Source organism: Fulvivirga sp. M361, from assembly GCF_007097395.1.
Lineage (GTDB): Bacteria > Bacteroidota > Bacteroidia > Cytophagales > Cyclobacteriaceae > Fulvivirga.
Genome location: NZ_VKDC01000003.1, coordinates 57672 through 115342 on the forward strand (window position 1 = coordinate 57672; position 57671 = coordinate 115342).

41 protein-coding genes (1 of these 41 only partly in view) are annotated in these 57671 nt (G+C 40.5%); 36 read left to right on the plus strand and 5 right to left on the minus strand.

Features of this window, described 5'->3' with window-relative positions:
- Positions 1-32: 32 nt before the first annotated feature.
- The 3 genes from FNH22_RS02770 (at position 33) to FNH22_RS02780 (ending at position 6242) form a co-directional block, all read left to right on the plus strand.
- Positions 33-1079: a FecR family protein gene (locus tag FNH22_RS02770; RefSeq protein WP_143396795.1), complete on the plus strand. Its 1047-nt coding sequence runs from the start codon at positions 33-35 to the stop codon at positions 1077-1079.
- 272 nt (positions 1080-1351) lie between these two features.
- The gene (locus tag FNH22_RS02775) at positions 1352-4732 is read left to right on the plus strand and encodes a TonB-dependent receptor (RefSeq protein ID WP_185154054.1); all 3381 of its coding nucleotides are present in this window, start codon (positions 1352-1354) and stop codon (positions 4730-4732) included.
- 13 nt (positions 4733-4745) lie between these two features.
- Positions 4746-6242: a RagB/SusD family nutrient uptake outer membrane protein gene (locus FNH22_RS02780; RefSeq protein WP_143396797.1), complete on the plus strand. Its 1497-nt coding sequence runs from the start codon at positions 4746-4748 to the stop codon at positions 6240-6242.
- A gap of 108 nt (positions 6243-6350) precedes the next feature.
- On the opposite strand, the gene FNH22_RS02785 is transcribed toward FNH22_RS02780, so the two are convergent.
- Complete coding sequence (locus FNH22_RS02785) at positions 6351-7280, minus strand: chromosome segregation protein SMC (RefSeq protein WP_143396798.1); 930 nt, start codon at positions 7278-7280, stop codon at positions 6351-6353.
- A 100-nt stretch (positions 7281-7380) separates the two neighbouring features.
- Here FNH22_RS02785 and FNH22_RS02790 point away from each other — a divergent pair, with 100 nt between their 5' ends.
- From FNH22_RS02790 to FNH22_RS02900, 23 genes are all read left to right on the plus strand, one after another.
- A complete protein-coding gene (locus FNH22_RS02790) occupies positions 7381-7962 on the plus strand; it encodes a methyltransferase domain-containing protein (protein WP_143396799.1) in 582 nt (193 codons plus the stop codon).
- A 53-nt stretch (positions 7963-8015) separates the two neighbouring features.
- Positions 8016-9956, plus strand: a complete 1941-nt coding sequence (locus FNH22_RS02795; RefSeq protein ID WP_143396800.1) for a hypothetical protein — start codon at positions 8016-8018, stop codon at positions 9954-9956.
- Positions 9957-10092: 136 nt separating this feature from the next.
- A complete protein-coding gene (locus FNH22_RS02800; protein WP_185154055.1) occupies positions 10093-11088 on the plus strand; it encodes a PD40 domain-containing protein in 996 nt (331 codons plus the stop codon).
- Positions 10983-12239, plus strand: a complete 1257-nt coding sequence (locus FNH22_RS02805) for an OmpA family protein (RefSeq protein WP_143396802.1) — start codon at positions 10983-10985, stop codon at positions 12237-12239. Before FNH22_RS02800 ends, FNH22_RS02805 begins: the two co-directional genes overlap by 106 nt.
- 247 nt (positions 12240-12486) lie before the next feature.
- Positions 12487-13728, plus strand: coding sequence for a cytochrome c3 family protein (locus FNH22_RS02810; protein WP_143396803.1), 1242 nt, complete (start codon positions 12487-12489; stop codon positions 13726-13728).
- Positions 13729-13761: 33 nt separating this feature from the next.
- Positions 13762-16890 carry a TAT-variant-translocated molybdopterin oxidoreductase gene (locus FNH22_RS02815; protein ID WP_143396804.1) on the plus strand — a complete coding sequence of 1043 codons (3129 nt, stop codon included), beginning with the start codon at positions 13762-13764 and terminating at the stop codon, positions 16888-16890.
- Between the two features lie 21 nt (positions 16891-16911).
- Positions 16912-18330 (plus strand): NrfD/PsrC family molybdoenzyme membrane anchor subunit, encoded by a 1419-nt coding sequence (gene nrfD / locus FNH22_RS02820; RefSeq protein WP_143396805.1) that lies wholly within the window; start codon positions 16912-16914, stop codon positions 18328-18330.
- 1 nt (position 18331) lies between these two features.
- Complete coding sequence (locus FNH22_RS02825) at positions 18332-18862, plus strand: DUF3341 domain-containing protein (protein ID WP_143396806.1); 531 nt, start codon at positions 18332-18334, stop codon at positions 18860-18862.
- A 17-nt stretch (positions 18863-18879) separates the two neighbouring features.
- Entirely contained in the window at positions 18880-19512 is a 633-nt protein-coding gene (locus FNH22_RS02830) for a cytochrome c (RefSeq protein WP_143396807.1), read from the plus strand.
- Positions 19513-19531: 19 nt separating this feature from the next.
- Complete coding sequence (locus FNH22_RS02835; protein WP_143396808.1) at positions 19532-20899, plus strand: quinol:cytochrome C oxidoreductase; 1368 nt, start codon at positions 19532-19534, stop codon at positions 20897-20899.
- 29 nt (positions 20900-20928) lie between these two features.
- Positions 20929-21996, plus strand: coding sequence for a cytochrome c oxidase subunit II (locus tag FNH22_RS02840; RefSeq protein ID WP_143396809.1), 1068 nt, complete (start codon positions 20929-20931; stop codon positions 21994-21996).
- A 12-nt stretch (positions 21997-22008) separates the two neighbouring features.
- Positions 22009-23886 (plus strand): cbb3-type cytochrome c oxidase subunit I, encoded by a 1878-nt coding sequence (locus tag FNH22_RS02845; RefSeq protein ID WP_143396810.1) that lies wholly within the window; start codon positions 22009-22011, stop codon positions 23884-23886.
- Positions 23876-24928: a heme A synthase gene (locus FNH22_RS02850; protein ID WP_143396811.1), complete on the plus strand. Its 1053-nt coding sequence runs from the start codon at positions 23876-23878 to the stop codon at positions 24926-24928. The genes FNH22_RS02845 and FNH22_RS02850 overlap by 11 nt, the downstream gene beginning before the upstream one ends.
- A complete protein-coding gene (cyoE, locus tag FNH22_RS02855) occupies positions 24928-25821 on the plus strand; it encodes a heme o synthase (protein WP_143396812.1) in 894 nt (297 codons plus the stop codon). The genes FNH22_RS02850 and cyoE overlap by 1 nt, the downstream gene beginning before the upstream one ends.
- A gap of 45 nt (positions 25822-25866) precedes the next feature.
- A complete protein-coding gene (locus FNH22_RS02860; protein WP_143396813.1) occupies positions 25867-26448 on the plus strand; it encodes a cytochrome c oxidase subunit 3 in 582 nt (193 codons plus the stop codon).
- 21 nt (positions 26449-26469) lie between these two features.
- Positions 26470-27189: a cytochrome c oxidase subunit 3 gene (locus FNH22_RS02865; protein ID WP_143396814.1), complete on the plus strand. Its 720-nt coding sequence runs from the start codon at positions 26470-26472 to the stop codon at positions 27187-27189.
- A 19-nt stretch (positions 27190-27208) separates the two neighbouring features.
- The gene (locus tag FNH22_RS02870; protein WP_143396815.1) at positions 27209-27541 is read left to right on the plus strand and encodes a cytochrome C oxidase subunit IV family protein; all 333 of its coding nucleotides are present in this window, start codon (positions 27209-27211) and stop codon (positions 27539-27541) included.
- Positions 27542-27600: 59 nt separating this feature from the next.
- On the plus strand, positions 27601-28122 hold the full coding sequence (locus FNH22_RS02875; RefSeq protein WP_143396816.1) for a hypothetical protein: 522 nt from the start codon (positions 27601-27603) through the stop codon (positions 28120-28122).
- Complete coding sequence (locus FNH22_RS02880) at positions 28115-28645, plus strand: DUF420 domain-containing protein (RefSeq protein WP_143396817.1); 531 nt, start codon at positions 28115-28117, stop codon at positions 28643-28645. The genes FNH22_RS02875 and FNH22_RS02880 overlap by 8 nt, the downstream gene beginning before the upstream one ends.
- A gap of 132 nt (positions 28646-28777) precedes the next feature.
- On the plus strand, positions 28778-29038 hold the full coding sequence (locus FNH22_RS02885; RefSeq protein ID WP_143396818.1) for a hypothetical protein: 261 nt from the start codon (positions 28778-28780) through the stop codon (positions 29036-29038).
- 52 nt (positions 29039-29090) lie between these two features.
- Complete coding sequence (locus FNH22_RS02890) at positions 29091-29378, plus strand: DUF983 domain-containing protein (RefSeq protein WP_255517967.1); 288 nt, start codon at positions 29091-29093, stop codon at positions 29376-29378.
- 71 nt (positions 29379-29449) lie between these two features.
- Positions 29450-33109 (plus strand): ATP-binding protein, encoded by a 3660-nt coding sequence (locus tag FNH22_RS02895; protein WP_185154056.1) that lies wholly within the window; start codon positions 29450-29452, stop codon positions 33107-33109.
- The gene (locus FNH22_RS02900; protein WP_143396821.1) at positions 33109-36543 is read left to right on the plus strand and encodes a hypothetical protein; all 3435 of its coding nucleotides are present in this window, start codon (positions 33109-33111) and stop codon (positions 36541-36543) included. Before FNH22_RS02895 ends, FNH22_RS02900 begins: the two co-directional genes overlap by 1 nt.
- Positions 36544-36764: 221 nt before the next feature.
- Here FNH22_RS02900 and FNH22_RS02905 read toward each other — a convergent pair whose 3' ends face one another.
- Positions 36765-37514 carry an ABC transporter ATP-binding protein gene (locus tag FNH22_RS02905; RefSeq protein ID WP_143396822.1) on the minus strand — a complete coding sequence of 250 codons (750 nt, stop codon included), beginning with the start codon at positions 37512-37514 and terminating at the stop codon, positions 36765-36767.
- Positions 37511-38242 (minus strand): ABC transporter permease, encoded by a 732-nt coding sequence (locus FNH22_RS02910; RefSeq protein ID WP_143396823.1) that lies wholly within the window; start codon positions 38240-38242, stop codon positions 37511-37513. The genes FNH22_RS02905 and FNH22_RS02910 overlap by 4 nt, the downstream gene beginning before the upstream one ends.
- A gap of 140 nt (positions 38243-38382) precedes the next feature.
- Here FNH22_RS02910 and FNH22_RS02915 point away from each other — a divergent pair, with 140 nt between their 5' ends.
- The 4 genes from FNH22_RS02915 (at position 38383) to FNH22_RS02930 (ending at position 44832) form a co-directional block, all read left to right on the plus strand.
- Positions 38383-39087, plus strand: a complete 705-nt coding sequence (locus FNH22_RS02915) for an SDR family oxidoreductase (protein WP_143396824.1) — start codon at positions 38383-38385, stop codon at positions 39085-39087.
- Positions 39088-39286: 199 nt separating this feature from the next.
- Complete coding sequence (locus tag FNH22_RS02920; RefSeq protein WP_143396825.1) at positions 39287-41479, plus strand: T9SS type A sorting domain-containing protein; 2193 nt, start codon at positions 39287-39289, stop codon at positions 41477-41479.
- A 348-nt stretch (positions 41480-41827) separates the two neighbouring features.
- Positions 41828-43234, plus strand: a complete 1407-nt coding sequence (locus FNH22_RS02925; protein ID WP_143396826.1) for a M48 family metallopeptidase — start codon at positions 41828-41830, stop codon at positions 43232-43234.
- Between the two features lie 62 nt (positions 43235-43296).
- The gene (locus FNH22_RS02930) at positions 43297-44832 is read left to right on the plus strand and encodes a DUF6770 family protein (RefSeq protein ID WP_143396827.1); all 1536 of its coding nucleotides are present in this window, start codon (positions 43297-43299) and stop codon (positions 44830-44832) included.
- A 251-nt stretch (positions 44833-45083) separates the two neighbouring features.
- On the opposite strand, the gene FNH22_RS02935 is transcribed toward FNH22_RS02930, so the two are convergent.
- A complete protein-coding gene (locus FNH22_RS02935; RefSeq protein WP_143396828.1) occupies positions 45084-47510 on the minus strand; it encodes a BamA/TamA family outer membrane protein in 2427 nt (808 codons plus the stop codon).
- Here FNH22_RS02935 and FNH22_RS02940 point away from each other — a divergent pair.
- A complete protein-coding gene (locus FNH22_RS02940) occupies positions 47489-48262 on the plus strand; it encodes a TrmH family RNA methyltransferase (protein WP_370513162.1) in 774 nt (257 codons plus the stop codon). The two genes, FNH22_RS02935 and FNH22_RS02940, sit on opposite strands and share 22 nt — an antisense overlap.
- Here the strand turns inward: FNH22_RS02940 and smc are convergent.
- Entirely contained in the window at positions 48259-51801 is a 3543-nt protein-coding gene (gene smc / locus FNH22_RS02945; RefSeq protein WP_143396829.1) for a chromosome segregation protein SMC, read from the minus strand. The two genes, FNH22_RS02940 and smc, sit on opposite strands and share 4 nt — an antisense overlap.
- A 69-nt stretch (positions 51802-51870) precedes the next feature.
- Between smc and FNH22_RS02950 the strand changes: the two genes are divergently transcribed.
- The 5 genes from FNH22_RS02950 to FNH22_RS02970 form a co-directional block, all read left to right on the plus strand.
- The gene (locus FNH22_RS02950) at positions 51871-52362 is read left to right on the plus strand and encodes a hypothetical protein (protein ID WP_143396830.1); all 492 of its coding nucleotides are present in this window, start codon (positions 51871-51873) and stop codon (positions 52360-52362) included.
- A 598-nt stretch (positions 52363-52960) separates the two neighbouring features.
- Positions 52961-53860: a hypothetical protein gene (locus FNH22_RS02955; RefSeq protein WP_143396831.1), complete on the plus strand. Its 900-nt coding sequence runs from the start codon at positions 52961-52963 to the stop codon at positions 53858-53860.
- Positions 53861-54214: 354 nt separating this feature from the next.
- Entirely contained in the window at positions 54215-55912 is a 1698-nt protein-coding gene (locus FNH22_RS02960) for an amidohydrolase family protein (RefSeq protein WP_143396832.1), read from the plus strand.
- Positions 55913-55917: 5 nt separating this feature from the next.
- Entirely contained in the window at positions 55918-57276 is a 1359-nt protein-coding gene (locus FNH22_RS02965) for an amidohydrolase (RefSeq protein WP_143396833.1), read from the plus strand.
- A gap of 11 nt (positions 57277-57287) precedes the next feature.
- Positions 57288-57671: the 5' end (the start) of an amidohydrolase family protein gene (locus FNH22_RS02970; protein WP_143396834.1), read on the plus strand. It continues 924 nt past the right edge of the window; only the first 384 of its 1308 coding nucleotides appear in the window; it begins with the start codon at positions 57288-57290; its stop codon lies beyond the right edge, outside the window.

The window sequence follows — 57671 nt, forward strand, 5'->3', positions numbered from 1 at the left end:
TATTGCTCATTATTCTGAGCAATGTTGAATTTATGAACTACACAGATTACGAGGTCCAAGATTTTCTCAAGGATGAGTCATTCGTTGCATGGGTAAAAAGAAACGATCCTGATCTCAACGATTTCTGGGAGAAATGGCTGGCTAATAACCCGGAGAAGGCAGCCATTTTAGAAGAAGCGGCACAGATCATAAGGTCCACCCATTACGATAGCGTGCATCAACTGACTTCGCAAGAATACATCATGTTATATGAAAATGTACTACGTAAATCAGATCTGAATTATAATAAAGAAGAGCGTCGTAAGACAGTACCAATTGGTTTGATCGCAGCTGCTTCGATAATCTTATCGGTGTTAGTACTTGTCGGTATTTGGAGATCACCCGGATTAAATGAAAGAAAGAGTGTAGTAGTTTATGAATCAGTAATAAAAGAGAAAAAGACATCCAATGGTCAGAAGCTAAGTTTCAAGTTGCCGGATGGTACCAAAGTTATTTTGAACGCGGCCAGCACCATCTCATATTCTGTCCCTTTTATGAGAGAAAATCGTGAAGTGAAACTGGAGGGCGAAGCTTTTTTTGATGTCGTGGAAGATAGAAAAAAACCTTTTACAGTGATTACCAGTAACTTTTCAGCTACTGTTTTAGGAACTTCTTTTAACGTATTTGCCTACCAGAATGAAACCGAACATACCTTATCACTATTGACCGGTAAGGTCAAGGTAGAGAGCCCCTATGCATCCAATGATGGACCTCAAATACTTGAGCCGGGACATCAGATCAAGTTTGATATTGAATCCAATAATTTCAGCCGGCAAACCTTCAACCCACAACTAATAACAGGTTGGAAAGACGGAATAATCACCTTTAAAGATGCTGACTTTGCCAAGGTAATCAGTACACTGGAGCGTTGGTACGGTGTTGAGATTGCTATTATAAATGAGAATAAAATGAAAGAGCGGCAGTTTTCAGGCACGTTTGAAAAAAAGAGCCTCGAACATGTGCTTCAGGTACTGAGTTTTTCCGGTGGGTTTTCTTTTAGCATAAAAGATAAAGCGGTCATTATAGAGTTTTCAGATTAACCATAAAATAGTATTAACCAAAACAAAACAAGCTATGCATCAAATAAATACCAGTTAGTTGTAAAAACCCGGACTTAGAGCCCGGGTCTTTTCCTAAATCTTAACCGCATTGTTATCGCCAAATAACCTTCAGTGCGGCAAGAGATTTCATGATCAAATTTTTCATAAAACCACACAAAGATATGAAACATAGATTTTTACGAGTAATCCTAGAGTCTTTGAAGTTCACATGTTATATTCTAATTATACAAGCTCTCTTTATTACATCTTTAATGGCATCTAATGCCAATGCTCAAATGAAGAGTGTAAAAGAGGTTTACATTCAGTTGGATCTTAAAAATGCCAGTGTCACGGATATTTTTGAAGATATCGAAACAGAAACCAGTTTTAAGTTCCATTTTTTCAAAAGAGACATAAAGAATAACATAAGACTGGATTTTGCAGATGCTAATTTGAGTGTTGCAGAAGTACTCTATAAAGTAGCCGAGGCGGCTAATCTAAAATTCCGTCAGGTGAATGAAAATATAGCAGTATCAAGGGATGATAAAACTTCAGAGGTCGTATCAGTCATTGAAGTCCTTCCTATAACAGGTACTGTTACGGACGACAAAGGGGAACCTCTGGCAGGTGTAAATGTGGTGGTGAAGGGCACCACTATAGGTACTATAACGGATATAAACGGCAATTATTCACTTGAAATCCCGGAGAAAGCTACACTGGTGTTTTCATTTGTAGGTTTATTGACGGAAGAGGTGGTAGTAGGCACAAATTCGGTAGTTGATGTACGAATGCAGCCCGATGCTAAAACCCTTACGGAAGTTATTGTGGTAGCTTATGGGACTTCTAAGAAAGGGTCTTTCACAGGTTCAGCTACACAAATCAATTCGGAAGCCCTGGAAGGCAGAGCGCTGACAAACATTACCTCTGCGATCGAAGGTGTTGCCGGTGTCCAATTTTCGCCTGGTAGTGGCCAGCCGGGATCCACTTCACCCCTGAGAATAAGAGGGTTTGGCTCGGTAAATGCTTCCAGTAGACCACTTTATGTAGTAGACGGGATAATATTTTCAGGTAGCCTTTCAAGTATAAACCCCAATGATATAGAAAGTATTACCATATTAAAAGATGCTTCTTCCACAGCGTTGTATGGCTCTAAAGCCGCCAATGGTGTAGTGTTGCTAACTACCAAGACGGGAAAGTCAGGAAAGCCAAAGTTTTCAGTCAACGTGAGTCAGGGAGTTACTTCCAGGTTTATTCCGGAATATGAGCGGGTTAGTGCAGAACAGTACTATCCGTTAATGTGGGAGGCGTTACGAAACAGTTTGTCCATTTCCGGAAATACACCCCAGGCAGATGCCAATCAACGAGCTTCTGACGGGATTTTCGATGAATTGGAAACGAATCCCTTTAATGTTCCTAATGATGAGATCGTATTGACCGATGGAACACTTAACCCAAATGCACAGCTTTTATACCCGGATGACCTGGACTGGCAAGACCAGTTAACAAGAGGAGGAGCACGTACCAACGTGGACATGTCTTACCAGGGAGGGTCAGGTAAGAGTAATTATTTTGTATCTATGGGATACCTGAATGATAAAGGTTGGATACTCAATGCTGATTTCGAGAGAATATCAGGTAGGATTAATGTTACTACGCAACCAAAGGAGTGGATTAAAACAGGTTTTAACCTTTCCGGTGCTACTTCCAATTCAAATCAGGCTGCTGATGCCGGAAGTACTTCTTTTGTCAATCCATTTTTTTCTACCAGAAACATAGCCCCTATATATCCTGTTTTTGAGCATGATCCTGTTACGGGGGAATTTATACTGGATGAAAGAGGCAACCCTATTTATGACCTTGGAGATAATCGGGTAGGAAATACAAATGGGAGACATGCCATCCAGGAAACTATTCTCAATGTGGATCGTGATAGAATATTTTCCGTATCGGCCCGTTCGTTTGTTGATCTTTATTTTCTGAAAGACTTCAAATTCACCTTTAATGCCAGTCTTGATAAACGGTTTTTTAATAATGAAGAATTTGACAACCCAATCGTAGGTGATGGACAACCGGCGGGTAGAGCAGGGCGTGACGCCAGTACACGCACATCTGTGAGTTTCAATCAACTATTGAATTATACTAAAGACTTCAATAATCACAGTATTTCGATTTTGGCTGGTCATGAAAGTTTTGAATATGAATTCAACCTAATGGAAGGGAACAGACTTCAACTGGTGGCAGAGGGTAACACTGAACTAATCAATTTTACCACTACCTCTAACCTAAATTCGAGGACAGACCTGTATACTACAGAGGGGTATCTTGGACGTATAGAGTATGACTACGATGATCGTTACTTTTTCTCCAGTTCTTTTCGCAGAGATGGGTCTTCTCGCTTTGACAGGTCCGTTCGCTGGGGTAATTTCTGGTCGGTTGGCGGTGCATGGAGAATTGACCAGGAGGCTTTTGCAAGTAACTTTTCAATGGTGGATCTGCTAAAGTTAAGAGCTTCTTACGGGCAGGTAGGAAACGACTCAAATTTATCTGACGATCCAGATAATAATGGAATAAGTTTTTATGCCAGTCAGGCGCTTTTTGCATTGAATAATAACAATGCGAGTGAACCGGGAATTCTGTTTGATGCTTTGGATGCTCCGGCTTTGGGCTGGGAGGCTAACTCTCAATTTGATGTAGCGCTCGAGTTCGGATTGTTAAACGATAGAATTTCAGGAAGCTTTGAATATTATGATCGTATTACAGACAATTTGCTCTTTGAGGTTCCACTTCCATTGTCATACGGAATAGACGATGTGAATAGAAATATCGGTTCAATGTTCAACAGAGGTTTTGAGGTGAATTTATCAGCAGATGTTATCAGAGGTCGAGGCTTTTCATGGCGACTGAGTGTTAACGCTTCTACCTTGAAAAATGAGTTTACCAAGTTACCCCAGGATGAAATTATTAATGGCACCAAGAAGCTGGTAGTCGGAGGTTCCATCTATGACTATTGGTTGAGGGATTGGTATGGAGTAGATCCTGAAGATGGGGCAGCGCTTTACGTGCTTGACCCGGACGTAGATGAGACTGACGCAGCTGTGAGAACGGTCGACGGCGTATTGGTAACTACAGATCAAAATGACGCCAAATTTGACTTTGTAGGTACGGCAGTCCCTGATGTATTTGGAAGTTTCACCAATACCCTTTCTTACAAAGGGGTACGATTAGGCTTCTTATTTACTTACCAGGTTGGTGGGGAGACATATGATACCAACTTTGCATCACTTATGTCATCTGGTGATTACGGTGATGCCTTGAGTACTGAAATTTTGGGACGTTGGCAGAAGCCGGGTGACAGAACGGATGTGCCAAGGTTAGATGCTTCTAAAATAGTTCCTTTTGGAGCGGCGTCAGACCGGTGGCTGGTCAGTTCGAGCTACATCTCGCTACGCCAGATCAATTTATCGTATGACCTGCCTGACAAATACACGGAACTCGTAGGAATGAGTAGTGCGCGTATATATGTTAATGCAGAGAACCTATTCCTACGTACCAAAAGAAAAGGGATGGATGTGAATCAGAATTTCAATGGTACCACACAAAACAGGTTTACACCTTCAAGAGTGGTTACTGTGGGCCTCAATGTTGCATTTTAAAACGAGTGGAAAAATGAAAAAGAACCTATTAATATATCTTTTAACTATCGCAATGACTGCCACCACTGTTTCTTGCGATGATGAGTTTTTGGACCAAACTCCCACGGATGCTGTGGCAGCTGAAAGCGCTACCGCCACTACGGGTAGTCTTTTCCTCATTGTAAATGGTATACATAGATTGATGTATACGCGACAAAACTCTAATGGAAGAGGAGGATACTCTGCCATGATGATCCATAATGATGCACTGGGTGAAGACCTCGTGATGAATGCCCGTGCAAATAGTTGGTGGATCAATATGGCCAGTTGGAATGATCATACAAATGAAGCGGACAATGATACAAGGCATCCCTGGCGTGTATTATATAAAGTGATCAATAACGCGAATATAATTATTGAAGGTGCTGAGGGTGCTGTTGGGCCGGAGGAAGAAAGGAATGCTGCCTTAGGGCAGGCCCTGGCCTATCGGGCTTTTGCACATTTTAGAATGGTGCAGTTGTACGGTGAGCGATATGATCCGTCAGGGGCTAATGAGCAGTTAGGTATTCCTCTGGTGATCACCAAATCGACTAATGCCTCGGAAGGACAGCCACGTGCCACTGTCGCAGCGGTTTATACGCAAATCAACGAAGATCTGGATGAGGCTATTACACTTCTGGAAGGGTATGATCGTCCCAATACTTCACATATAGATCAGAGTGTGGCTCAAGGTATGAAAGCAAGGATAGCTTTGGTACAGGGAAATTATGAAGTGGCTTGGGAAATGGCTATAGCGGCGAGAGACGGCTATGAACTTATGGATAGTACTACTTACACCTCGGGCTTCAATGATTATACGAATGATGAATGGATGTGGGGTGGATTTTATAACGAAGAACAGGGTTCTGCATTTACTAACTTCATGGCATGGATGTCACGTAACTTCAGTTCATCGAATATCAGGGGCAACCCTAAGTCTATCAACAGCACGCTGTATGACATGATCCCAAAAACAGACGTCCGTTCAGCGGTTTTTGACCCTACCGGTGAGCACCCGAATTTACCGGCAGGAATTGAGATCAGTTCAAGACATAAGCGTTTTCCATATACTAATCAAAAGTTTCTTGCTTATGGGACAGGAGATAGCCGGGGGGATGTGCCCTATATGAGAGCGGCGGAGATGTACCTGATAGAGGCTGAGGCAAAAGCAAGGCTGGATGAAACCGGTGCGGCCGAGGCTTTGTTTGAATTAGCGGTTAACCGCGACCCGGCCTACACACTATCTTCGAACACCGGTCAGAGTCTTATTGATGAAATACTGATCCAAAGGCGCTGGGAGTTATGGGGTGAAGGTTTTCGGTTTAATGATTTAAAGCGCCTGAATGCGCCATTGGACAGGACAGGAGCCAATCACAATGCTTCTTTAATTAATAATCTATTGGAGATTCCGGCAGGTGACCCGCGTTGGCAGTGGAAAATTCCGCTGGATGAATTGAATGCTAATCCGGCCATTCAATCCCAAAACCCGTAGATGCTCACTACACTATAATTGCTCCCTGGAAAACAGGCTGCTTCGTAAATTCGAAGTAGCCTGTTTCTTTTAAGCTAAGTGTTTTTTGTAGTATGCTAAGATCAGATTTTACTTCACCTCAAACGAAGTACTCCCCATCTTGTAATCTTCTGTATATACTTCCAGCTGGTAAACCCCGGGCTCATATTCACTTCCCTTCTCATATTCAAATGTGAGTTGCTGTCGGCTATTGTCAAACAGTATTTCCTGGTTAGCAGTATAAAATGCCTCTTTATTATTGTACATGAATGTTCCTGATCCCTTAGCGACATCGAATATTACTTGTTCATTAGCATCCAATATGCGCACCAGAATATTTTTACCCTCGATAGGGGCAACCTCATTTTCAGCTATATTGAATACCACCTTTATTTTCTCTGCCTGACGTGCTTTAAAAGGGGATTCACGCTCTTTACCACGACTATTGATAGCGAAAATCTGAATATTTTCAGCCTTCAACTGAGAAGCCTGGGCTACTTTGGATGCCAGCTCTTCCTTAGATTCATTTAGTTGCGTTAATGAATCATTCAGAACATTTTTTTCTGTTTTTAGCGAGGTGTTTTCCGTAAGCAGTTCATCGTTGATCTCCTTCAGCTTTTCAATCTCTACATCCTTGGCTTTTAGCAATAACTCATATCCGTCGGCTTTATCTTTAAGATCCTGTATAGTCCTCCTGCTGGTCCTTCTGCTTTTGGATAATTCCGCTTCTATTTCTGCTTTAGCCTGCTCCAACTCCTCTACGTTACCACCCAACTGCTCTATTTCAGCTATCTTAAGGGCCAGTTCCTCATTGATATTGGTTAACCTTTGCATGGTAATGGCCAGTTCTTCTTCCGTATTGGCCAGCTGGTCTTCCTTTGCGATGCTTTCCTGGTGGTCCAGGTATATTTTTATCCCTTGAACGACAACTACGGCTACCAACACAATAATAATGACGATGGCTTTATTATTTTTCTTAGGTCGGACAGCCGATTCTTGTATCGGTTTATTTTCTTCCATGGTTGGTTTTTGATGCGAATGAGCGTAAAATTATCGTTTATTTAAGATTATTCAATAATTCACAGGCTTTTCTGACCCCTACTGGTCAGTTTCTCAGCGTATGACACATGATGAAACTTACTGGACGCAACGCTATCATAATAACCAGACACAGTGGGATACGGGTGCGGTTACCACTCCCTTAAAGGAATATTTTGATCAGTTAACGGATCAGACGCAAAGAATACTTATCCCAGGTTGTGGTAATGCCTATGAAGCAGCCTATTTATATCAGAGTGGTTTTAAGAATGTGGTGATAATAGATATAGCCCAACAACCGCTGGAATTATTTGGTGCAAATCACCCTGAATTCCCTAAAAACAGGTTAATTTGCCGTGATTTTTTTGAGCTCGAAGATAGTTTTGACCTTGTCATAGAACAAACTTTTTTTTGTGCCTTGCACCCATCACAAAGGCAGGCCTATGCTGTTAAAATGCATGAGCTCTTAAAACCTAATGGTAGGTTAGTTGGTCTCTTATTTGAAGATGAGCTTTATACAGATCACCCTCCTTATGGAGGAAGTGCTGATGAGTATCAGGCATATTTTTTGGACCATTTTGAATTCCATGTTTTTGAAAGGTGTTATAATTCTATAAAACCCCGGCAAGGGAGAGAATTGTTTATAAACCTTTTGAAAAAATAATCATCTAAATAGAGGTAATTTAGATGTTGCATTAAAAATAACAGGGGTCTGCGTTGAAGCAACTATTCATCATATTATTATGTCTGTCCTGTATTAGCGTCTCGTTTGGTCAGCGGAAAAAGGCCGGAGATGATGGTATGGACAGTGTTTTTGTGAAAGGCAGAAGTTTTTTGATCCTGGCAGATTCATCCCTCTATGTAGAAAATGACACTTTAATCATCCTTCCGGATTCGATTGCAGTAAAACTTAAGAAAGACGAAAGCCGGAGAAGTGAAGAGTTTTACGGGAAGATCAAAGAGCAGCTTTATAAAACAAAGTTTACTAAAAGACTTTATAAGATCATTTTTAAAGACCCCGGAAAACCTAAAGGTAGAAAGACACCTGTCGCTTCCAGAGGTCATAATTATGATCTTTTCAAAGGGAAGACAATAGATAAAGTATCCATTAAGAAGCTCGATATATTTGGTACCAGTATTAATGATACTACCAGGAGTTCAGATAACTGGTGGCTGAAAAGTGCCAATAAGCTTCACACCTATACCAGGGGGAAAGTAATACGAAATAACATTTTTTTTAAGAGCGGGGATAAGGTAGACCCGGATCTTATCATAGACAGTGAGCGGATCCTGAGGTCTTTACCTTTTGTCAGAGACTCACGTATTTACCTCGTACCGGGAGAATCAAAAGATAAAGTAGATGCCATTGTAATAGTGAAAGATGTTTGGTCTCTTTCTTTTGACGGGGGAGCCAGTGGTCCTGACGAATGGGATTTTGCATTGACAGAACGAAATCTTTTTGGTTTGGGGCATGAGTTAAGAAATGAGATCAATTTTGACGAACGAAATAAACCGAAGGCTGGGTATTCTGCTACTTATGCTATCAATAATATCAAAAATACGTTTATCACCGGCCAGTTTAATTTTGTACGGTCACAAGATCTGGACCGCACACAATTACATGTTTTCAGGAATTTTATTACGCCGGAAACAAAGTATGCCGGAGGTATTCAGATTACTAATCAAAATAACCTCGTGGAGCGTATAGAGCCTGATACAATACTGGGGTTTTTTGCAAAGTTCAACAACCAGGATTTCTGGTTCGGACGTTCTTACCAAATTGATCGGACAGAAAATGCACGTACTAACATTCAACTGGCTGCCCGATTTTCGCGTACCAGGTTTCTTGACCGTCCCTTTGTGAGTGAGGATACCAATCAACTCTTTTTTGATAGTAATCTTTACCTTTTTTCCATAGGTTATTCTCAAAGATCCTATGAAAAAAGCAGTTTGATACTTGGGTATGGACGTACAGAAGATATACCAGAGGGTATGTTATATCAGCTTACCTTCGGGCGCGATGCAAATGAGTTCAATACACGCGGCTACATTGCTACTAAAGCATCCAAAGGAGGGTATTTGGGTAGAATTGGCTATGTGCGGCCTGAAGTGGCGATAGGAGGCTTTATAAGACAAGGAAAGTTTGAACAAGGCATGTTAAGTTTTAACATGTCTTACTTTAGTTACCTCTACAGATTGAAACGATTGAATTTTCGTCAATTTTTCAATTTGGATTATACCATTGGTATCAGACGTTTTAACGATGAACTTATCACCATTAATGATGAATCAGGTATTCGTGGATTGAACAGTGTGTTCCTTAGAGGAACAAGGCGGCTGTCTTTCAAAAGTGAAACGGTACTTTTTACTCCTGTTTACTTCTTTGGTTTTCGAATGGCCTTATTTAGCTTTATAGATATAGCGATAGTCAATGGTAATTCGAAAACACTTTTCAGAAACCGGTTTTATCAGGGCTACGGTCTTGGCTTCCGGTTCAGAAATGAAAACCTGGCCTTTAATACGATCCAGATCCGCCTGGCATGGTATCCAAAAACACCAGGTGATGTATCTGATTACGATTTGGAATTTACCGGACGTACGTCTTTACAGATTGGTGACTTTGATGTACGGGAACCTGAGGTGTTGGAGTTCAGGTAGCTAAAGAATATAATCTTCAAAGTCCTACTGAAGTAGATATGTTGATGCCTCATTAATTCCCTTGCTTTGAAAATAGAATAGTACTGATCAAACCCTGAGTTGATTTAAATGGCTCAAAATCAGGTTTAAAAGATATTTGGCTGATGCGGAAGTTTTAGGAGATAAGCTGTTTAATGAGTTTGCCTATACGGATGCAGTAGAAGCTTATCAAAGGGCCCATGCAAAAAATACATCCTCCAACACATTGATATTAAAAATTGCAGAGAGTTATCGGAGGTTGAACGATCCGAAAAATGCATTAGCATGGTATGAGAAAGTATTAAATGACAAACCAGACGTAGCTCCTGAATATTACCTGCATTATGCAGAGGCGCTATCATCAGAAAAAAAGTATGCGGAAGCAAAGAGTTGGTACGATACGTATGGTGGTTTTAGTGCCGAAGATGGTAGAGTAAATAAAAAGATAACAACGATAAACGACCAGGAGGAGCTTTTCAGAAATGTAAGCTTCGTCACTACAAACAAGGCGGATTTTAACCAGGAAGGGTCTGATTTTAGTCCTGCATTTTTTGGATCAAAACTGGTGTTTGTTACTTCAAGACCTGATGACACGTCCATCCCTGTAAAATTTCTTTGGGATGACAGCCATTATTTAGAATTATACCAGGTGGATGAGAATGGGAATGTATCGGCCTTTGACAAAAAAATCAACTCAAAATATCATGAGGGGCCACTCGTTTTTTATGAAAATGACAACAAAGTAATTTTTACAAGGAACAACTATCACAAAGGTAAAATCACAACGGATAGGGAGGGTATTACCAAGTTAAAACTCTATAGCGCCGAATATAATGCAGAAGAAAACACATGGAACAACATTTTGCCACTTGATTTTAATAACGATCATTATTCTGTGGGGCATCCGGCGATAAGTAGTGATGGTAATTTTCTGTACTTCTCATCGGATATGCCCGGAGGATATGGAGGCACGGACCTTTATCGTGTTTACAATAAAGATAATAACTGGTGGAGAACCTGGGACCAACTATCAATACCGAAGGGAATGAGCTCTTTCCTTTCTTACATAATGATCGTGATCTATACTTCGCCAGTAACGGACATGGCGGGTTAGGGGGCCTGGATATCTTTGGGATAGACCTTACGGACGGATTTGACGGACGGATCAGTAATGTGGGATCTCCTATAAACAGTGCATTAGATGATTTTGGTATAATACTTCGTCCAGACGGTAAAACCGGATTTTTCTCGACGAACCGGGAAGAAAGTCTGAGTAATGATGATATCTATTCATTTACAACTACTCAACCTTTAATTGTTAGCTATTTCATAAAAGGAATAGTGTATGATAAAAATGAGAATACCCGGCTATCCGGTGTCCCTGTTACTTTAGTGCAAAATGGTGAGATCATTTCGCAGATAATGACAGACCAGGAGGGAGATTATAGTTTTCCGGTAAAACCCAATACTGCTTACGAATTGAAATCAGACAGTACCGGAGGTTATATTCCATCCGTTGAGACGGTGACGACCTTAGAAAGTGAAAAGAATAACATTTGGGAAAAAGACCTCTTTTTAACGAAAGACCTCGATTTTGAACTTTTAGTAGATATTAAAGAGAAGGAATCAAAAGAGCCTATTGATGGAGTGAAAGTCGTTGTAGTAGATAACCTGAATGGAAATACAATCATTGATCAGGTTACAAATGCGCAAGGACAATTGTTGTATTCCATGACAGATAAAGAGCTTAATGATAGGGTCAGTTATCAAATTAGACTTAGCAAAGACGGTTACTTAGGAAAAATAGAAACGTATAATGGTACACTGGATCAACCGGGCCGTCTGGACATCAGTAAATTTCTCGACTTATCACTTGACAGGATAGAAGTAGGTGCCGATCTCGGAAAGCTAGTCGATATTAAACCTATCTATTTTGATTTGGGTAAATATAATATTCGACCTGACGCTGCCGCTGAACTGGACAAGATTGTAGGAATTATGCTCGAAAACCCGGGAATAGAAATCGAATTGGGCTCACATACCGATAGCCGGGGAAGTGCGTCTTCCAATGCACGGCTCTCTGACAAAAGAGCTAAAGCTTCCGCAGATTATATTGTGTCCAGGGGGATAGAAAAGTCACGTATTATTGGGAAAGGATATGGTGAAAGTGTGTTAATTAATCGATGCTCTGACGGTGTCAAATGTTCAAAAGAAGAACATCAACTTAATCGACGAACAGAGTTTAGAGTGACAAAAGTCAATTAAAAAGCATGCTCCAGGTCATAGATTAACATGTTTATTATTTATAAACATTCTAAATTATTTCCAAAAATGGCGTTTTTGACAACTTAAAGGCGATTTTGAATCTGCACTACGTAAGCGCACGCAATATTGTTCCACCACCAACCAAATGCCCCAGAAAATATGTTTGAAATAAACCCTTCCAATAGTAGATTTGTCACCTGATAAGGTTGCACAAGTGTTGTGGCCTTGATAAAAATATAAAGCAAACATGACGCCGAAAATTTCACTGACACGCGTTTTATTTTTCGTTTTTTTCACATCCATACTCTCATTCCCTTTTATTAGTTCTGCTCAAGATGAAATTCCGACGGAAGAAGCCCGAATTTCTGAAGGAGAATCTCTTTTTAAAGGTAATTGTGCCAGTTGCCATAAAGTACATGAGAAACTGGTAGGTCCTGCACTAAAAGATGTGTATGACAGGGCTCCTTCCATAGATTGGATAGTGAACTTTGTATGGAATTCTCAAAAAGTCATTGCCAGTGGGGATGAATATGCAAATGCTCTATGGGACGAGTATAAACCAACTCAGATGACGGCTTTCCCTACGTTCAGCAGGGATCAGATACTTTCTATATTAGCTTATGTAAAGGTGGAGACCGAAGCAGGGCCGGCGGTAGCGCAGGTGGCCACAGATGCCACGACTGGTGCTGTGTCGGCTGGAGATGCCATTCCGTCATTCTATTTAAATACTATCATGATCGGTCTGGTCGTGGTACTGGTACTTATTTTAGTTGTACTTATCCTGATTACGACGGTTTTAAGAAAATACCTGAATCAGAAGGGAGACCTGGAAGCAGATGATGCGGAGATCATTAACAGTACCTTTAGTTTAGAAGGTTTGGTTAGAAGCAAGCCTTTCATCTTTCTGGTGACCTTTATCTTTGCTGCTGTTGTATTCAAAGTAACTATTAACCAGTTGTTTGCTGTTGGAGTACAGATAGGATATGCGCCCAAGCAACCTATTGCATTCTCTCACGAAATACACGCTGGTCAATACGAAATTGATTGTCAATATTGTCATACCGGAGTACGAAAAAGTAAGAGTGCCAATATTCCTTCTCCCAATATCTGCATGAATTGCCATAGCGCCATTAAGACAGAATCTCCTGAGATACAAAAGATATACGCGGCAATAGAGAATGACAAGCCTATTGAATGGATAAGAGTACATAATCTTCCGGATTTAGCTTATTTCAATCACTCTCAACACGTCGAGGTTGGGAACATTGAATGCCAGACCTGCCATGGTCCGGTGGAAGAAATGGAGGTAATCGGGCAACACTCATTGTTAACCATGGGATGGTGCATAGATTGCCATAGAAACACAGAAGTAAACACAAAGGATAATGCCTACTACGATAATCTTGTAGAGCTGCATGATGCTTCAAGTAAAGAAGCGTTAAAAGTTGAAGACATTGGTGGTCTGGAATGTTCTAAGTGTCACTATTAATTGATTTGATCAAGATTTATCAGCTACTTTAATATGAGCGACAATAAAAAAACTTACTGGAAGGGCATTGAGCAATTGACAAACGATCCTGCATTTGTTAAAAACGCCGAAAATGAATTTCCTGAGTTTCTGCCGATAAGCGATAACGAAGAAGGAGGTAGTAGTCGAAGAGATTTCCTTAAAATGATGGGGTTTGGTGTGGCTGCGGTCTCTTTGGCAGCGTGTGAAGCGCCCATAAGAAAAGCCATACCTTATGTGAATAAGCCTGTGGATATCGATCCTGGCGTTCCTAATTATTATGCATCTACCTATGTACAGGGTGGGGATTATTGTAGCATAGTAGTTAAAACACGGGAAGGAAGACCTATTAAAATTGAAGGTAATGAGCTTTCAAAAATCAGTCAGGGTGGAGTAAATGCGCAGGTCGAGGCTTCGGTTTTATCGCTTTATGACAATGAACGATTAAGGAACCCCAAAAAAGCAGGTGCTGATATTACGTGGGAAGAGTTAGATAAAGAAGTGGCTGCTAAGTTAAACAGTATTGCCACGCAGGGAGGTCAGATCAGGATAGTAAGCAATACGGTTTTGAGCCCTACTACCAAACGAGTAATAGAAGACTTCAAAACTAAGTACCCAACTACGCAACATGTGGTATATGATACCGCAGCAGCAGAGGGTATGCTGGTTGCCAATGAACAGTCTTTCGGTAAGCGAATGATCCCTTCTTATGATTTTAGTAAAGCCGATGTAATTGTGAGTTTTGGAGCAGACTTTCTGGGTACGTGGATTTCTCCTGTAGAATTTACAAAACAATACAGCAAGACGCGGCGACTGGGTGATGGTAAGAAAGAGATGTCACGACATTACCAATTTGAAGGTAACTTGTCTCTGACAGGAGCTAATGCCGATTACAGAACTCCCGTAAAGCCTTCTGAAGAAGCAAAATCAGTAGTAGCATTATACCAGGCATTGACCGGAAAAAAATCGTCGATAGCTAATATTGATAAAGCTGCTGCCGACTTGAAAAAGGCGGGTTCCAAATCATTGGTGGTATCAGGGTCTAATGATCCTGCGGTACAGGCCGTTGTAAATGCAATCAATACCATGTTGGGCTCTTATGGTACTACTATAGATGCTTCTAAGCCTGTATATTACAAGCAAGGTGATGAAAAGGCATTCGGTACTTTTGTAGCAGATGCCAAAGCGGGTAAAGTATCAGCCGTTATCTTTTATAATTGTAACCCTGTATATAATACACAATATGGTGCTGATATAAAAAATGCACTAGCTAAAGTTGCACTTAAAATATCTACTTCAGACAGGTTAGATGAAACGGCCGATCTGGTGGAATATATTGCTCCTGATCACCACTTTTTAGAATCATGGGGAGATGCCAACCCTTCCAAAGGGGTGTACAGTTTTGTGCAGCCTACCATTACACCAATATTCAAGACGCGTCAGGTACAGGAAAGTTTGCTGACCTGGGCGGGTGTAGAGAAAGTGGACTATTTCGAATATTTGAAAGGTGGTTGGGAAACAACATTGGTCGCACAGGGAATGTCATGGGACAAAGCGCTCCACGACGGTGTTATTGAAATAAGTGAATCGGGCACTGAGACCGATACAGGTACAGAGGAAGAAGGTGACTGGGTAGTTGGACCTCCGGCAAGCGCTTCGATACCTGATGCGATAAGTAAGATCAATACGAATTATAAAAGCTCGGGCACAGAACTTTCTATTTATCAAAAGATAGGAATAGGTGATGGTACTCAGGCTAATAGCCCATGGCTACAGGAAATGCCTGATCCGATCACAAAAGCTACCTGGGATAACTACCTTACAGTATCACAGGCATGGGCCGTGGAAAATGACGTTACTTTCGTAGAAGGCAAGAGTAACATGGCTAAACTTACGGTTGGAGACACTTCATTAACACTGCCGATAGTGATTCAGCCGGGTCAGGAGAAAGAAACAGTGGGTGTGGCTGTGGGGTACGGAAGAACCAGTGCCGGAAAAGTGGCTAATGGCAGGGGAGTAGACGTTTATCCATTGATCAGCAAAATCAACGGAATGTCTTCCTATAGTGTTATGTCCGGCGTTTCTGTGGAAGTATTACCCGAAATGTACCAGGTAGCACAAACTCAGACTCAGCAGACTTATATGGGGCGTGAGACGGTAATACAGGAAGCGACTCTTGGGGAATATCAGAAAGACCCTGGTGCTGGAAGATACCATCCTCATATAGCGACCTGGCAAGAAGAATCGGGTGAAACAAGCCCGGGAAATTTAAGTTTGTGGAAAGGTCATAAGTATAAAAACCATCACTGGGGATTAGCAATTGATTTAAATACTTGCACAGGCTGTAGCGCTTGCCATGTTGCCTGTCAATCAGAAAATAATATCCCTGTTGTAGGGCGTGAGGAAGTCATCAACCGACGAGACATGCACTGGATGAGGATAGACCGTTATTACAGTAGCAGGCCTGAGGAGGAAATGTCTGAATCAGAGCAAGGGATGATGGATTCCAGGAAGTTGGAACTTACAGCTTCTAATCCAGAAGTTACTTTTCAGCCTATGATGTGTCAGCATTGTAATAATGCACCGTGCGAAACGGTATGTCCGGTCGCTGCCACCACACATAGCACGGAAGGGTTGAACCAAATGACCTATAACCGTTGTATCGGTACAAGGTATTGTGCGAATAACTGTCCGTATAAAGTAAGACGTTTCAACTGGTTCAAATACCATGACAATAGCCAGTTTGAAGATGTTAATACTTATATGAGTAATGACCTCGGTAAAATGGTATTGAACCCTGACGTAACGGTTAGGTCTCGCGGGGTAATGGAAAAGTGTTCATTATGTGTGCAAAGGATCCAATATGGTAAATTGGAAGCTAAAAAAGAAGGGCGACGTCCTAATGATGGAGATATCAACGTGGCGTGTGCTTCGGCATGTCCGTCCGATGCGATTGTATTCGGAGATATGAACGACAAGGAAAGCCAGATATACAAGATGCTGAAGATCCAGGATACGGAAAAAGCTGACTATATTATAGAAAAAGAAATTGGTGAGCCCCGTGCCTACCATGTTTTGGAGGAAATAGGGGTTAAACCTAACGTTGCCTACTTAACAAAGATCAGAAACAAGGATAAAGCGTAATAGAGGAAAAAAAGTTAAATTATGTCAATTCCGATAGACGATATATTAGTAAATAAAGACCATGCTCCATCAGGACCTGTGGTGTCCTCATTGCGAGAACCGTTGGTGACCGGTGGAAAAACAGTTCATGATGTAACGGAAGATATCTGCCGGCAGGTGGAAGGTAAGCCAACTACCACGTGGATGCTGGGGATGGCAATATCTCTGGCCACACTTGCTGTTGGCGCTTATTGTGTCTTTATTCTTGTTTGGGAAGGTATAGGCGTATGGGGCCTTAATAAAACTGTGGGATGGGCCTGGGATATCACCAACTTTGTTTGGTGGGTAGGTATTGGTCACGCTGGTACTTTGATTTCAGCGATTCTGCTACTTTTCCGTCAAAAATGGAGAATGTCCATTAACCGTGCTGCGGAGGCGATGACCATTTTCGCTGTGATCTGTGCGGCCTGTTTTCCCGGATTGCATATGGGTAGATTATGGCTGGGTTTTTACTGGGCATTACCCTTGCCAAATACGTTCGGATCATTATGGGTGAATTTCAACTCTCCACTTCTTTGGGACGTATTTGCGATCAGTACTTACTTCACGGTTTCATTGGTATTCTGGTATATCGGTCTTATTCCTGATTTCGCATCTATTCGCGATCGGGCAAAAAACAATATATCGAAAGCTGTTTATGGTGCTTTATCCTTTGGGTGGGACGGTGCTGCTAAAACATGGATGAGATATGAATCCGTAGCGCTCATTTTAGCTGGTTTGGCTACACCACTGGTACTTTCAGTACATACTATTGTATCTTTTGACTTTGCTACCTCAGTTATACCCGGATGGCATACTACTATTTTCCCTCCATATTTCGTGGCAGGGGCGATTTTTTCCGGATTTGCTATGGTGTTAACACTCATGTTAATTACCAGGAAAACATTTAAACTGGAAGACTACATTACAATCAACCATATTGAGATGATGAATATAATCATCATTGTTACTGGGTCTATTGTAGGTATAGCTTATATTACTGAGTTTTTTATTGCATGGTACTCCGGAGTGGATGCGGAGCAATATGCTTTCCTTAACAGAATGACCGGACCATACTGGTGGGCTTACTGGACCATGATGACATGTAATGTTATCTCTCCTCAGCTATTCTGGTTCAAGAAGATCAGAACCAATATAGCGGCCACATTCATTCTGTCTATTATCGTAAATATCGGAATGTGGTTCGAGCGTTTTGTGATTATTGTAACTTCTCTCCATAGGGATTATCTGCCCTCAAGCTGGGCTATGTTCTACCCTACGATATATGATGTAGGTGTGTATTTGTTCACGTTCGGGTTGTTCTTTACGGCATTCTTATTATTTGCCAAATTCTTTCCTGTGATCAACATGGCAGAAGTTAAAAGTATTATAAAGTCATCTTCTTTAAAGCAGAAGAAATAAGATGGAAAAAAATAAACATTACGTACTAGGTGTATACGACGATGAGGATGTACTACTTTCAGCCATTGAAAAAGTGCGCGATAGTGGTGTGAAGATCCAGGAGGTTTATTCACCTTTCCCTGTTCATGGAATAGATGACGCTTTGGGATATAAAAAAACACGCCTTCCTATTGCTGCCTTTTTGTTTGGACTGCTAGGGACATCTCTAGCGCTTATTATGCAGGTTTCCATGTTGGGATTTGATTGGCCCATGATAATTGGAGGAAAAGATTTTGTTGCATTACCGCCATTCGTACCAGTGACCTTCGAACTTACCGTTCTATTGGCGGCGCTTGGCATGGTGGGTACATTTATGATCGTAAGTGATTTAAAACCTTATAAAAAGCCCAGACTAATGGACATTCGAATTACGGATGACAAACATGTAATGGCAATAGACCTGGCTGGAAATACACTGGCAAAAGAGGACATAAAGAAAATTGTCAATGCGACGGGAGCCAATGAAGTTAATGATAAGGATTTTGAAGATTAAGACTGTTCAGAACTAACATGAAAAAATACATACAATCGGTAGCAGTTTTGGCCATAGGAGCAGTACTCAGTAGTTGCGGCGCTGGCGGCGATAATCAGGGATTGGAATATGCGCCCAATATGTACCATTCAGTACCTTACGAGGCGTTATCTCAAGTTACAGATCCTGGCGCTGGTGAAGCAACACAGTTTATGAGTGATACGGAAGATGGTCATGGTGAGTACTACAACTCAAATCCGCACAACCCCAACAGAATGACCATGCGTGTACCTCCTGTGAATGCTGTGCCCAGATCACAAAAAGGATATCTCCCCTATACGCTTCATAAAGATAGCCTGGAACTTGCAGCACGTACACTAAAAAGCCCATTGACGGCTTCAGATGAAGCGATCTTAAAAGATGGTAAAGTTCTTTATGAAAGATTTTGTGAGCATTGTCACGGATCAAAAGGTCAGGCAGATGGGTTGGTTGCTGAAAAATATCCTGGTGTCGCTAATCTTTCCGGTTTAGCATATCAAAACATCACTGAAGGACACATTTTTCATGTAATCACACATGGAAAAGGGTTAATGGGGGCCCATGGTTCTCAAATAAGCCCTGAGGAGCGATGGGAGATCGCTAAGTATGTTAAGAAACTTCAAAATCAATAGTTAGGATATCTATTCAGATATGGCAAATACAACCGAATTAACAGAAGAAAGATTTTCATTTACCGCAGGAGCCAAGAAAAACCTGGTGATTATAGCGATTGTAGGTATTGTACTTACAATATTGGGTACGTTTATGGCTATGTCATCAGGCGGTCATGATACAGATGAAGGACACGCGATTACAACGTTTAATGAAAATGCACTTGTAGCCAGTATTGACGATAATGCACCAGCTGCCGATGAACATCATGCAGAAGAAGGGCATCATGGAAGCGCCCCCTGGCTGAAGCGATTATTTTCTAACCTTTGGATCAATAATGTTTATTTTACCGGCTTAGGAATTATTGGATTGTTCTTCGTAGCTATTCAGTATGCTGCTCAGGCCGGGTGGTCAGCAGGAATGAAACGCATACCGCTTGCTATGGCACATTGGTTACCATTTGCCGGTATTCTGATGCTGGTATCCTGGTTTCTGGTAAAGTCAGATGTTTTTCATTGGACCCATGGAGATCTTTATCATGGTGACCATAAAGATGATATATTAATAGGTAAGAGTGCTATGTGGTTTTGGCCTCTTGAAATGGGCTCATTTCCCTTGTTTTACGTCATTAGGATGGTTATTTTCTTTGCGTTATGGTATTTGTTCTTTTTATGGATCAAGAAAGAAATGCTTGCCGAAGATATTGACGGCAACACCAGCCACTGGCTCAAGGCGAGAAAATATTCAGCTATTTTCCTGGTTATTTTTGCGGTAACATCATCAATAAGCGCATGGGATTGGGTAATGTCGATAGATCCCCACTGGTTTAGTACCATGTTTGGCTGGTACATGTTCGCAAGCTGGTGGGTGAATGGTTTAGCGGTGATTACGCTAATAGTAGTGCTCTTAAAGCAGAAAGGATATCTTAAGGTAGTCAATGCGAATCATTTACATGATATAGGTAAATTTATTTTTGGATTTAGCATCTTCTGGACCTACATCTGGTTTTCACAGTTTTTATTGATCTACTATGCTAATATTCCTGAGGAAACAGTCTATTTCATTCAGCGTATGGAGACCAGTCAATATAAATGGGTATTCTTTGTTAATATATTGCTCAACTTTGTGCTTCCTTTCTTGTTATTAATGACGAGGGATGCGAAACGGCATATGTCAATGTTAAAAGTTGTGTGTCCCATTGTTATAGGTGGTCATTTCTTTGATTTCTATTTGATGGTAACGCCGGGAGTGATGCAAAATGATGGAGGATTTGGGTTTATGGAAATAGGAATGTTTATGGTGTTTGCCGTGGCCTTTTTGTTTGTTACATTGACCAACCTGGCAAAAGCTCCGCTGTATGCCAAGAATCATCCCATGTTACAAGAGAGTTTACATCACCATATTTAAAATTTAAGGGTAGTACTAACGAATAAAATATGTTTCAGTTTATCATAATTCTTGGGGTAGTTCTGCTGTTAGTAATCCTGTTTACTTTATTCAGGATCAGCAGATTGGTAAGTGTGGTAAAGGGCTCTGATAAAAAAGTTGCTTCAACCAGTAATAAAGTGAATGCAGCGCTTTTCATGGTCTTTTTGATTGGAGGGTTTGGATTTTTCTTCTGGTATTCATGGACTTATTTTGATGATTATAATCTTCCGGTGGCGTCAGACCATGGGGTATGGACAGATACATTGTTCTGGGTAACTATGGCAGTTACGGGTATAGTTTTTATAATAACGAATGTGTTATTATTTTGGTTTAGCTATGCTTATCAACACAAGGATGGTGTAAAAGCGAAATTTTATCCTGACAATGTGAAGTTAGAGCTGTTATGGACGGTTGTACCTGCCATTGTTCTGGCTGGTTTGGTATTCACAGGTTTGCAAGCCTGGAATGATATTACAAGTGCAGCCTCTGAAGATGCTGAAATTGTGGAAATTATGGGGTACCAATTTGCCTGGGGGGTACGTTACCCTGGCGTGAAGGACAATGCATTGGGTGAGTATAATTACCAATTGATCGATGCTGTGAATCAATTTGGTATGGACCTCAAAGATAAAAACAGTTATGATGACTTCATGCCAATTGAAATGCATATTCCTAAAGGGAAGGAAGTATTGCTGAAGATCAGAGCAAGGGATGTATTGCATAGTGTGTTCTTACCTCATTTCAGAGTAAAGATGGATGCCGTTCCAGGTATGCCTACTCACTTTAAATTCACAGCTACAAAATCTACTCAGGATATGCGCGAGGAATTAGGTGATCCTGAATTTGATTATTTTGTTACCTGTACTGAAATATGTGGCAAAGGACATTTTTCAATGAAGTTAAAATTAGTTGTAGATGAGCCTGCTGATTTTGAGAAATGGAAATCAGAGCAACCAACCTGGTTGAAATTAAACCCGGACTATCTTTCAAAGGTGCCGGAGGAAAAAAGAGAACTGGCTAAGATCAAAGCCGGTATAGTAGAAGGAGATGAGAATAATTTGAAAGCGTCGATTTAATAGAGTAAAGATATGGCTACTGCGGACATTCATATTACACAAGAAGCACACCACGATGATCATGAGCATCATGATGAACATCATGGTAACTTTTGGACTACCTATGTATTTACTATCGATCATAAAATGATCGGTAAGCAATTCCTGATCACTGGTATATTCTGGGCGTTGATCGGAGGTGCATTATCGGTTATTTTTAGGCTGCAACTGGGTTTTCCAGATATGCAATTGGAGTGGATACGTCCTCTGTTGGGGCAATGGGTAACTCCGGAAGGAAAACTTGACCCGGAATTCTACCTTGCTTTGGTAACAATGCATGGTACTATAATGGTGTTTTTCGTTTTAACAGCCGGTCTTAGCGGTACATTTAGTAATTTCCTGATCCCGCTTCAAATAGGTGCGAGAGATATGGCCTCAGGCTTTATGAACATGCTGTCCTATTGGTTCTTTTTCATATCAAGTGTGATCATGTTCATATCATTGTTCATAGAGACCGGACCGGCATCCGGTGGTTGGGTAATTTATCCTCCACTCAGTGCACTACCGCAAGCAGTGAACGGTTCTGGTTTGGGAATGACACTTTGGTTGGTTTCTATGGCGTTATTCATAGTCTCTCAGCTATTGGGCGGTATTAACTACATTACTACTGTTATAAACCTGAGAACAAAAGGGATGTCTTTCTCTAAGCTGCCTTTGACGATTTGGGCATTCTTTATTACTGCAGTCATTGGATTATTATCCTTCCCGGTGTTATTTGCCGCCGCTTTATTGTTGATCTTTGATCGAAGTTTTGGTACCAGTTTTTACCTTTCTGATATATTTATTAATGGTGAGGCACTTCCTAACCAAGGTGGAAGCCCCATACTTTTCCAGCACCTGTTTTGGTTCCTGGGACATCCGGAAGTATATATTGTATTGCTGCCTGCCCTTGGTATAACGTCCGAGGTGATAGCGACGAATTCAAGAAAGCCTATTTTCGGATACAAGGCGATGGTAGGTTCTATATTATTTATAGCCATACTGTCTTTCGTCGTATGGGCACACCATATGTTCGTTACAGGTATGGATCCTTTCCTCGGATCGGTCTTTATGTTATTAACCCTAATCATTGCCGTACCTTCGGCTGTCAAGGTGTTTAATTATCTGACGACCTTATGGAAGGGCAATATCCGGTTTACACCGGCAATGTTATTTTCTATTGGGTTAGTATCTTTCTTTATATCAGGGGGACTTACAGGTATTTTCCTGGGTAATTCTGCTATTGACATACAACTACATGATACCTACTTTGTAGTGGCACACTTCCATTTGGTAATGGGTAGCGCTTCTTTCTTCGGATTGATGGCCGGTGTGTATCATTGGTTCCCTAAATTCTATGGAAGAATGATGGATGCCAAGTTGGGTTATGTTCACTTCTGGTTAACATTTGTAGGTGTCTACATGGTGTTTTTCCCAATGCATTACATAGGTATTGCCGGGTACCCCAGGAGGTATTATTCATTTACGAATTTTGATACCCTAAACACATTCAGTGATTTGAACATGTTTGTGAGTATTGCAGCCATCATTACGCTTGGTGCACAGTTCATATTCCTCTTTAATTTCTTTTATTCTATGTACAGGGGAAGAAAAGCTACACTTAATCCATGGGGCTCAAACACATTGGAATGGACTACACCGCTCAACCCGGGGCATGGCAACTGGCCTGGAGAAATACCAGCGGTATATCGTTGGCCTTATGATTACAGTAAGCCCGGAGCAAAAGAGGATTTTATTCCTCAGACCGTTCCTTTCTCCGAAACACCGGAATCAAACCTGCCTCATGAAAATGAGCTCATTAAGCTGGAATCAGATACGGACGAAGATGTGATCGTCGTGGATGAAAAATAGAGAATTTAAGCAGATCAGGCTGTTCCGAAGGATCAGCCTGATTACTTTAGTAGCAGTCTATCTATTGATCCTGGTAGGTGGTATTGTACGAAGTTCAGGATCGGGTATGGGATGTCCTGATTGGCCTAAATGTTTTGGTTCATGGGTGCCGCCCACATCGAAAGAACAGCTCCCTCCTGATTACAAAGACATTTACTCTGCCAAGAGGGATAACAAAAACAAGCGTTTTGCCAGTTACCTGACTACATTAGGGTTTCGAGAGACTGCCGATAAACTATTGGCAGATAAATCAATCCTGGAGGAGGCTGATTTCAATAAATACAAGACCTGGATAGAATATATTAACCGATTGATAGGAGCTATCATCGGTCTGCTCATTATAGCTACATTTGTAGCTTCCATACCTTTTTTCAAGAGTGATAAAAAGATCACCATTACAAGTTTTTCGATACTCTTACTGGTACTGTTTCAAGGTTGGATAGGGTCAATAGTGGTATCAACGAATTTGTTGCCCTGGATGATTACGATTCATATGTTCCTGGCCTTATTGATTGTGGCGTTATTGATTTATGTTTATCACAGTATATCATCAAAACATATAGCCTCTGACCCGCATCAAAAAACATACTGGTTAAAACTCCTGCTCATTGGGTGTATGCTCACTTCATTAATCCAGATTGCTTTCGGTACGCAGGTAAGGGAGTCTGTTGATCATGTTGCTTCGTCATTGCTTTATCAATCCAGGGAAACATGGATAGGAGAATTAGGGGTCGAATTCTTTGTGCATCGTTCGTTTTCATGGGTAGTATTTCTACTACATGTTATATTGATCTATCTTTTTAGAAAGTCACAGGTCAAGTCCAAACTTGTAACTTACTTAATTGTTATCCTTTTAGTGTCGCTGCTTTCAGGGGTTATCATGGCATATTGGGCGATCCCTCCCACAATGCAACCTGTCCATTTATTGGTGGGGACATTGGGTTTCGGCATACAATTTTTGCTATTTTTGAGGCTAAATCGAAATAATGCGGTTTTAACATAATGGTGGGTAATACATACGGATTTTCACGAATTTTGATTGTAGATAAACTGAAAGTTTATCTGGAGCTTGTTAAGATGAGGTTGTCTTTTCTTGTAGCTTTTTCTTGTGGTTTTGGTTATGTATTAGGCAGTGGGGGGCAGTTGATATGGACACATCTTTGCTGGTTAAGTTTAGGTGCTTTTCTTGTTTCAGGGGCTTCCATTACCATTAACCAGATCATAGAAAGAGACTTTGATAAGCTGATGTCCAGAACAAAGGGGCGTCCATTACCTACGGCGCGGATCTCTGTCCGTGAAGCAATGTTATTTGCAATTACTATTGCGGCAATAGGTATAAGCATTTTAATGTTTTACACTAATATGCTTACCACTTTGTTGTCTATCTTGTCCATGGTATTATACAGTTTTGTATATACTCCCCTGAAGAGAGTGGGGCCTATAGCGGTATTTGTAGGAGCTATTCCAGGTGCACTACCGCCATTGTTGGGATGGACCGCTGTAACCGGGATGATCACTTATGAAGCACTGATTATATTTGGTATCCAATTCATTTGGCAGTTTCCGCATTTTTGGGCCATTGCATGGGTGGGTGATGACGATTATCGCAAGGCAGGTTTTAAATTATTGCCTTTTGGTGGTAGAAAAGACTTGAATACAGCTATACAAATAATGGTATATACTTTATTTTTAATACCGCTGGGTTTGTTGCCTTTGAAGTTTGGTATTACAGGTGTGGATTCTGCCATTGTAGTGACCATATGTGGCGTTTTGTTTTTAAGCCAGACTTTTTCTTTGATGAAAGATGGCACCAGGCGTTCTGCTTTGCGGATCATGTTTGGTTCCATTATATATTTGCCTATTGTACAAATTGCTTATCTTCTTGATATGGTTTAAACCATGGGTAAAATGAATAATTCCAGTAGTAAAAGTAGATAGAAGATGACGGGAGATTTAAAACTTGTAGAGGAGCCTCAAAAGCAACTTTCAATGCATCCCAAGAAGTTTGCATTGTGGCTGTTTATCATAACAGTGATCATGATATTTGCCGCTTTGACCAGTGCTTATATTGTAAGGCAGGGTGAAGGGAACTGGATGGTATTCGAATTACCTATGGAACTATGGGTGACCTCTGGTATTATCTTGATGAGTAGTATTACAATGCATTGGGGGTATCTTGCAGCCAAAAGAGATGAATTGGAAAAAGTCAAACTGGCTGTGGGTATTACTACATTCCTTGGTGTTGCCTTTCTTGTTGGGCAGTTCTACGTCTGGGGAGCGCTGGTAGATAATAATGTGTTTTTGGTAGGTAACCCTTCCGGGTCGTTTTTGTACATTCTTTCCGGATTGCACGGCTTACACTTAGTGAGTGGTGTTATTTTTCTAATAATTGTATTAATTTCAACCTTTAAGTATAAAGTTCATTCAAAAAATATGACAAGGATGCAGATGTGTGCCACTTACTGGCATTTTCTGGATGCACTTTGGATATATTTGTTCATATTTTTATTATTGAATCATTAATTGATCGTTAAAAAGTAATTTATGTCTGCAACTGCACCTAGCATTAACGCACCCAAGAAGAGCATTTGGGATGGTGGCCAATCACCTTTTAAGGCGAGCTATGGAAAACTAATGATGTGGTTTTTCTTATTGTCTGATGCCTTTACCTTCTCAGCGCTTTTAATTACCTATGGTTTAATACGGTCAGCACACCCTGCATATGTCGGGGAGGCGGAAGCTTTTGCATTCTCACAGGAATATTGGCCGATACCGGAAAAAGTTTTTGAAGCGGTACCTTTTCTCCATGGGGTAAGCTTACCTCTGGTATTTGTAGGTATTATGACCTTCATTCTTATCATGAGTAGTGTTACAATGGTATTGGCCGTAGAAGCCGGTCATAGAATGGATAGAAAGGACGTAGAGAAATGGATGCTATGGACGATTATCGGAGGCCTTGTTTTTCTGGGGTGTCAGGCGTGGGAATGGTCGCATTTTATACATGGTACGGGTGGAGGCGGTGCAGGCCTTTCATGGAACGAATATGGTCCTCCTGATTTTGCCGCTTTTTTCTTTTTCATTACCGGTTTTCACGGGACACATGTGTTTAGTGGAGTAGTACTGAACTTTATTATTTATTACAATACGGTTACTGGTGTTTATGATCGCCGGGGGCATTACGAAATGGTTGAAAAAGTGGGGCTTTACTGGCACTTTGTGGATTTGGTATGGGTATTTGTTTTCACATTTTTTTACCTGGTTTAAGTTTTAAAGAGTATATATTATGCACGCAGAAAATACAACACACGTTCAACCTCAACCGGTAGATAAAGCAAAGATCAGAAAAATATGGGTTACTGCCGGATACATGGCATTGATCACTATACTGGAATTTATCGTAGCATTTACATTGCCCTTGGAGATGGCGACTACACGGGTTTCCATCTTTGTTTTGATGACCATTGTAAAAGCCTTTTACATAGTAGCTGAATTTATGCACCTTAAATACGAAATGAAAGTATTGATATGGTCAATACTCATTCCGATGGTTTTTGTCATTTGGATGTTAATAGCTTTCATTTATGAAGGGGCAGCGATTAACGAAATTCGATATTAATATTCACTGAATAATATAGAATGGGGCTAAGGTGAAAACTTTAGCCTTATTTGTTTCTAATGAAAAAAGTAGTCCAGGCAATATTTCTACTGCTCATTCTTATTGTACCGGTAGTGATTTTTCTATTCTTGAAGACATTTGGCGATAACAAGTTTTTTGTTCCGGTTTATCATCAGGATGGAGTAACCGCTCGCTTCGATGATTGCGATTTTGCAGAGGGTACTTTTACCGTACCGCTTAACAATAAAAATAATCAAAAGGCTAATATCACTGTTTTTTTTGAAGAGACGGCTGATTTTACCTCACAGGAACTGGTCAATATTTCTAAGCGTTTGAAAGCCACTTTTTCGAAACATATATCTTTTAATGCATTCGGTGAAGCTTCTTCTGAACAAGGTGAAATGATAAAATCAGAACAAAGTGAGTTGAAAAAACGCATGCATTGTAATTTTGCCACTGACACATTGAATCAATTTATCTTACATGATCAGAAAGGATATATCAGAGGGTATTATAATAATGACCTGGATGAGATAGACCGCCTCATCGTGGAGATCAAAATAGTATTGGAAAATGAGTGAATTATTAGCAACTAAGGAGGCGAAGTACAACAAAATTATTATACTACTTTCCGTTGTTATTCCTGTAGTAGTAGCTATACTATTTGGAGTGAAAGTAGAAGGGTATGATTTGTCTTTTTTGCCCCCCATTTATGCTGGCACTAATGCTTTGACAGCATTTCTTTTGGTTTTAGGCTTATGGGCCATTAAGAATAAAAAGAGAAAACTTCATGAAACCTTTATGAAAGTATGCCTGATACTCTCAGCGTTGTTTTTAGTTATGTACGTTTTGTATCATATGACGAGTGACCCAACGCCTTATGGCGGTGAGGGTGCTCTTAGGTACGTCTATTACTTCATATTAATCACCCATATAATACTGTCCATTGCTGTAATTCCTTTGGTGTTGTTCACTTTTACTAAGGCTTGGACGGAAAGGTTTGATAAGCATAAGAAGTTAGCCAGAGTCACCTTCCCGATATGGCTGTATGTAGCCATTACAGGTGTAGTAGTGTATCTAATGATTAGCCCTTACTACGTTTAAGATAGATTTAATATCTTGTAACTGAATGTATGGCAGACGATAGAAACATCATTGAACTAATAAAGTGCAAGTTCATGTTAGTATGGACAGGGCTGTTAATAAAGCGATAAGAAGGATTAAAACGAGGTGAAGATGAAGAAGACAATCATGGCATTTGTTTTTGTGATGCTTACAGCATTTGGCAGCTATGCGCAATGTGCAATGTGCCGGGCCACGCTTGAGAATAATGTGAGCAACGGTGACATAGGCATAGGAGCAAGTTTGAATTTTGGTATACTATATTTATTTGTGATGCCTTATCTTATCATTGGCGTGGTCGGATATCTGTGGTATCGAAACAGCAAAGCTAATGCAAATAAGCAACAACCGAGGCAGCGCCATACTTCATGGTAAATGTCCGCGCTGTAGAAAAGGTGGAATGTTCCCTTATACAGCTTATAACCTTATGAAATTCCATAAAATGAATCCGGATTGCCCAAACTGCGGATTGCATTTTGAGCGGGAACCAGGTTTCTTCTTTGGCGCTATGTACATCAGCTATGCCTTTTCTGTGGCTATTTTTGTAACAGTTGGTGTAGCATTAACTGTATTGGGTGATTATCCGCTTTATGTCTACCTTATAGGCATTATAGGTAGTGTGATTCTATTATTACCAGTAAGTTTCAGGTATTCCAGGATACTATTTCTTCACTTGTTTGGAGGAGTGAAGTTTGATACTCGGTACGGTAATTGAGCTAAATCACTTATATTTAATAAAGATCATAGTTTTGTAAGTTGATTCATTCTTCCTTCAGGTATAATCTATTGTACATAGCCATTCCGTTTTTATTGGCAGGTACAGGGTTGTATTTTTTTATGGACAGGCCAGATGCTTCTTTGTCTTTAGAAAAAGAAGCATCAAAAATCGTAAATAACCTTGTACGGGAATTGTCTTCTATACAAAGGCAAACGGTCCCTGTATTGGAAGTGTTAGAAAACGAGGATGAATTTCATTTTACCAAATTTAATGGTCTATCAAGTTATCCCTTTTTCATTTATCAGGGTGGTGATCTTATTTATTGGTCAGATTATCGTTTTGTGCCTGATTATCATTCGGTCCGGGGAGATTATCGATACCGCTTTTTACAATTACTAAGAAAAGATTTTATTGCGAGGAAATGGGTAATTGCCAATTCGTCATTTGAAGTAGTGGCGCTTTTGCCTCTTTACAAAGGGTATCAGATAGAAAATGATTTTGTAGCGTCTGCATATAATCCTGAAATATTTCCTGTTCAGCAGTTATCCATACTTCCCATGTCCTCGGAAGCGGGCACGGACATATGCCTGGATAACAATGAATATTGCCTTTTTAAAGTATTGTTCGATAAGGATTATTCCAGCCCGGACAGGTCTCTCTTGTTATTGATCAATGCATTGTATTCCATTGGATTTCTGCTGCTTTTCATTGCCATTTATGTCATAATATATCAGGTAGGTCGTAGGGTTGCTATCAAAGGAGCGCTCCTGCTTGCCGCAGGCATATTACTTATCCGACTGCTCATGCTCTGGATAGGGTTTCCTGATAACTTCACCGATGCCCCTCTTTTTAATTCCAGGTATTTCGCCTCATCCAACCTGAACAGATCACTGGGGGATCTATTAATAAACCTGGGTGGCTTTTGTTCTTGGACTATTTATGTGTTCCTCCATAGGTCACGTATATTGGAAGAATTAGCGAGTAGGTTGCCTGAAAATAGGCATATCAAGATCCTGCTCGGAGCATTGACCATTGGGGGTGGATTTTTTTCCTTCCACATAGGCTATCTCATGTTCCAGACATTGTATCACAATTCACAGTTGACATTTGACATTGAGCAAACGTTAGATTTCGATAGTAGCCGGCTGACAGGGTTTGTAATCTTCCTTGTTTTTATTTTTTCGGTTTTCTTTTTTTTTCATGTCGTTTACAAACTGATGAAGCAAACCTTCTCGGAGAAACGCGCGCTTATACAGGCGTTTTTCAGTGGAGCGGCCTTATTTTCACTGGTTAATCTATTAATAGGGCAGATATTTTGGCCAGCTCTCTTATTAGGTAGTGCGACTTACTTCGTGCTTCACATTACTGACCTTCCCCGGTCTATAAAAAAACTGGGCTATAGTACTTTCCTTTACTTTTTTGTTTATGTTATTTCAGGCGCACTCTTAGGTACTATCTCAATTTACCAGTTTGAAAATGAAAGGGACATCAAACGGAAAAAGAAATATGCCAGTCAGCTGTTGATAGAGAATGATAACCTTGCTGAGTTCCTGTTATCAGAGGCAAATGACAGGATTGAAAAAGATGTGTTCATTCAAAATCGCATGTCAAGTCCGTTCCTTTCTAAGGACATCATTAAAGCAAAAATAAGGCGGGTATATTTGAATAGCTACTTTGATAAGTATGATGTGAATATTTACTTGTACAATGCATTGAGTGAACCCTTTGATAACTCTTTTGAGACTATCTTACCCAATGACTTTCGGGGCAGCTACAGTACTTCCTATGATAGTATTTATTTTATAAATAGTTTGGGTAGTGAACTGTCTAAAAGATATCTAAGCTTTTCTAAAATTGAAAAACGAGGAGTAACCGTAGGATACATTGCCATAGATCTAAACCTTAAAAGAGTCATTCCCGAGAGTGTATATCCGGAGCTTTTAGTAGACCACAGGTTTCTTAATCCATATCAGAATGCTAAATACAGCTATGCCGTCTTTGAGAATAATACGATTACTTATAACTCCGGTGATTTTAACTACCTGCTGAATTTTGGAGAAGTACTTTTTCAGGACCCGGCTTTGTATGATCAGTCCCTGATTGTCTCGGGGTATCGGCATATTGCTGTAAGAGATGTTAATGATAAAGTAATTGTCATTAGCTCAGAAGATCACTCTTTTTCTGATGTGATCTCCAATTTCTCATTCCTTTTCTTGATACAGGTTTTTTCAGTGGTCTTGCTGGCAGGGTTTTACGCTTTATATTTTCTATTACAGCAGGAGAGCCTCAATTATTCGGCTAAAATTCAGCTTTATCTTAATGTGGCCTTTTTCCTTCCTTTATTCGCTGTGAGTGCTACTACGCTTAGCCTTATTAACTCTTCGTTTGAGAAAGAAGTGAATTATGAATATTATAAGAAAGCTGAAAACATAAGCATTAATGTAAGTGAAGACCTCAACGATTTTGTAAGTGACAGCACTGCCAATGCCGAGGAACTCCAGACACAACTCATTCAGCTTTCGAAATATTCAGGGGCAGATGTGAACTTATTTGATACTCAAGGGAAACTGATTGCTACAAGCCAACCGTTGATCTATGAAAATGATCTTTTAAGTAACCATGTTAACCCAGTGGCCTATGCTTATATTAAAGAGCGTGGTGAAAATGCGCGTATCCTTCAGGAGTCGGTGGGTGAGCTGGACTATAACACAGCGTTTTTTGCCGTAAAGTCTTTTGATAAAGGCGACCTTATCGGAATGGTCAGTATTCCCTTTTTTCAGTCGGAATATACGCTTGAACAAAACCAGATTACGATACTTACCAACGTGATCAATATATTTACAGTTGTTTTTATTGTATTCCTAGTAGTGTCATACCTTGCGGCCAAATGGCTTACTTTTCCGTTATGGTTTATTACACAAAAACTTAAAAAAACAACCCTTACTGGATTTAATGAGCCTCTTTCGTGGGATGCCAATGATGAAATCGGGTTGATGGTGGGAGAGTATAATAAGATGCTTGAAAACCTTGAAAACAGTAAAAAAGCCTTAGCCAGGAGTGAAAAAGAATCAGCCTGGAGGGAAATTGCCCAACAGGTGGCTCACGAGATCAAAAACCCACTCACACCTATGAAACTTACCCTTCAACACTTGAGTAGAAAGCTACGGGATAAGGGAAGTAAGGAAGAGATGGACCGGCCTATTAATACGTTGCTGGATCAGGTAGATATACTTAATGATATTGCTTCTTCCTTTAGCTCGTTTGCAAAGATGCCCATTCCTGAGCATGAACGATATGAACTGGCACATGTAGTACGCAATGTAGTAAGTCTTCATAAGTCAACAAAAAACGTTGTTATTGACTTACATATAGAAGTAGAGCCAGTGTTTACTATAGGTGATGAACAATTAATGGGAAGGATCATTAATAATATACTGTTGAATGCGATACAAGCTACAGAGCGTAAAGACTCTTGCATAAAAATTTGCTTAGATAAGATACGAGCGTCAAAAGTAAGACTGGAGATTAAAGATAATGGTGCCGGGATAGCTAATGATATCCGTAACAAGATATTCATTCCTAATTTTAGCACCAAAGAGATGGGATCAGGTATAGGCCTGGCCATAGCTAAGCACGGCGTAGAACATGCCGGTGGAAAGATTTGGTTTGAGACTGAAATAGGAAGTGGTACTTCTTTCTTCATTGAATTGCCTACACAAAATTCATAATGCGCTTTTTGGCACTCATCGTAGGTGTGTTAATACAACAGGTAGCCACAGGGCAGACAACGAACGACCGATGCCGATGGGTTAAAGATATTGATGGTGCCTTTATCCCGGATAGCTTATCCGTATTACCCGATTCATGGGTATTCCCAAACGGGGAAACTGTAAAAGTGTTGCACAACCTGAGTTCCGGCACTGTGACATTCCAGGTCGATGATGCAGTAGATTCCATTTTTGTTTGTTACAAAGTGTTACCTTTTAGCTTTCATCAACGCTATTTTCATCGAAACCTTGATATCTATGATTCAGGTGCCCTTTTTAAAGACCGGGTAGCCGTTGATAACGGTCTTTTAAGGCGTGATCAGCTGTTTGATACTCCTGAACTTAATAAAAGTGGTACCATTAGCCGTGGTATTTCCTTTGGTAACAACCAGGATGTGTTTGTAAATTCTACCCTTAACCTCAATCTGGATGGAAAGCTTACCGATGATCTTAATATCCGTGCTTCTATTACGGACCAAAATGTGCCCTACCAGCCGGAAGGAAATACACAACAACTTCAAGATTTTGATAATGTATTCATTAAAATATACAATGAAAAGATCTCCCTGACCGGGGGAGACGTAGTGCTTAAAAATCGACCTTCGGAGTTTCTTCGTTTTTATAAGAACGTGCAGGGAGGGCAGGCCGAAGTAAAATATAAGTTGGGTAAGCAGGGTAGGGCTACCACTTCTGCAGGTATATCGGTTGCAAAAGGCCGGTTTGCCTCTGTTCAAATCGATCCCATTGAAGGTTCTTCCGGCCCATATCGTATCCCCGGGCCTAATAATGAACCTTTTGTGATCATATTGGCCAATTCCGAACGTGTTTTTTTAGATGGCAAACAGTTGGACAGAGGTTTTGACAAAGATTACATCATTGACTATAATATTGGAGAAGTTACATTCACCAATCGTGTTCTCATTACCGAGTTTTCCCGTGTTAGAGTAGATTACGAGTTTTCTGACCAAAATTACAATCGTACCATTGCTACTGCCAGCCACTATCAGAAAACTGGAAGGCTTGGCCTCTTTTTCAATACCTACAGCGAAAGCGACAATCGTAACCGGCCGTTGAGCATTGAACTGAGTGAACAGGATAAGTTGTTTTTAAGTACGGTAGGTGATAACCTTGATCAGGCTGTTACTTCCGGTGCGGATAGTGTAGGGTTTACAGTAGAGCGGGTACTTTACAAGCAACTGGATACATTAGATGCCGATGGAGGTACTCAGCGGATCTTCAAATTTTCCTCTGACCCGGATAGTGCTTTTTTCAGCGTCACCTTTTCAGATGTCGGGGAAGGGAACGGTAATTATATTCAGTTAAGGACTACTGCCAACGGACGTGTTTTTGCATGGATTTCACCTGTTCAGGGGGTCAGTCAGGGCCGTTTTGAACCTGTAGTTGCTATACCATTACCCAATAAAAGACAAATGACCACTTTCGGTGGAAGCTATACATTTTCTGAGCATGAGACGTTTTTTTCTGAGATAGCTTTTTCCACACTCGATAAAAACCTCTTTTCCGAACTGGATAGTGAAGATGACCAGGGGCATGCTGTCAAGATGGGCTTTAACAGTAAGGGACGTGAGTTGGGGCTGTTACCTGCTTATAAGGTCAATACCTATGTCGATATTGAGTATGATGATAAAAACTTCAATCCGATTGACCGGTTCAGGTATATTGAGTTTGATAGGGATTGGAGCTATAACCCAACTTCTGATTTAAGACGATTTGATGACCTGATTTTTAATGCAGGATTGGAGTTCACTAAAGAAAGTACAAGTACCTGGAAATACGATTTAAGCAGAAGAAAACGAGGAGAGCAGGTGGACGGTTATCAGCATCGCATTAATGTACTACAAAAGTTGGGCAAATTTCAGATGAAATCGGATGCCTTTCTGATGAAAAGTACACTTCCTGATACTATGTCAGAATGGAATCGCTATTCCGCTGACCTTTCATACCACGGCGGTAAATGGGTACCTGGCTATAACTACAACGTGGACCAGAATAAGTTGATAAATAACGAGAGCGATTCTGTTATTTCTTCGGCAATGTATTTCAATGAGCACACCGGTTATATCCGGAATGGAAAAGAAGCAGAGATAAATGTAGACCTTCGCTACAGTTACAGAGAAGATAAACGCCCCTTGGAAGGAAAATTATTGGACTTTTCTTCGTCTCAGACGAGTAGACTTACCTTAAAGAAGCAGTTCAAAAATAATCGTTTTGAAACGATATTTATCTATAGAAAACTTGATTTGGCACGCGAAGGAGAAGATGAGGAAACCATTTCAGGACGTATGGACTGGAGCGGTAACCTGTTTAATAAACTGGTGCGATCACAACTTACCTATACCATTGCCAACAGCCGGGAATTGAGAAGGGAGTTTATATACATTAATGTGCCAGCCGGACAAGGCACACATACATGGAGAGACCTTAACGAAGACGGAGTACAAGACCTTACAGAGTTTTTTGAAGCAATAAATCCGGATGAGAGAAACTACGCCAAAATTTTTCTTCCATCTAATGAATTCATCACCGCTTTTCAAAACCAGTTTGTCTATCGTGTTGACATCCGTTTGCCTAAGTCATGGCTCAAACAGGGCGGTTGGAAAAGGTTTGCCGGAAGGTTCTCGAATAACACTTCATGGACATCAGAAAGTAAAAGCACAGACAGTGAACTTAGTACACGGCTATTTGCTTTTGCGCGTGCCATTGATCAGGAGTTTCTTTTAAGCGAACGTAAGAACCTCCGCTCCACTTTATTTTATAATCGTAGTAATTCAATCTATGGTATAGAAGGAGTGTATTCCAATCAAAAGACCAAACAACTTTTGAGCAATGGCTTTGAATCGCGGGCGTTTGAAGAATATGCCGTGAATTTTAGATTAAATATTAGCCGTAGATATAATGTGAAGCTTAGAACTGCCACGTCCAGCCGTGAAGCTGATTCTGATTTTTTAGCAGGCAGGACCTATAGAATAGAGGGGTACCGATTCAACCCGGAGTTTGCCTGGCAGCCAGCATTAAATTTTCGACTTTCACTCCAATACGAGTACAACAACAAAGAGAACAATCTAACCTCCGAAAGTATTGAAAGTGCGCAATTCAATGAGGCGGTTATAGAGATCAAGTATAATAAGGCAATAAAAAATTCTCTTAATTTTCAATTCAGACTGGTAGATATTACTTTTTCAGGTGAAGAAAACAGCCCGCTAGGCTATGAACTACTGGAAGCGTTACGCCCGGGTAAGAACCTTACCTGGTCATTGAACTGGCAACAAAAGATTACCAAGGGTCTGCAACTGAACCTGAATTATGACGGACGCAAATCAACCTCTAACAGAGTAGTACATGTTGGGCGCGTCCAGGTGAGCGCTCTTTTCTGATAGTAAGAATATTTCGTCTTACCCCTTTGAAAAAGAATGGGTACTTAGCCCTTTTTGATTCGGATAATACCCAGAATAAACAATCCAATAGGAATAAGGATAGAAGAGAGGTAATCAAATGTGAAGCCCGGCGCACCCAAAATAAAATCCAAACGGATGTAGGCGTACCAACAAGCAAAAATGATATATATGACACCGAAGACTCTTTTGATACCCATAGGCTATTTCTTTCTTAGTTTTTGCATCACTTTATTGGCAAAGACAAAATCATCAAATTCTTTTACCCCGCTGTCCGTGATCTCGTCCCGGGTTCCTTCCCAGCATTTTAGTCCTTGGTACAAAAACATGATTCTTTTACCGATGCCCATGACAGAGTTCATATCATGACTCACCACTACAGTGGTGATGTTATACTCTTCTGTAATTTCCAATATTAAGTCATCAATTAATATTGAGGTTTGTGGGTCCAGACCACTGTTTGGCTCATCACAAAATAGGAACTGTGAGCTATTTACAATGGCCCGGGCGATGCCCACCCTTTTCTGCATACCACCGCTAATTTCAGAAGGCATTTTGCTGTTCTGGCCACCAAGTCCAACACGTTCCAGACAAAAATTTACGCGGTCTATTTTTTCGTTTTGAGGCATTTTTGTCAATACATCCAATGGAAACATTACGTTTTGTTCCACAGTTTTAGAATCAAAAAGAGCCCCCCCTTGAAATAACATACCTATTTCTCTCCGGATTTCCGTTTTTGTATCTCTATTGGCCTTGGTAAATTCCTTATCCCCATAAAAAACATGCCCCTCATCTGGCTGGATAAGTCCTACGATACATTTTAGCAAGACACTTTTTCCCGTACCGCTGGCCCCTATGATCAGGTTTGGTTTGCCTTGCTCAAAAACACCACTTATGCCTTTTAGTACTGGTTTACCCTGGAATGATTTATGAATATTTTCTATTTTGATCATTGTAGTAGTAATTGCGCCAGTAAATAATCAGCGGTCAATATAGCGATTACACTCTGTGTTACGGCAGCCGTACTGGCTTTACCCACTTCCACTGCACCGCCAGTAGTATAATAGCCTTTGAAAGCAGAAATAGAAGCTACTAAAAAAGCAAAAACAAATGATTTGATGATAGCGAAAGTGACCATGTACTCGTTGAAGTCGAAACGTATACCATAAACATATTCGGTAGGTGAAATCACGCCCGTGAAAGTACCGGCAAGATATCCTCCTAACATAGATAATAACCCGGCCAGAATTACCAGCAAAGGGTACATCAATAGTGAGCCGATTACTTTTGGTAATACAAGATAGCTGGCAGAATTGATACCCATTACTTCCAGTGCATCAATCTGCTCACTGATTCGCATGGTACCCAGGCCACTGGCCATACTGGAGCCAACCTTTCCTGCATAGATAACTCCAATGATGGTTGGTGCAAGTTCAAGGATAGTCATATCTCTGACTACCAATGATATAACATAATCCGGGATTAACGGGCTTATAAGATTGTAAGCCGTTTGGATGGTAGTAACAGCTCCCATGAAAAATGAGACCAGTGATACAAGGAAGAGAGAATTTATACCAATAGTAATACATTCATCTACCACCAGCTTAAAGTAAGTGCCAAAGGTTTCCCGGTTGACGAACAGTCTACTTAAAAAAATAAAATACTTACCAAGTGTCTCCATTCACTGCTAATATAAAGGTTTCATTATGTGGATCAGTATTTTAGAAAATATTACAATAATATGATAAATGATCTTGGCCGGGTAATCATTTAATGATAATTTCAAAACCCAGGCGATGAAATGACATTCAAACTGACATTATGAAGAAATTAGCTGTAGTCACAGGAGGAACAAAGGGTATTGGTAAAGCTATTATAGTAGCTTTTGCCAGGGAAGGCTTCGATATTGCCACCTGTGCACGAAATGAGCAGGATCTTGCTGATCTCAGGAAAAATATCGAAGTGGAATATGGTGTGAGTGTGCTTACTCATCCTGCTGACCTGTCCCAACGAGCGGACGTTAATCAATTCATTGAGAAAGTAAACGCTCTTGCCACCCCGGTAGATGTGTTGGTGAATAATACCGGGACGTTTATTCCCGGTACTGTACATGAAGAAGAAGAAGGGGCGCTTGAAGCTATGATCAATACTAATTTGTACAGCGCCTATCATATTACACGGGGGTTCATTCATGCTATGAAAGCCGCTCGCTCAGGCCATATTTTTAATATTTGCTCTACAGCTTCCATTACCCCTTATATAAACGGAGGCTCTTATTGTATTTCCAAATTTGCTTTGCTGGGGATGTCTAAAGTGCTTCGTGAAGAGATGAAGGAACACAATGTTCGTGTTACCTCTATTATGCCTGGTGCTACGCTCACTGCCAGCTGGGAAGGGGTAGAACTTCCGGAAGAACGCTTTATGAAAGCTGAAGATGTGGCTGAGACAGTTTGGAATGCCTATGTAATGTCAAAGCGTACGGTAATTGAAGAAATTGTGATGCGACCTCAACTTGGGGATATTTAGAATGCAGTACTAAGGTTAGCCTGAGATTTAATAGTATTTCCTTAATTATTGTCCAATACTTATTAGCTGTTTGTATTAACAGAGGTTGACCCTCGTAAATCTCTCATTCAAGCCACTTGTCTAGTTTTTGTCTAGTATAGAATGCGTGTTTAGTTGCTTGTTGATTGCGATATTTATAGACATTGAATAATCAAAAGTAATGGAGAGTAGTAAAAAAATAATAGGGGTGTGTGTAGGGATGCTGGCTACGATAAATACGTTGGCCCAGGTTAGCGTACATGTAAACCTGAACATGGAGCATAGTGTAAATGGAGTTTCTGAATTTGATAGAAGTAAGTTCTTTATCCTTCACGCAGGTATTAACGATAACGATTGGGATAACGACGAACAGAGACGGGAGCTGTTGGAGGATTATAACGTCTATCTTGGTCGCAACAACGGGAGTATTGTTTGGGAATTCAACCAATTGAAAGAAGACCCTGATAAGTTCGGGTGGCCTGATCTGGCACACATGAAACAGAAAGGGACGAGTTCAAAAAATAACTATTCATCAAAGACCAGTTCCCATCAGTTTGAAAATAGAGTAAATAGAATGGTCATTGGAGGACAACCTACTCCTATGTTTCCCAATGGTCAAAAAACAAGGCCAAACCCATGCTGTAGTGACGGTGCCACACCGTGGGCTTATGAAAATTTTGATGCTGTAGCAGAGTATTATGCCAATTACCTCAAAGAGTATTTTGGTGACGGAGGCAATACGGGTATGGTCAGACCTACTTACCTGGAAGTGTTAAATGAGCCTTTTGTTCACGCAGGTGAGCTCAAAACAACTAACACCCAAATTTCGGAAATGCATAATGTGGTGGCTAAAAGGGTCAGAGAATTGAATCCTAATGTAAAGGTTGGTGGTTACACAGCAGCACATCCCGCATTTGAGAGTAATAATTTCAACCACTGGAATGGTACCTGGAAATTATTCATTGATGTCGCAGGAGCTAATATGGATTTTTTCTCTTTTCATCTATATGATTTCAGAAGGACTAAAACCGGTGCAGAGTCACAAAGAAAAGGTAGCAATATTGAAGCTATCATGGATATGATAGATCATTATAGCGTTTTGAAACTTGGAGAACGAAAACCTTGGTATATCACAGAATACGGATATCTGTTAAATGAAGCCGTTTTATACAATAAACAAAGCGACTGGTACCAGGTAAGGTCATACAGTACTATGATGATGCAGCTAATGGAAAGGCAGGATCAGATTGTGGGAACAATACCATTTATGATTTTGAAGGCACTTTGGGGTACTAATAGTGAGGGGATCCTATATGGCCCAAGACTGTTGAGACAAAAGAAAGAGGTAGCAGGATTCGAAGGAAATGGAGAGGATTGGGTTTTTACCGAATTACTTACCTTTTTCCAGTTATGGAAGGACTTAAAAGGAACCAGAGTGGATTCTTACGCTACTAATGCAGATGTCCTTGTTGATGCCTATGTAGAGGGGAGCACGGCCAGAGTGATTCTCAGTAACCTTGTTAATGAGGTGGTAACGGTGGACCTAAACATTTTGACAGGTAACTCTTCAAAAATCACAAAAATCACGGCTAAACATTTACATGCGAATGAGGCAATAGAACCTGTCCTGGATGAGCTGGATTTAACAGGAGAAACCAGCGTGGAACTTGGAGCTGAGGCAACCATGATCCTGACCTATACATTAGATGCTCCCATAGCATTAACAGAAACTTCTGAAGAGAAAAAATACTTTGCGGATAAATACCTACAGCCGATCAACGCAAATCAAGCCATTGAAGTAACCATAAACGGAGTGTTCAAGGACAACTTTGGAGAAGCTATATTAAGGTTAGGCATAGGAAGGAATAAAGGGTTGACCGTTAGGCCGCAAGTAAAAGTCAATGCCCAATCTGTTATCGTTCCGTCAAATTGGAAGGGCGATGATCAAAGCAATAGAGATAAGTTCTTTGGAGTGATGGAAATACCCGTGCCTTTTGAATTGCTGGAAGAAAATAATACTATTTCAATCCGTTTTCCGGATAACGGAGGACATGTCTCAAGTATAAGTATGCAGGTATTCAATCAAAGCACTGACGTCAGCAGGCCAGGCGTTGTATTAAATACCGATGATCCGCTCATAAATTCAGTATTGAAAGTATATCCCAATCCTTCAAAAAGTATTCTAAACATAGCTCTGCCGGCTGATTTAGGTGAAGGAATTTTAGAAGTGCACGATTATTCAGGTCGAAAAATTGCTGAATATCCGACAAAGCAAGTGAGTAAAATAGCCATTGGTGATTATGACAGCGGCATTTATTTTGTGAGCCTCAAATCAGATAAATATGTGCTTCAATCCCGTTTTATTATTGAATAATAGGTGCGTTTGAAATGGTTATACCACGGGCTAAAAGAAAATATAATATCATGTTTTTGGCCGGGTAGGTTAAAAATCTCTGAGTTGATCGCTGATACAGTCAAAATCTTTCAGGGGATAGTAATTCTTATAGATTGTAATGTTCTTCCCTTTTATATCTATTTGATTTATAGCAAGATATGATAATTCGAGATGGCATTATATGACATGTGCTAAAAACAAGTGCGTCAACTTTTGATCTCTTTATAGCCTTTTGTGAGTTATTAACCCTTTAAAACGGTTATTCAGTTTTTTATTTTCAATCAATTCTTTTATACATTTGGGCGATTTCTAACTACTCCCGTTGTCATGAAGTCTTACCATTTTTTCTGCCTTTGGACTTCCCTATGGCTATTACACGGCCTGGCTTATAGTCAATATGATAACGATTACGTGCCTATGGACTCTTTGGGCCTCCGAACGGAAAGGTTAATCGATGACATTCATAATGATATAGCAGGTGTTAAAGCTGCACTACCCAAATCTTCGAGGAGTGAACTAAAGGAAATTTTCGAAAGGAAAGCGGACCTGCTTGAAAAACGTTTGAAATCCAACCACTTTGTAAATGACACAGAAGTGGAAATGCTTGTGAATAAAGTATATGCGGAAATAGTTTCAAAGAATCCGCGAAAAGGATATCCAACAAGAATTATGATCTCAAGGAGTGCCATTCCTAACGCATCTTGTTGGGGGGAAGGCACCATGATCATCAACCTTGGGTTGCTGAGCAGGCTACGTACAGAGAGTGAACTTGCTTTTATCATGGCCCATGAAATGGCACATCAGTTACTGGACCATGTGAACCAGGCCTCTGTGGATGCTTTAAAAAGGCGTAATGACAAAAGCATTAAAAAACGTGCAGAAGCGTTTGGCAAACTGGAAGTGCTGAAAGATATTATGTATGATGACGCTAAATATTCCAGAAAAAAAGAGCACGAAGCGGATTCAATGGCAGTAGTACTACTGCGCAATACTAACTATCAATGGCTGGTCTACGAAGACGTTTTGAACATACTGGATTCAGCTGACTACCCGGAGATTGTTAAAACCCCTGACTTAAGATCCAGGTTCAATTTTAAACAGTATACTTTTAAAGATAAATGGCTGAGACCACCTGATAGCGGACTTGGCAAATCTGCTAACACCGGACTTTTTTCTACCGATTCTGTCAAATCACATCCGAACATTTCCAAAAGGATAGCCTACCTGGATTCAATGTTTAATAAGCAAAATCAGGTGCAGGAAACCAAAAAAACTATATCCACTTCTTTGCAACGCCGAATTGATTTGGAGCTTGTTTCAAGCTCCTATATTCTTAAGGATTACGCTAAGTCGATGTTTTATACACTACAGATGTTGGACCACTATCCTCAAAACAGGTTTCTGAAAACGCATTTAGCCAGGCTGTTGGTCCAATTACATTTGTCCCGGAAAAATCATACGTACAGCAGGTATGTAGGTGTATCGAATTACTACCCTAAAATGATGGAGGAGGTATTTATATTTCTCAACAATCTAAGAATGTCAGAAATAGGAAAACTTGCTTACAATTATATCAACAGAGACTCCGTTTTCGACAAAGCTAACGAAGAGCATTATTACCTTCTTTTTACGGTAAGTACTGCATTGGAAAACCTGGAAGTGAGTGAAAAGGTACTGGAGGCTTATGAGACCGTGTTCCCTGATGGAAAATATTTAAAGGCAATGAAGTATTAAATCAACCCATTAAACTCTCAATTTAACGCATAATAATGATGTACAAACTAAATTTTTTTTTCATGGTACTGCTTGTATCATGTATGATGCTCCACCCTGACGCCCGTGCGCAAAAAAGAACTTTTGATAATATCAAAAAAATGAGCATAAGAAGTGCCGGAACTATTGAAGAAAACAATCAGGTCAGTGGTTACTACGTACTTTACGATGTTGACAAAGCGAAAAACGGTAAAAGAACTTACTTGCTGAAGATCCTGGATGAAAACCTGGATGATTTCAAAACTACCACTTTAGAGGAGGGTAAATATGTTGCACTGACAGAAAGTGTTTTCAATGGCGAGGCGATCATGTTGAAATTTGTCGATATACAAAAGAAGCGAATGATCTTTATGTCTTATGACAAAAATGCTGATCTGCTAATGAAAACGGAAAAGGAACTTACAAAAAGGGAAGTACTTCTATATAGAATGATGTTGAGCGCCGATACCGAGGGCAGTGCGCTGAATATCATACCTGAACGAGGCTTCGTAGATTATGGAATGGCTGATAACGGTAAAAAATATACCATTTCCTACATGCCTTCTAATCCTAAGGAAAAAGGATGGAAGAAGCAATCAGCTAATCCAAAAGGAATAGAGAATGCAGGCTTTCTCTGTACTTCCGAAAACCATGTTTACAGCCTGGTCGCTAGAAGACAAAGCTTGAGAAGTACCAAGATCGAGTTTGCTGTTAACGCCTATGACGTGGAAATAGGCTTTAAGGCGTTTGAAACTAATCTGAATTCTGAAAAGTACAGCACGCAGCCTATGAGTGGTTTTTTTGATAACAAAACGCAGCTTCTGAATGTCATTGGGATATATTACGAGCCTAATACAAAGCAGGTTAAGGATAATGGGTTAGGCTTGTTTAACTACCAAATCAATATAAAGGGTGAGATTGTTAATAAAAAATACCTTAGCTGGGCCCAACATTTTAGAAAGTACGTGAAAGTGGATAACAAGGGGAGGATCGTTAACGAAAAGCGTAACGGTTTTATATTCTTTCACAATATTATTCAAAATACGGACGGTACTATCATTGCCGTGGGAGAGCAGTATAAAAAGGCAGCTGATGCAGGAGGAATTGCTGTAGCAGCCCTGGGCGGTACAACCAGTACTACAAAGGTTGTTATTCAAGACATGATCGTCTTTCATTTTACCAAAGAGTTTGACATTTCAGGGGTAGAAATAGTTGAAAAATCCAAGTCCAATTTTTCACTCCCACAGGGATACGATTTCATGAATATACATATGTTGAGTACCATAGTAAAAGCGAATGGAGGCTTTGATTATTCTTTCACCAGTAAAAATGACCAGGACGAATCTACATCCATTGGTTATGTGGATTATGAGAGGAAAAAAGGAGCTAAGAATGAGTTTACTTTTGGGGCTATAACCTATTACGACGGGGAATTCAATAAAGATAAAATTCCTTTAGGCAGGCCGACCGGCAAAGACTGGATCCGCGTTTTACCGGGGAAACCGGGCTATGTTATGTTATTGGAATACAGTAAAAAAGAAAAGAAGCTGGAGACAAGATTGGAAAGGATTAATTTTTAGCATCAGTTTAAATGTGAGGCTGTCTGAAAGGTCAGCCTCCATGTTTTATTGCTCCTTTACACCTGTTTGACATACCGTTCGAAACCAGCCGCGGATATGCTCACATTTATATTTCCTTTCTAAACCTTCCTGCCTATCCCGTGATCGGGGCATTTGGAAAAGGCTTTCTGAAAATCCGTGAGCTCATGCCACTGGTCCAGGCTGAAAGTAAATTTGGAACCCGCGTGGTTGATGTCCATGCTTAAACCAGTTTAAAACGGATAACCAATCCCTATATTAAATACGACTGCTTCTGATGCAGAGGAAGTGAATGGTGCATCGTAAAACCCTTTAGCCAGGATGAACCTTCTGGATTCAGGCCGTGCCGGGTCGTAGAGTTTTATTCCTGCGTCCAGTCGTAGTACCAGAAAAGAAAAATCGAAGCGTAATCCTAATCCACCACCTACAGCAATTTCCTTAAAGAAGCGATCAAATTTGAACTGTGACCCTGGTCGGGTGTTATCCTCCCTTATGGTCCAGATATTGCCGAAATCAAAGAATATGGCGTAATCAATAAAACCGATCAGGTTCTTTCTCAATTCAACGCTTCCCTCCAATAATATTTCACCCTGTTGCTCAAAATCATAGCTCACCAAAACACCATTTTCCGTTGAATCCAGCGGGGTATAAGACCCGGGGCCTAAACGTCTGGGTCGCCAGGCGCGTATGCCGTTACTACCGCCGGCAAAGAAGTATTTTTCATAGGGTAGCACGCCATTATCGCTATATGGATTGACTATACCGGCATTGATCCTGTAAGCCAGTGTAGTGTTTTGGTTGATAGGCTTTACTTTCCTGTAATCTGCGTTAATCTTGATGTATTTGTAAAATTCCAGGGCTTCGCGTTCAAGAAAGCTGGTGTTGATGAAGTTGAGACTCGTGCCACCACTTTCCAGGAATAGCCGGAAAAAAGAAGAGTTGTTGAAATTAAGTCCGTAACTGTTGAAGTTCCAGGTGGCGCTGAAGATCATACTACTTACAAATGAAGGGCGGAATGAGTTAATAAGCCTGTTGCCATTACGCTCTAAAGTGTTCAATCTTGCCCGGAACAGACTATCGGTAATAGAAGAATTAATTACACTCACGTCTGCCACCGAAAAGCGATATTGTGTATTGTTCTTATTTTGCCAGGTGAACGTGCTGGAAAAATTAAAATTCTCACGCGTGTACTCCGGTCTTTGCGTATAGTTGAACCCGGCCAGTAGACGGGTTTTAGGATTGATCTTACCGAGCCTGTCTTTGGCTTTTGTACTGATAGGTAACAAGAATTGTGGGAAAGTAAGCGTGGCATTCGCACCAGCTTCAATGCTGGCATAAATATCATCTACCTCTGTGGCGGGAGCCACCCCTTCGATTCCCACCCGGCCATTCAGCTCAAGGATCTCAAGACCCTGAAATACATTCCTTTTTTTAAAAGATACATTGTAAAACGGTCCCGGAAAGCCCTGAGTGACGTTGATGCCCACCTCGTTAGACCACTGGTACCGGTTTAACGGACTCGTGAAGATATTGGCCACTAATTGGCCTCCTGTAGAGTCATAGTTGATATTAATAAATCGAAACATGTCCAGGTTAGCCAGCTGACGCTGTGTGCTGAAAGTATTGGATTTGCTGTAAATACTGTCCTGCTCTATAAAGACCCGCCTGCTGAGGATCTTCTTGTTGTAGACTTTTTTAAAGTATTTATAATCTACGCCATTTAGGAATTCATGTTCACGTAGTGAGTCTGGTAATGCTTTTAAGTGTGCATCGGTGGTGAAATTTACCGAATCAACCTGAAACACCTTGTGGTAACCTCTTTTGGAAGGTTGAGTAATACGTGTCCTAATGGCAATACCTTTTGGCTTAAGATATGAAGTGTCCACATCAAAAGCCACATACTGCCGGCTGAATTCAAAGTATCCGTTATCTTTTAGCAGCAGGTCTATTCGTTCGCGTTCTTTTGTCAGTTTATCCTGGCTATAATTATCCCCTTTTTTTAAATAGCTTTTATCCTCATTGAGCTCTAATAATCCATAAATGGACGAGTCAGCCGTCTGAAGCATTAAAGTGTCTATAACATAGGGCTCTCCGATATTCACTACGTAAGTAACAGATGCTGTTTTTTTTGTCTTTTTTACAATACTATCCGCGCTGGCCAGAAAATATCCTTTGGACGAGAGGTATAGCTCAAATCGTTCGATCGTTCTGGAGGTGTGATCTTCACTAAAGGTGGAAATAGGCTCTCCCCAGCGCATCCATACATTCCCTTCTTCAACGATTTTATCGATTTTTGAAAGCTGTTTATTCATTTTTCGCTGATAACGAACCGCTTTTTTTTCGTTGTTGGACACTTTTGAAATACGCTCATTCCATTTTGATCGGATGGCATCCTTTTTTGCAGCATAATCAATTTCGTTGTAACGCTTTTGCCCGTGATAATAAAACCAAACGTAAGGTGAGAAGGGGATCAATGGGAATTGACGGTTGGGTTGTTGTACATATAGCTCCGCCAGCTCGTCCTTTTTTACTTCCTTGGGGGCATTTATCCGTTGTTTAACAAGTAATTTCTGGTCTTCTTTCAGATATTTGGTGCCTAAGCATCCGGAAAGAGAAAATAGTAAAACAAAAAGGAGGGGTGCGCTACGAGTTATCCTCACTACAACGGTCCGTTATGATATCCAAAGCCACTACGAAGTTCATTAAATCACTGCAATTAAAAAAATACCGAAAACAAGAACGCCTTTTTGTTGTAGAGGGGAAGAAAAGTGTTTTAGAAGTGCTAAAATCCGATTTTAATATCAAAACTTTATTAGCTACAGGAGATTTTTTGTCCTCATACACAGATAGTTGCAATATTATTGATGTTCATGAAGTGTCTGAGAGTCTTCTTTCATCACTTGGAGGATTTAAGACCAACAACAGTGCGCTTGCTGTGGTGGAGATGAAAGAAAACCACTCATTTGAGGTCCAACATGGTTACTTCCTGGCTTTAGACAATGTAAATGATCCTGGTAATCTGGGCACCATCCTACGTGTGGCAGATTGGTACGGTATAGCCGGTATACTGGCATCGAAGGATACAGCAGAACTTTATAATCCAAAAGTAATTGCCGCGTCCAAAGGGTCTTTTTGTCGTATTCAATGCCATTATACTGATCTGGCAGATCAACTATCTAAAACGAAGCTACCGGTATATGGTGCCCTTATGCATGGTGAAAACGTTCATAATGTTCCTTTTAAGCCGTCTGGTATAGTAGTAGTAGGTAATGAGGCGAATGGTATTTCTGAAGCTATAACCGCTACTATATCTCACAAGATCACCGTACCCAGGTACGGTGGGGCTGAATCATTGAATGTAGCGATGGCCACTTCTATTATTTGCGATAATATAAGGCGAAGTACTTCTTAGTCCGTAGTATCCGTCAACTCGCGTAGGTCTACGGGTATCACCCGTGAAACACCCTGTTCTATCATAGTAATGCCATAAATGAGATCTGTACTGGCCATTGTACGCTTGTTGTGAGTTACAATAATAAACTGGCTGTCTTTACTGAATGTCTTTATGATGTTATTGAATTTGTCAATATTAGCATCGTCGAGTGGTGCATCTACCTCATCAAAAATACAGAAGGGAGCAGGTTTGATCAGGTAGATAGCAAAAAGTAATGAAGTGGCCGTAAGTGTTTTCTCGCCTCCCGAAAGCTGGTTGATGGTAAGAGGCCTTTTCCCTTTAGGCTTGGCTATAATATCAATACTGGACTCTAAAGGGTTTTCAGGGTCACTCAGGAGTAGGTCACAGTCATCTTCTTTAGTAAAAAGGCTTCTGAAAACCTCTACAAAGTTGGTCTTTATCTTTTCATACGCTTCCAGGAAAGTTTCTTTGGCTACACCATCAATTTCATCTATGGTTGATAATAGCGACTCTTTTGCCTTAATGAGATCATCTTTCTGGGTAGCGATGAAATCGTTACGTTCTTTGATCTCATTGTAAGCTTCCATGGCCATTGGGTTAATAGGACCCATTTTTTCCAATCGCTCTTTTATTTTAGTAACTTCTTGCCTGAGGGTTTCTTCGTCTTTCTTTTCGTCAGAAGTGCCAGTTTCTTCTTCCATCAGATCATCCAGCTCAATGCTGAATTCTACAGAAAGCCGTTCTTTGATGGAGCTCAATTCTAGCTTAGTGTCGTTTAGCTTGTTTTGAAGCTCCATGATCAACGTGTCAATACCTTCACGTGAACGTTGAACCTCGCGCTCTGATTTGTCTATTTCATCAATTAGTCCTCGTGCAGAATAGTAATCTTTTTCCGCTTCATTAACTCCTTTTTCAATCGCTTCTTTTTCTTCGTACATCGCGATCAACTCATCATCATTGATCTCATTTTTTTCCAGTAGCTGTTTGATTTCCGATTCATTGGATTGAAGCTCCTGCCGATTTTTTTCGATACGATCTTTACTGTGATTAAAAGCTTCCTGCTTGTACTCTATTTCCTGGGTGACACTTTTCACCCTGTTTTCCTGCTGATGGAAAAAGATATTCTGTTCATTAAAAGCAGAAGAGCGCTCAGAAAGCATACTGCTTTGCTCTGAAAGGTCGGATTCCAGACCGGCCAGTTTTTCCTCAAAAGTCAATAACTCCTTCTCGCCCTCTTCGGCCTTAGGTCTGCTTTCTGAGATATCAACGGTCAGTTCCTCTATCTTTTCCAGGATATCTTCTTTGCGAATATCTGCGTCAGACAGCATCTGGCTGAATTGCTCCTGTTTGGTTTTGATAGAGATATACTCTTCGTTAATATGGTTGATCTCTGCCTGTAGCTCCTCTATTTCAGCTTTATGTTTATTGGTCTTTAAACCTTCCAGCTCCTTTTGTTTTTCTGCAAGACTTTCAGTGATCCCATCCAATTTTCCGGAAAGCTGTTTGATTTCCTTATCAAGTTTTTCCAGGTTTTTGGCCCTGCCGATTTTCTTTCCTTCAAACAGTCCTACAGACCCTCCTGTTATGCTGAACCTCCGTTTAGTTACCTTACCGTTTTTGGTAATAAAGATGTTGTCATCTGCCGGGATGTTATGGTAGTCTCCCTCGAACAAGTATACCTTATCCAGGATATATCCCATGAGCTTACGATATTTGGCATCATATTCCATAATCTCCGTAGCGGGAAAAGCGTTATCATAAATGGTAGTGCCGGAAGGAGTGAAGTTTTCAAAAGTGTCCAGTATAAAGAAATTAGCTTTCCCCCTGGCAGCATCACTTAGTATGTTAATTGCTTCGTAAGCCTCCGCCTCTTTATCTACGATGTAATAGTTGAGGTACGGTTCAAGGTAATTTTCGATGGTAACACGATATTCATCATCACATGTAAGTATGTCGGAAAGGAGGGGAGCATTGGACTTCCAACCCGCTTTCTTTTTTAAGAACTTGATAGCTTCAGGGAAGCCTTCAAGGCTCTCCACCAGTGACTTTGTAAGGTTAAACTCGTTCTGACGTGCATCTAACTTACGATTGGTCTGTGTCAGCTCTTCACGGATCACTTCTATGGTTTTTTCCGTTGATTCAATACGCATATTCAAGGCATCTTCAGATGCTTTGAGCGTATCCAGTTGCTTGTTTTTTACTGTAAGCTCCTCGGATAAAGCGCTGACTTTTTTCTCAAACTGGATCAGGCTGGCATTACGCTCACTGGTATCAGAAGCTGTTCTTTCCAGTTCCTGTTTCAATGAAGAAAGTTGTAATTCTTTTAATTCCACAGATTTTTTAAGCTGGTAGACCTCTTCCTGTTTGTTTTTCTGGATTTTTCTTAAGGTGTCAGTTTCTTCTTTTAGCTGAGTAGTTTTGACCTTCTGACTTTCATAGTCTTCCTTCAGGGTCACCAGTTTGGCTTCTAGTTCGGCCAGTACCTTTTCAGCTGACCCTTGCTCTTGTGTCAGACTTTCTATGCTAAAAGCTGCACGTTCATTACTTTTTTTGTCCTGGTCTATCTGCTCTTTCAGGTTTTCTGATTTATCGTTAAGGAACCTGAGTCTTTCATTCTTTACTTTTTTCTCACTTTCATATTGCCTGATATTACCTACATGTTCGTTTAACGTTTTTTGACGACTGGCCAGGGTTTTTTCTTTGGAGATCTGATCTGTTTTGGCTTTTTCAAGCTCAGCTTCTTTTTCCTGTATCTGTTTGTTCAGACTTATTTTCTTATCATTCTCCGTTTCAATTTGACGAGTGAGATTCTGGTAGGTATCGGTATACTTACTGACCGTAACACGAGCCAGCTCTACGCTTAACGTTTTATATTCTTCTTTAAGTTTATAGTATTTCTCCGTCTGTTTGGCCTGGCGCTCGAGTGATTTCATGTTCTTTTCAATTTCGAAAAGCAGGTCGTCTACACGATCCAGGTCAGCATCCGTGTCCGAAAGTTTTTTGAGAGTTTCCTTTTTTCGCTTTTTGAATTTAGAGATCCCCGCAGCCTCCTCAAACAGCCCCCGCCTGCTATTGTCCTTGTCATTAAGCAGGTCGTCCACCATTTTTAATTCTATTATGGCATAGCTGTTCGAAGCAATTCCGGTATCCAGGAATAAGTTAGTAATGTCTTTGAGCCTGCAGGTGACCCCATTTAGCAGGTATTCACTTTCGCCCGATCGGTAATAGCGTCGTGTCAGGGTGACTTGAGAATATTCTGTGGGCAGCAGGTTTTTGGTATTGTTAAAAGTGAGAGATACTTCGGCCAGCTGAGTGGGCTTACGATTTTTAGTGCCGTTGAAGATAACGTTCTCCATCTTTTCTGAGCGTAACGTTTTGCTGCTCTGTTCACCCAGTACCCAACGTATGGAATCAACTATGTTGGATTTGCCACAACCGTTCGGGCCGACAATACCTGTAATGCCCTCGTCGAAATTGATAGTGACCTTATCGCCGAAACTTTTGAACCCCTTGATCTCAAGCTTAGAGAGCTGCATTTGGTTTACGTCAAGTGAAAAATTGAAAAGGGCTCAAATTTATTATATTTAATTCTATTTTTGTTAAGCATGGATGATATTCAATTACTCATTTACCTGGCTTTAGTCGGTTTTGGTATTTTTAGCCGCTTCTTCAAAGCAAAAAAAGGAAAACCGAAGCCATCTGTAACCTCTCAAACCCCTGAGAAAAAGGAGAAAACACTGTCTTTTGATGAGCTTTTAAAAGAATTTACGGGAGAAGCTGCTAAGAACGTCCAACCGGAAGAGACCATCGATAGCCCTGAACCTGTGAAACAGTTTGAACCGAAGCCTGCTTATGTAGATACAGATGAGGCACGTCAGCGTTACGAACAATCCATAAAAAGTGCGCAGGAGCTAGAATTGAGTGATAACTACGCCAATGAGGAAGATGAACGCCATACCGGTAATTTTCGACATTTCAGAGGTTATGCATCTCACGAACAGGAAGAGCCGGAGCACGAGCTGATAAAATTCCTGAGAGAGCCTGGCGGCGCACGTAAGGCGATTATCTTAAATGAGATCTTGAATAGGAAGTACTAAAGCCTTTGCTATAAATATGAAAGCCGTTGATGAATGTTTTGATGGTCATTGTCTACTAAAACTAGAGCTAGAACCATTTCTAATCTTATATTCAAGTTAAAGAATAACATTAAAACCAACTTTTACGGTAAGGTTTCTTCATTAATTCTTCTGTCAACAGATACAGAATACACAAGCCGTATATTCATGCATTAACCTAAATTGGATTGAGCCGATAAGGTAAAAGCTCACACATAGCTCTTAGACTATATAAGTGATTTGTATGATGTACTTACCATTCAAAAGCTGCTATACGGAGGTTGCCCCGTTGGCTATCCTTATTTTTTGGTTTTAAATAAACAATTGGAATTTCTTTTTTTTACAATCAAAATTCAAATTTGATATCCGGTTGTATTTTTTAATGGTTTGTTTTTCATTTACTTTAAATGATGGATTTTTTTAAGTTTAGGCTTCATATAAGTGTACAATAATTACACAAAAAATATTTCCCCTAAGTGAATCTAATCTGGGTATTTAAACCATAGAAGCCGGAATATTTGGAAGATCTTAAGACCTTATTTTTCACATAAATTCTCAACGAATGTTTAATCGAAAACTTATGAAGTACAATTTTTTTAATAGCATGGGTCTATTTTTGATAGCAATTCTTTTCATTACCTCTTGTTCCGATGATGACGATAGCCCTACACAAGCTACTGCATGTTCTGTACTATCCCTATCTTTTGATTCAATGGAGGACCTGGCAGGGGGAGGTACTGAAACGGTGAACTCTGATGTAACCTTTACTTATAACAGTGAGGGTAATATTACATCCATTAAGGAAGACTATGATGAAGAAATTTGCCAGACACCTGATGATTGTGTCAATGACCCGTTTAGAGGAGAGGTTCGTGTTATCTATGATGGCGATTTAATAAATGGCATACGCTTGTTTGAAGATGGTCAGGCTTCGGATGATACGGAAGTGGTTTTGACTTATGATGCTAATGATCGTATTAGCGTGTACGCTGTGACAGAGTTAAATGATGGTGTTGTAGTCGATATCGATGAATACAGGTTTATCTATGAAAATGATAAAGTCGTCAAAGTAGAGTTTTGGGAGGCTTTTTCAGCAGATGAGGCGCTTGTGCCAGATGGTTCAGAAGAGTTTACCTATACAGGAAACAATATCACAAAAGTGGTTACTCGGGAAGTCGGAGGTGAAATATCCTTTGAAATCAACACTTCTTATGATGACAAAACTAATCCTTTCTTTAATCAGATTGCCTTATTTGCTGCTAATATTGCCTTTGATGAAACATTCCAACTCGCGAATATTTTCAGTGAAAACAATCCTGTTTCCATTAGATCTGAGGATTTTTTGGATCAGGATATAGATAATGCTACCGTTACTTACCAGTACAATGAGTTTAATGTACCTACAAGCATTGACTATGACGAAACGGATGATGGATTTGATGCGTCATATACCGGTATCGCTACAATTAACTGCAACTAGCATTAATTAATCAGGTTTCCTGATATGGAATATAACGATGGAGAAAGCCGAGGTGAGATAATTCCTTGGCTTTTTCATCATAACACTTTCATACCCCATTAACAGCGATCTTTTGCTCTGGCCTTAAGTGTTTCCTGTTTATTTACATAAAGTTATAGCCTTGATTAGAAAAATGTGAATACGGATCTGTCCAACCGGTTTATAACAATGAAATTATTTACCTTGATAATCCGGTTGTGTGTCCCCGTAGTAGGAATAATATTTACCGCTCATATATTCCGTATCCCACCATCACGTAAGGTTGTTTATATTCGTGGCAGAATGTCAGACTAATTATGTGATAATCACGAATCGATGGAAGAACTCATTTCAATACATTACAGGAAATTTAGAACCGTTCTGTTCTTATTGTTCTTATTTCCCCTTTCATCATGGGCCCAGGATGTTGACCTGGCACCTGTAACAGGTACCTATGCTATCCACAATGTGATCATTAAAAAAGCACCGGGGGTCACAGTTGAATCCGGTACCGTTGTGATAAAAGATGGTGTGATAAGCGCTGTTGGAAAAAATATTATCATTCCTGCCGACGCCCACATAATACAGGCAGATTCCATGTACCTGTATGCCGGTTTTATTAGTGGACTTTCACATACCGGAATTCCAACACCGAAAGAAGACAAAAAAGAAAAAGTAAAAGATCCGGGTAATCCTCCTCCGGATAGAGCAGGTATACAACCTCAACGTAAAGTAAACACTATGCTGGATCCCCGGGATAAGTCTATCTCCAATTTGCGAAAAATTGGGTTCACCAGTGCTCATGTGGTACCTCATGGAGGTATGCTTCCGGGACAGGGAGCGCTGATATTGCTGACGGGCAACAGCCCTGACCAAATGATCTATAAAAATGAATTTTCACTTTTTTCACAATTAAAAGGCGCTCAGCGCATGTACCCCAGCACTGTAATAGGGGTTATGGCTAAATACCGTGACCTATATGGTAAGGCAGTACAAAGTAAGGGATATCAGCTCCGTTATAACAGCAATCCGCAAGGCATGATACGCCCCGAAAAGCTGGCTGTTGAAGAAGCCTTCTATTCTGTTATTGATAAAAAAATACCTGTGACATTTGTAGCCGAAAAGGTGCTTGACATACAGCGGGTACTCACACTTCAAAGTGAATTGGGCTTTTCACTTATGCTTGCAGAGATAAAACAAGGATGGGATTTAACGACTAAGTTAAAAAATGCGGATGCAAAGGTATTTTTATCTCTTGACCTTCCGGAAGTTAAAGAGGAAAAAGAGGACTCATCTGCACTGAATACTTCTAAGAAAAAAACAGCTGTAGACTTAGAAAAAGAGGCATTAGAAAAGCGAAAGAAAGAAGCTATTCAACAAAGTTATGGTCAGCCGGCCATTTTCAAAAACAATAGTATCAGCTTTGGTTTTTCCACAATGGAAGCTAAAACCTCAGCTATTCAAAGCACGTTGAGGAAATTTTTGGATTATGGTATGACAGAAGATGATTTGCTGGCCGCACTTACCACACACCCTGCCAGGTTACTGGGAGTTTCTAATGTAATGGGTACAATTGATCCTGGCAAAATAGCCAACCTGTTCATTTCTGATAGGTCTTATTTCCAGGAAGGGGCTCATGTGAAATATGTATTTGTAGACGGTACGCTTTACAGCTATGATCAAAAGAAGGAGAAAAAAACAGAAACGGAGGAGAAGGTAAAAGTGGGAGGTAACTGGAGTTATTCTTCAGAAACACCGGATGGTACTGTTACGGGGAAAATCAAGGTGAAAGAGAGTGAAGGTGGTTATGAAGGAACTATAAGTAATAGTTTCAGCGGTCAAACAAAAGACTTATCTGACATATCGGTAGAAGGTAACCAATGGATGTTTTCTTTTAAGCTCAATATTGAAGGCAATGAAGTGACGATAGAGTTTAATGTGGCTATTGAAGAAGATATGTTCGAAGGAACCATGTCAGCAGGTGAGTTTGGAAGCTTTGAAGTGGAGGGGCAAAAGGATCCTGAAGACAAATAAAAGTAATGAAAATGACTAAAAATATAGTAACTACTTTTCTTTTACTGCTGACAATACAGGTATATGGTCAGCAAAAAGGAAGTGTATTGATTAAAAACGGTACGCTACTTACCATAACCGATGGGGTTAAGGAAAAGACAGATATTCTGGTGAAAGAAGGTAAGATCTCCAAAATCGGTGTTGACCTTAAAGTACCCTCCGGTATCAAAGTGATCGATGCGACAGACATGCATGTTATGCCCGGTATTATTGATGCTCATTCACATATCGGGTTAGATGCTATTAACGAAGCTACAAGCCCGGTAACGGCGGAGGTATTTACCGGCGATGCTGTTAATCCACTGGATGTATCTATTTACAGAGCGTTGGCAGGAGGTGTTACTATCTCACATGCCATGCATGGGTCGGCCAACGCCATTGGGGGGCAAAGCGAAACGATCAAACATCGTTATGGCACGATTGACCCTGATGAGATGAAAATGTCGAATGCACCACGCACGATAAAATTTGCCTTGGGAGAGAACCCGACGCGTGTGCATGGTTCAGGTAATGGAATATTACCTCGCACACGGATGGGAGTTGAAGAGGTCTTCAGGAGCTCTTTTTCACAAGCTCGTCAATACATGAAAAAGTGGGATAAATATAATGCGGAAAAGAAACAAAAGGGTTTTAAGGGGATGTCTCCCAGATATGATCTCAGGCTGGAAACATTAGCAGACATACTGAAAGGAGAAATTATCATCCACTGCCATTCCTACCGGGCAGACGAGATCTATATGTTAATGAACGTTAGCCGGGATTTTGGCATTAAACGGCTGGTGTTCCAACATGTGAACGAAGGCTTTAAAGTAGCGCCTGAGCTAGCCGAATTTGGTGCAATGGCCTCCGTTTTTTCAGATTGGTGGGCGTATAAATTTGAAGTGTATTATTCTACAGCCTATAACGCAACTATTTTGGCTAGGAATGGGGTGGTAACTTCTATCAATTCCGATTCCGGTGAATTAATCCGGCACCTTTATCATGAAGCTGCTAAAACGCAAAAATATGGTGGATTATCAGATGTTGAAGCTCTTTCTATGATCACGCTGAATCCGGCAAAACAGCTCGGAATAGACGATCGGGTAGGATCTTTGGAAGTGGGTAAAGAGGCTGATATTGCCATTTTTAAGAATCACCCATTATCTATTTATGCGATTCCTATGATCACGTTGGTAGATGGTATTATCGAATTTGATCTGGAAAACGATGCCGATGACATGCGCATTTATGTAGATCCGGAAGAAAAGATAGAGGTAACATTGGCGGTTTCTGATCACGAAACAGACCGATGCATGCAGGATACTGATTTTTTATTCAAACAATAGGAAGAGGGACTATGAATCACATCGCAAAAATAGCTGTAGTCATACTTTTCACCTGTTCCATTGGTTCTGTGAATGCTCAGAATGCAAAAGGTAAAAAAGGTACGTTCGCATTGACCAATGCGACGCTTGAAACTATTACTAATGGCACGGTCAGTAAGGGTAGTTTGTTGATAAGTGAGGGCAAAATTAAAGCTATTGGCACGTCAGTTTCCGTTCCTGATGGTGCAGAGATCATTGACTGCTCCGGTTTGACTATCTATCCTGGTATGATCGATGGCGGCACCCGTCTTGGTCTTACCGAAGTAGGCTCAGATGCCCGGACACGTGACTTCAGTGAAATTGGTGATGTTATACCTCAGGTTCAGGCGCTTACTGCCATCAATCCAAATTCTGTG

Coding starts and splice junctions, on each gene's coding strand:
- FNH22_RS02770 (WP_143396795.1), top strand. CDS start 33: ATGAACTACACAGATTACGAGGTCCAAGATTTTCTCAAGGATGAGTCA.
- FNH22_RS02775 (WP_185154054.1), top strand. CDS start 1,352: ATGGCATCTAATGCCAATGCTCAAATGAAGAGTGTAAAAGAGGTTTAC.
- FNH22_RS02780 (WP_143396797.1), top strand. CDS start 4,746: ATGAAAAAGAACCTATTAATATATCTTTTAACTATCGCAATGACTGCC.
- FNH22_RS02785 (WP_143396798.1), bottom strand. CDS start 7,280: ATGGAAGAAAATAAACCGATACAAGAATCGGCTGTCCGACCTAAGAAA.
- FNH22_RS02790 (WP_143396799.1), top strand. CDS start 7,381: ATGACACATGATGAAACTTACTGGACGCAACGCTATCATAATAACCAG.
- FNH22_RS02810 (WP_143396803.1), top strand. CDS start 12,487: ATGACGCCGAAAATTTCACTGACACGCGTTTTATTTTTCGTTTTTTTC.
- FNH22_RS02815 (WP_143396804.1), top strand. CDS start 13,762: ATGAGCGACAATAAAAAAACTTACTGGAAGGGCATTGAGCAATTGACA.
- nrfD (WP_143396805.1), top strand. CDS start 16,912: ATGTCAATTCCGATAGACGATATATTAGTAAATAAAGACCATGCTCCA.
- FNH22_RS02825 (WP_143396806.1), top strand. CDS start 18,332: ATGGAAAAAAATAAACATTACGTACTAGGTGTATACGACGATGAGGAT.
- FNH22_RS02830 (WP_143396807.1), top strand. CDS start 18,880: ATGAAAAAATACATACAATCGGTAGCAGTTTTGGCCATAGGAGCAGTA.
- FNH22_RS02835 (WP_143396808.1), top strand. CDS start 19,532: ATGGCAAATACAACCGAATTAACAGAAGAAAGATTTTCATTTACCGCA.
- FNH22_RS02840 (WP_143396809.1), top strand. CDS start 20,929: ATGTTTCAGTTTATCATAATTCTTGGGGTAGTTCTGCTGTTAGTAATC.
- FNH22_RS02845 (WP_143396810.1), top strand. CDS start 22,009: ATGGCTACTGCGGACATTCATATTACACAAGAAGCACACCACGATGAT.
- FNH22_RS02850 (WP_143396811.1), top strand. CDS start 23,876: ATGAAAAATAGAGAATTTAAGCAGATCAGGCTGTTCCGAAGGATCAGC.
- cyoE (WP_143396812.1), top strand. CDS start 24,928: ATGGTGGGTAATACATACGGATTTTCACGAATTTTGATTGTAGATAAA.
- FNH22_RS02860 (WP_143396813.1), top strand. CDS start 25,867: ATGACGGGAGATTTAAAACTTGTAGAGGAGCCTCAAAAGCAACTTTCA.
- FNH22_RS02865 (WP_143396814.1), top strand. CDS start 26,470: ATGTCTGCAACTGCACCTAGCATTAACGCACCCAAGAAGAGCATTTGG.
- FNH22_RS02870 (WP_143396815.1), top strand. CDS start 27,209: ATGCACGCAGAAAATACAACACACGTTCAACCTCAACCGGTAGATAAA.
- FNH22_RS02875 (WP_143396816.1), top strand. CDS start 27,601: ATGAAAAAAGTAGTCCAGGCAATATTTCTACTGCTCATTCTTATTGTA.
- FNH22_RS02880 (WP_143396817.1), top strand. CDS start 28,115: ATGAGTGAATTATTAGCAACTAAGGAGGCGAAGTACAACAAAATTATT.
- FNH22_RS02885 (WP_143396818.1), top strand. CDS start 28,778: ATGAAGAAGACAATCATGGCATTTGTTTTTGTGATGCTTACAGCATTT.
- FNH22_RS02890 (WP_255517967.1), top strand. CDS start 29,091: ATGAAATTCCATAAAATGAATCCGGATTGCCCAAACTGCGGATTGCAT.
- FNH22_RS02900 (WP_143396821.1), top strand. CDS start 33,109: ATGCGCTTTTTGGCACTCATCGTAGGTGTGTTAATACAACAGGTAGCC.
- FNH22_RS02905 (WP_143396822.1), bottom strand. CDS start 37,514: ATGATCAAAATAGAAAATATTCATAAATCATTCCAGGGTAAACCAGTA.
- FNH22_RS02910 (WP_143396823.1), bottom strand. CDS start 38,242: ATGGAGACACTTGGTAAGTATTTTATTTTTTTAAGTAGACTGTTCGTC.
- FNH22_RS02915 (WP_143396824.1), top strand. CDS start 38,383: ATGAAGAAATTAGCTGTAGTCACAGGAGGAACAAAGGGTATTGGTAAA.
- FNH22_RS02920 (WP_143396825.1), top strand. CDS start 39,287: ATGGAGAGTAGTAAAAAAATAATAGGGGTGTGTGTAGGGATGCTGGCT.
- FNH22_RS02925 (WP_143396826.1), top strand. CDS start 41,828: ATGAAGTCTTACCATTTTTTCTGCCTTTGGACTTCCCTATGGCTATTA.
- FNH22_RS02930 (WP_143396827.1), top strand. CDS start 43,297: ATGGTACTGCTTGTATCATGTATGATGCTCCACCCTGACGCCCGTGCG.
- smc (WP_143396829.1), bottom strand. CDS start 51,801: ATGCAGCTCTCTAAGCTTGAGATCAAGGGGTTCAAAAGTTTCGGCGAT.
- FNH22_RS02950 (WP_143396830.1), top strand. CDS start 51,871: ATGGATGATATTCAATTACTCATTTACCTGGCTTTAGTCGGTTTTGGT.
- FNH22_RS02955 (WP_143396831.1), top strand. CDS start 52,961: ATGAAGTACAATTTTTTTAATAGCATGGGTCTATTTTTGATAGCAATT.
- FNH22_RS02960 (WP_143396832.1), top strand. CDS start 54,215: ATGGAAGAACTCATTTCAATACATTACAGGAAATTTAGAACCGTTCTG.
- FNH22_RS02965 (WP_143396833.1), top strand. CDS start 55,918: ATGAAAATGACTAAAAATATAGTAACTACTTTTCTTTTACTGCTGACA.